This window comes from Vagococcus fessus, from assembly GCF_003987565.1.
Classification (GTDB): Bacteria; Bacillota; Bacilli; order Lactobacillales; family Vagococcaceae; genus Vagococcus_D; species Vagococcus_D fessus.
In genome coordinates, this window is the sequence record NZ_NGJY01000003.1 from 57,672 (window position 1) to 115,342 (window position 57,671).

Here is a 57,671-nt window from a genome sequence, read left to right on the forward strand (position 1 = left end):
AAAAGGTGTTAATTTAACAATGAACACTAACGAAATCCATGCGATTATGGGACCAAACGGAACGGGTAAATCAACATTATCTGCTGCTATCATGGGAAATCCTAACTACGAAGTGACTGAAGGAGAAATTCTTTTAGATGGCGAAAATATCTTAGAATTAGAAGTAGACGAACGCGCTCGTGCGGGTCTATTCTTAGCAATGCAATACCCAAGTGAAATCCCAGGTATCACAAATGCTGAATTCATGCGTGCTGCAATGAATGCAAAATGTGACGAAGATGACAAAATCTCAGTAATGAACTTTATCAAAAAATTAGATGAGAAAATGGCATTATTAGACATGTCAGAAGATATGGCTGAACGTTATTTAAACGAAGGCTTCTCAGGTGGAGAGAAAAAACGTAACGAAATTTTACAATTATTAATGTTAGAACCAACATTTGCAATCTTAGATGAGATCGATTCAGGTCTTGATATTGATGCGCTTAAAGTGGTATCAAAAGGAATCAACGAAATGCGCGGCGAAAACTTTGGCGCATTAATCATCACTCACTACCAACGTCTACTTAACTACATCACACCAGATGTTGTTCACGTAATGATGGACGGACGTGTAGTTAAAACAGGTGGAGCAGAACTTGCTAAACGTTTAGAAGCAGAAGGTTATGCAGGAATTAGTGAAGAATTAGGAATCGAATTAGCAGCAGAATAAAAAAGGAGGACTAGATACTATGAAAACAACAGATATGACAACTTATCTAGGCAATATCCAAGCTTATTCAGCTAGCCAAGGAGAACCTGCTTGGATGCTTGCTAACAGAGAAGCAGCCTTAAACTTAATTAACGATTTAGACTTACCACAAATCGAACGTGTCAAAATTGACCGTTGGGATTTAACAAACGTGGTAGAGTTTGAAGAAACAGTGGATTTTGATGGGGTTTACAGCTTTGATGTAGCCAAAGATAATCCATTATTAGTTCAACACGGCAACATTACGATTGCTGAGCAAATGCCAGTATCATTAATGGAAAAAGGTGTTATTTTTACTGATATCTTTACAGCGATGCAAGAACATGAAGACTTAGTTAAAGAGGCTTACATGACTTTAGCAGTCAAAGCAGATGAAGATAAATTAACAGCGTTCCATGCTGCCTTTATGAGTGGCGGAATGTTCTTATACGTTCCTAAAAACGTTGTGATTGAGGAACCGATTGAAGCCATTTTCTTACAAAATGCAGCGTCAAATACTAACTTTGTCAAACACGTGTTAATCGTGGCTGACGAAAATTCACAATTCAACTACTTGGAACGTTTCCAAACAGTAGGCGAAGGTGACGTGAAATCAACAGCGAATATCGTCGTTGAAGTTATCGCCAAACAAGGCGCTCGTGTGAAATTCTCGGCGATTGACCAATTAGGCGAAAACGTAACAGCTTACTTAAACCGTCGTGGTCACATTATGCGTGATGCGTCAGTTGACTGGGCGATTGGTGTGATGAACGAAGCGAACGTAGTAGCGGACTTTGATTCTGATTTAGTGGGCGAAGGCGCGCACTCAGAAGTAAAAGCTGTTGCGATTAGTTCAGGTCGTCAAGTACAAGGAATTGATACACGTGTGACAAATATGGCTCCTCATTCAGTGGGACATATCTTACAACACGGTGTGATCCGTGACCGTGGAACGTTAACATTTAACGGAATTGGTCATATCCTAAAAGGCGCTAAAGGAGCAGACGCACAACAAGAAAGTCGTGTGTTAATGTTATCTGACGATGCTCGTGGAGATGCTAATCCGATTCTTTTAATTGATGAAAATGAAGTAACAGCAGGACATGCCGCTTCAGTTGGTCGTGTTGACCCTGAAGAAATGTACTACTTAATGAGTCGTGGTTTAAGACGTACAGAAGCAGAACGCTTAGTTATCCGTGGGTTCTTAGGTTCTGTCTTAACAGCGATTCCTGTTAAAGAAGTGCAACAAGAATTAGCAGAAGTTATCGAAAGGAAGTTATCGTAATGTTAAACGCAGCCGCATTAAAAAAAGAGTTTCCGATTTTAGATCAGAGTGTCAATGATGAACCGTTAATTTATTTGGACAATGCGGCTACCACTCAAAAGCCCAAAGCGGTTTTAGAGAGCCTTACGACTTACTACCAATTAAATAACGCCAATGTTCACCGTGGTGTTCATACTTTAGCAGAGCGTGCCACTCATGATTATGAAGCCGCTCGTGAAAAGGTGAGAGCCTTTATCAATGCCAAAGAAACCGCGGAAACATTGTTTACTCGTGGTACGACAACCAGCTTAAACTGGATTGCAAGAAGCTACGGGTTGGCAAACTTACAACCTGGTGACGAGATTGTGATTTCTTACATGGAACATCACTCAAATATCGTGCCGTGGCAAGAGGTTGCCAAACAAACAGGGGCAACATTAGTCTATATCGAGTTAACCCATGATGGCTTACTGGATATGGCAGATGCCGCAACTAAAATAACACCTAAAACTAAAATCGTATCAATCGCCCACGTCTCTAACGTACTGGGTGTGACGAATCCAATTAAAGAACTTGCAGAGATGGCTCACGCTGTCGGTGCAGTGATGGTAGCGGATGGCGCTCAAGCAGCTCCTCACATGCCAGTGGATGTACAAGCACTAGACGTGGATTTCTATGCCTTTAGCGGTCACAAATTATGTGGCCCAACCGGGATTGGCGTTCTTTATGGTAAGCGTGCCTTACTAGAAAAGATGGAGCCCGTGGAATACGGTGGTGAGATGATCGATTTTGTTTACGACCAAGAAAGTACGTGGACTGAGCTTCCGTGGAAATTTGAAGCTGGGACACCTAACATTGCAGGTGCGATTGCATTAGGCGCAGCCATCGATTTCTTAAATGATATCGGAATGGACGAGATTCATGCCTATGAAGAAGCCCTGACTAAATATGTGATGCCAAAACTTCAAGCTATTGACGGCCTGAAGATATATGGCCCACAAAAAGCCAGCGACCGCGGTGCGGTGATTTCCTTTAACTTAGATACCGTTCACCCTCATGACTTTGCAACGGCAATGGACATGCAAGGTGTGGCTGTCAGAGCAGGTCATCACTGTGCCCAACCGTTGTTACGTTACTTAGACGTGCAATCAACGGCGCGAGCAAGCTTTTACTTTTACAATACCTTTGAAGAGGCTGACCAATTTGTGGCAGCCGTCATTGCAGCGAAGGAGTTTTTCGAAAATGGCGCTATCTAGATTAGACAACTTATACCGTCAAGTGATTTTAGACCATTCTAGCCACCCTCATCACCATGGGGAACTAGAAGAGGCCGATGCACAGATTGAATTAAACAACCCAACATGTGGCGACGTGATTCAACTGCATTTAAAACTTGATGACAACCAAACAATCAAAGACATCAAATTCTCTGGCAGTGGCTGTTCAATCAGTACCGCTAGTGCAAGTATGATGACCGATGCCGTAATCGGGAAAACAACGGCGGAAGCCTTAGATTTAATTAATAGCTTTTCTGAGTTAGTCCAAGGAAAAGACGTGGCAAACTTAGACGCTTTAGGTGACGCACAGATGCTTGCAGGAGTTGCGAAATTTCCAGCACGTATCAAATGTGCCACACTAGGGTGGAAAGCATTAGAAAAAGGCATTCACGAGAACCAAACCATGACAGTTGAGAAAACCTGTCACTGTGACGACTCTCATAACTAACCAGTAAAGGAGACCCATAATGAGTGAAGAAGTAACAGGAATTGAACTAGAAGAATATAAATATGGCTTCCACGATGACGTGGAGTCAGTTTTTGAAACAGGCAAAGGCCTATCAGAGGATATTGTCCGTGAAATCTCAAAGGTCAAAGAAGAACCAGAGTGGATGTTAGACTTCCGCTTAAAATCATTAGCGGCCTTCAATAAAATGCACATGCAAGAGTGGGGACCTGATTTATCAGATATCGATTTTGATGCCCTAACTTACTATAAAAAAGCAAGTAACGAAGCAGCACGCGACTGGGAAGATGTACCAGATAAAATCAAAGAAACCTTTGAACGTATCGGAATTCCAGAAGCTGAGCAAAAATACTTAGCTGGTGCGTCAGCACAGTATGAATCAGAAGTGGTTTACCATAACATGAAAGATGAATTCTCAAAATTGGGCATCATCTTTACAGATACAGATTCAGCACTGAAAGAACACCCAGAAATCTTTAAAGAGTACTTTGCAAAATTAGTTCCCCCAACTGACAACAAACTAGCAGCCCTAAACTCTGCAGTATGGTCAGGTGGAACCTTTATCTACGTTCCTAAAGGGATCAAATGTGATGTGCCCCTACAAACGTATTTCCGTATTAACGGCGAAAACATGGGTCAATTTGAGCGTACGCTAATCATCGTAGACGAAGGCGCAAGTGTTCACTACGTAGAAGGTTGTACCGCTCCAACTTACTCAACAAACAGCTTACATGCGGCTATCGTAGAAATCTTTACACGTAAAGATGCTTACTGCCGTTATACAACCATCCAAAACTGGTCAGATAACGTCTACAACTTAGTAACAAAACGTGCGAAAGCCTACGAAGGCGCAACAGTAGAATGGATTGATGGGAACTTAGGTGCCAAAACAACGATGAAATACCCAAGTGTTATGTTAGACGGAGAAGGCGCTCGCGGTACAATGCTATCCATCGCATTTGCTGGTGAAGGTCAAATCCAAGATACTGGGGCGAAAATGATTCATAACGCACCAAACACATCATCATCAATCGTGTCTAAATCAATCGCTAAAGACGGCGGCGAAGTGAATTACCGTGGACAAGTAACCTTCGGTAAGAAGAGCGCAGGCTCTATCTCGCATATCGAATGTGATACTATCATCATGGACGACAAGTCTAAGAGTGATACAATTCCATTTAACGAGATTCACAACAGCCAAGTAGCGTTAGAACACGAAGCGAAAGTATCAAAAATCTCAGAGGAACAATTATACTACCTAATGAGCCGAGGCCTATCAGAAGGCGAAGCCACAGAGATGATTGTCATGGGATTCGTAGAACCATTCACCAAAGAACTACCAATGGAATACGCAGTCGAACTAAACAGACTGATCCAGTACGAAATGGTAGGATCTGTGGGGTAATAATGATAAATGAAAAGCTAGCAACCTTTGATATAGAGGTTTCTAGCTTTTTTTGTTTTGTTTGAAAAGTTATTTTATAGCAGTTAGTTAAAAGTTTTAATTTTATGATACTTATTAAATTTTAAAATTCTTGAAAAGATTCCAATGAAAAACTTTTCTAGTTCTTTTATTTCTTCTTTTTCAGTTAAAGGTATATATGAGAAAAAGTAATTATTCCTCACAAACTTTGGACTAACACCAAAGTTTTTAGCCCCAGTATCACGTTTAGTTTGATGTTGTCTAATTCGATCTTTAAGTTTTCTTTTTGAGTGAGGTTTTGTATTTACTCCGGATTGTCCCACATAAATTAATTCTTTTTTCTCATTAAAAACAAAGTAAACTCCAATAACTTGATTATTAATAAAGTGATTATTTAATTCAGAAAACTTAATCTTAGGTAGTGGATCAATATAATTTTGTATTACGGTTTGTTCAACAGTATTTAGTATTATTGATTTGTCCATTATTATTTCACGTTCTTTCTAAAAGTTGATTTGTTGTGCTAAACTCTAATCCATTTTTCTTATTATATTATATGACCGCAAATTTTTAAAATATTGTTAAGGAAGTATTTATTATATCTGAATAATATTGATAAGGTAGTCGAAACCAAAGGATGTGATGCATTATTGAGCGAGAGTAAAGATTATTGTGAATCGTGGTATATATAATTTGTTTACTCGTAGTATTGTGACTTAATAAAAATTAGAATATAAGTTACTGTATAGGCTAGATAGGTTAGCTATTAAGTAGTTTGATAGCACAATAGCTTCTAAATTGATAGTTCAATTGAAATTATATATAAGACGTCAGTAATTTATCAAAATGATAATTTTAAAAAGGACATTATAATATCGACCGACCATAGCGTTACAAATTTAGTTTTAGTTAAATTGAATAGGTTTATTTTGTATGTTTTTTAGTTAGAAGAAAATTCTTAAATATATATGAGTATAATTAAATTATCGAGGATTCAGTATGAAACGCTTTCTTTTAAAAGTTGTTTGTACATGGTAAGATTGAGATGTGCAAATAAGTGATTTAATGAACATGTGATACATAATTATAATAGTAAAGTGAGGAAAAATATGAATATAAAAAAAGTGAAAGTAAAAAACTTTAGACTATTGAAAGATTTTGAATTAGATTTTAGAGAAGACATGTCTTTAGTAGTGGGAAAGAATAATTGTGGTAAAACATCAGTTATGACGATTTTGGATAAATTACTATCTTCCACAGAAACCAAATTTAGTTGGAATGATTTTAATCTCGATTATCAAAAAGAACTCTTTAAAAAGATAAAAGATTATTCAGAAGATAATGGTAGATTTGAAATTCCAGGTATAACGATGCAAGTTTTTATTGAATATTTTGAAAAAGACAGTTATGAAAATATTCAAAATTTTATGATGAACTTAGATCCAAAAAATAATATTGTCGTTTTAGAATTTTTTTATTCTTGCAAAGAGGATGTTTTTAAGGAGCTAAAGCTTGATTTAGGAAATGAAGATGCATTGAAGAGTTTTAAAAAGTTTTCGAAATATATGACTAAACATTCTAGTAAATACTTCACTTTACGCAGATACTCTAGAGAGTTTGATATGAATAATCGTGAGGTTACAAATAATATTTCAAATGAAATAAAGTTTGTAGAGATAAGAAAATTGATAGATATAAAAATAATTAAGGCTAATCGAGAAGCGTCAAATAAAGTAAATGATAGTACATTATCATCGTTGTCTCAAAAATACTTTAATATACAAACTACTGAAGAAGAAATAAAGGTTAGTAAGCTTGAAAAAGCTATCGATAGTGCAGATAAAGTTTTGAGCAAAGCTTATAATGGAACAGATAAAAATTCAGGAATCTTTACAGAAATTTTCAATAGTGTCAACAGATTTGGATCAGGAACAACAGAGACTAATTTAAGGATAGAATCTTCTATTTCTGAAATCGATTTACTTAAAAATAATACAACTTTATTTTATAAGAATGATAATGGTATGTTGCCAGAAAGCTATAATGGATTGGGATATTTAAATCTAATTGGAATGATATTTGAGATAGAAACTAGTATAGCTGAATTTTGTGGGAAACAAAATGAAGCCCCTTCAGATATCAATATACTTTTTATTGAAGAACCTGAAGCACATACCCATCCTCAGTTACAATATGTATTTATTAAGAATATTAAAGAGTTATTAACTGAAAGAAAAATAAAAAATAAAATAGAGATACAAACAGTAATAACAACTCATTCTTCACATATTGTATCGGAATGTGAGTTTGAGGATGTTCGTTATTTTAAAAAAGATGGACGTAGTTTAGTTTCTAAAAACTTTCAAGAATTGCAAAGTAAGTATAAATCTGACGACGAGGCATTTAATTTTGTTAAACAATATCTTAGTTTGAATCGTTCCGAACTTTTTTTTACTGAAAAAGCTGTATTTATTGAAGGTGATACAGAACGAATATTATTGCCAGCAATGATGAAAAAAATTGATTTGGAACATGAGGAGGAGAAAAACTATATTCCACTGTTATCCCAAAATATTTCAATTATTGAGGTTGGTGCACATGCACACACATTTAAGCATTTGATGGATTTTTTAGGTATCAAAATTTTAGTAATTAGTGACATAGATGGGGTGTTTGAGAATGGCGGGAAAGCTTGTCCATCTAATGAAGCTAAATATACCTCAAATTATTCATTACGCTCTTTTTTTGGGTTGCCAACAGATGATACACAGTTTAAAAGCTTAGTAAATAAGAATTATTCTGAGAAAACTATTACAGACAGAATACGTATTGCATACCAAACATGTCAAAAAATAGATGATATAGAATATCAACCTAGAAGTTTTGAAGATGCTTTTATTTGTCTTAATTTTGATTATATCAATTCAAATAGAGATAAATTTACTCAAGGGCTAAAAAATAGAAAACAATTTGATGATAACCCTAGTGATTTTTATAAATTAGCTCAAAACTGTATAGAAAAGAAATCGGCATTTGCGACAGAAATTTTATTTTATGATGGAAAAACTGACGGAAAAAAATGGGAAGTACCTGGATATATAAAGGAGGGATTGGAATGGCTTCAACAGCAATAGAGCCAGAAGTTCGAGAAGCACTTGAGTGCATAGAGAGAAATCTGAATTTCGTTTTAACAGGCGGTGCTGGAAGTGGCAAGACGTATTCTCTTATTTCTTTGATTGAGAAAGTTGGGGAATATTACCCGATGAAATCAATTGTATGTATAACTTATACAAATAATGCAGTAGCAGAAATCCGAAATCGTATTACAAATGATAAACTTCAAGTTTCTACCATTCATGAGTTTGTGTGGACGAAGATTTCAAAGTATCAAAATGAAATGAAAAAAGTATTAACAGATTTAATCAATGATGAAAGCGAAAAAAAGTTTAGATTACCTAAAGATTTTGAGGAAGATCAACAATTAACAATTGATTATTTTGTAGATAATAAAATTAAATATGATGAGTATTATAGTCTGAAAAATAATAAAGATAGTAAAATTAGTCATGACCATGTATTGATTGTTGCGGAAAAAATGTTTGAAAGGTACCCTAAATTATGTGATATTTTAAAAGATACAGCCAATTTTATTTTTGTAGATGAGTATCAAGACACGGACCCTTTGATAATGAAAATTTTTCTTGACCATATTAAGCAAAGTAATAAAAATAGTATTGTTGGTTTCTTTGGTGATCCAATGCAAGCAATATATGATAGTGGTGTCGGTAAAATAGATGAAGAGAGTTATGAGAACCTTGTTTTTATAAATAAAAAACAAAATAGACGAAACCCGGGAGCTGTCATTAATTTAGCTAACAAAATTAGAAATGATAGTATAAAACAAGAACCATCACGTGATCCAAATGCCCCAAACATGATAGATGGTAAAGTCATTCAAGGCAATATAAATTTTTTATATACTAAAAATCTTGATGAAATCAGTGACTACCGTAAGATAGGTTTGTTTAATGAATGGGATTTCTCAGATAGTAGAAAAACTAAAGAACTATGGCTAGTCCATCGATCTAATGCTAAAATGGCGGGGTTTCAAAAGTTATTTAATCTGTATAACTCAGACTTAATAATTGAATTAATAAGTAAAATTCGGGATAAAGTGAAGAAAGGTATCTTGTCCCCTGGTAGTGAATCATTTGAAAACCTTGCAAGTGATATTACAGTTAGAAAAAGAGGGAACTTACTTGAAAATATAAAGTCTAACGCAGATTATAATGAGGCGTTTTCTTGGATAAAAAATAAAAAATGGGATGAAGTTACTAACGTTAGAGTGAATAAAGATTCCTTGTTATCTTATAAGTTTAATGGGTTGACTGGAGTTTACGAGGCAAAATCGGATAGAGATGAAATTTTGAAATATCTTGATTCGATTTATGAGTTAATTGAACTTTATGTGGAGGGAAACTATAACCATTTTCTTAAAAAAATTGATATAAAAATACTATCATTTGATAAAAAGAAAAAAATAAATGATGAAATGAATAAGTTGTTAGAGCCGAGTCTTACGATTGAACAAGTTGTTGAAAAAGCAGAAGATATATTTAAATTAAAAAATGACTCTTTTGAATATTTTGTAAATAATGAAGGAGAGTATTTGTGGTTACGCCTTAAAGCTCTACCATTTTCTGAATATAGAAACTCAATTAAGTATCAAAAAGAAAATTTCCCTTTTGCAACCCAACATAGTATAAAAGGGAGTGAGTTTGATAACGTATTAGTTGTTTTAGATAACGGGGAATGGAGTAAGTATAATTTTGAAAAAATGTTTAAAAATTTCTCAACAAATGATTCAATTGTTGAAAGAACAAAAAAAATTTTTTACGTGTGTTGTACGAGACCTAAGAAAAACTTAGTAGTACTTATGCCGACTGTAGACGATGAAGTAATAGAGAGAGCTAAGGACCTATTTGGAGAAACTAATGTTCATCAAATTTAGTAGTATACAGAATTAAAAAATATATTAGAGTTGCTTTAAAACTGAAACTTTTTAGGCGTATTAGATATCTGAACTATGTACGGAATATGTTTTTAGATTATTAGTCGGAGGGTAAAAAATGAAAAGTACGAGTACAATTTACAATGAATTATTGGAACTCCTAGAAGGTGAAGGGCATGGTATAACTTTTTACTTATCTAGACATGTTAAACAAGATGAAAAATATAAAACTATTGAATATGATTTATCTGATGAGTTAAAAGGATGGCTTATCGATAGTATTTTTAAAGAAATTAAGATGGATGAGATAAAAGAGTTAGAAAATATAAAAATTTCAGAATATAATCATGAGTTTAATATTAATGATAGTGTTGTTGAATTAGTATTATCAGATTCTGAGTTTATTGATATAAAAGAAAAAAAAGAGTTACTTATTTCATCAGTAAATACTGCTCCGAAAAATGAGTCTATTTTAAATTCTAATTTTCAAATAATAAAAGTAACAAAGAATGAGGATGTATTTTATACTTGTTATTATAGAGGTATAAAAAGATCTAGTAAAAGAAAAAAATATCTAAGTATGTTCGAGGGTCATATCAAAGAAAATGTGGAATCTTTTTTTGATATAGGTGGTAATTTATCTTTTATTATTTTTAAAGAACGTATTTTTATTTTTAGAGTTAAAGATTTTGAGAGAAGTTTTAAATACAATACACATATTACTGAAAAAAGAGATGAGAATATTGAACAGATAATTGAAATGGATATATTTTCAAATCTTGAATCTGCACAAAAATTTAAAGAAAAAAGTTCAAATCATTTATACGCTAGAGGACTTGCAGAAATGAAAAAAGAGCAATTAGAAGACTTAAAATCGAATTATCAAGATAGATGTAATGAACTAAATGTGATAAAAAAAAGTTTGGAATTAAAAGAAACTAATAAGGATGAATTAAGGGAAGAAAATGGAGTGCTTTTAGACTTATTAGAATTTATTGATTTTGAAAATGATAATAAAATAGAAATAGCTGATGAAACCAATATAACTCCGTTACTTCATTTTCTTCAAGATAAAATTGTAGAATCTTTCCTAACTAAAAAAGTAAAAACTATTATCGGTTATCAGAAAGGAGACTAAATAATGAGAATGAAATTTCGGGGAGAATTCTCGATCAAATTCTCTTCCGTTGTAGAATTTTGTTTATGGATTGTTGGGTATTTACCTGTTTCTATGATAATTTTAGTTAAATATTTTTTTTCTGATGATATCCCTAGTTCTAAATGGAATAGTAGTATAGCTATTTTTAATATTAATGTAAGGTTTCAAATTTTTATGTTTATATTAATCGCTATCTCAACAATTTTTATTTTTAAAATCACATTATATATTTTAAAAATATGGATAAGTCGAAAACTTAAATCACCTTATACTTCTAAGATAAACAGAATTATTAAATTTAATAAACTAACTCTAGAAAAATATAGTTTTTTCATACTATCTTTAATGCTGCCGTTTATATTTGAGTCTGGAGAGTCAGTATTTGACTTATTGATCATATTTACATTGATTTTAGTGTTAATAATAATAATGATAAAGATGGAACAGATAACTGTGAATCCGATTTTTCTATTCTCTAGTTTGAATGTTATAGAAGCGACTGTGGACGAGGTTGGTGAAACAAAAAGAGTGACCATAATTACTAATTATAGCATTGTAGAATTAGAAAATATTGAAACTGAAGCATACTTTCAATATTTCAATAATGTTTATTTTTTGATAAAGAAATCTTAAAATGGAGTTTACCTTTTTAATTATTAATATTATATGTAACAAGGATTTTTTTCCTTGACTGTTCGTATACATTACCCCTATAATTACCCCATAAGAAATAAATCGCATAAAAAAATGGCACCTCACGGCTGAGAACCGCGAGGACTTGCTCAGGTCACCCAATACTACACTGACCCAACAAGCTTGCCATAGTTAATGCTAACACCAACTGGATAAAATGTAAACGATTTTTGTCTTGAATTTATGGGCTTTTAAAAGTTTATTTAGCGAACAAAAAAGAGTGCTTTATCCAGTTGTGCGGAGCCTTATTTAACTATGTCAGAGAGGTTGGACAGATACTTGTTCAGCCTCTCTTTTTGTGCTCTTTTATCATTAATGGCGGTTTATTTCTTACTTTTATTGTCTATTACTGGCCGCCAATTGTTCGGAAAAAAATCAACTGACTGTCGCTCTAAGTATTAAAAAGGAGTCGAGAGAAGATGACAAAGAAAATAATGCTCTGTTGTGGAGCCGGAATGTCTAGTGGCTTATTAGCACAAAAAGCACGTAAGGCAGCGAAAAAACAAGGCTTAGATGTTACCGTCGAAGCCCGTGGCGAGAGTGAAGTCCCTCAGTATTTTGATAGCATCGATATTTTATTATTAGGCCCACACTATGCCAACTTACGTGATGAGATGGCGAAGATGGCCGCGCCGTATAACTTACCAGTTCTAGTCATCCCAAAAGAAATGTACGGACTATTAGACGGAGTAGGTGTTCTAGCATTAGCCCTGTCTGAGTTAGAAAAAGCGGGGACTGAGTGATGACATTATTTATGACCTGGCTAGAAGAATCCTTTGCACCTGCCATGCAAGAGCTAACGAAACGTCCGTGGATTGCGGCTGTTTCCAGTTCCATGCAAAAATTAATTCCCTTTATCCTAACAGGATCGATTGTCTTTTTTTATAACGTATTTCGCTCTTATTTAGATTTTCTACCTGATTTTGGCAAGCTTGCTGATTACACATTTGGCATGATTGGGTTGATTACTGCCTTCATGGTGACCAATCAAGCCATGGAGAAGTTAAAACATCCAGGTTACACCGTCTCTGCCAGTCTCGTTTCCGTTTCTGTTTTCCTCATGTATTGCAACCCAGATGTTACCGATGGCATCATGACCGTTCAGTTTGAGCGCTTAGGCCCAACTGGTATTTTAGTCGGTATGATTGCCGGTCTCTTCGTCGCGCTTGTCTTTCATCACTATGGCAACCTCAATTTCCTTAAAGAATCAGACATTCCCGATTTTGTAGTGGAATGGATTCACAACATCATTCCTATTACCATTTCAATTGGCTTCTCTGCCATCCTCATTTTCCGTTTTAACATGGATATTTTTGACCTGATTATCAAACTTTTCTCACCACTGCAAAGTTTCGGTCAGACCTTACCTGGTTTTATCCTGTTATGTTTCATTCCTACATTCCTTTATACACTTGGTATTTCCAGTTGGTTGTTTGGCCCAGTTTCTACACCGATTTATATGGCAGGGATTAATGCCAATATCGCAGCCGTCCACGCGGGACATGCCGCAACGAATATTGTGACAAGCGAAACAGTTTTTACTGCCGCCCTGATTACCATGGGAGGCATGGGTTCGACCTTAGTTTTAAATATTTTGATGATGCGCTCTAAGTCAGTTAAACTGCGTACCATTGGTAAGATTTGTATCGGTCCTTCTATTTTTAACATCAACGAACCGATCATGTTTAGTGGACCAGTCGTGATGAACCCGTTATTAATGGTGCCAACTTGGGTCAACACCCTTGTAGGTCCGCTCGTGATTTGGTTCGGCATGCGCTGGGGCTTGTTAAACATTCCAAGTAAAATGATTCAAGTCGGCCAAATTCCTGCTCCATTTTCAAGTGTCATGATTACCGAAGACTGGCGCGCCCTGATTTTCTATGTGGGATTATTTATCCTCTACTGGTTAATCTGCCTGCCATTCTTTAGAGTATACGAAAAGCAAGTGCTCGCTGAAGAAGTCGCCCTAACAGAAGGAGTTGCCTAATGAAAAGTGAAGAAGAATTAATCGAAGTGGCTATGACCATTATTATCCATGCCGGAGATGGGCGAGTGAAAGGGTATGAAGCCATTGAATTTGCTCGTAACGGTCACTTTGATCAAGCGAAAGAAGCCTTAAAAGAAGCACACGATGAAATCGTCAAAGCTCACCGCTCTCAAACTAATGTTATTCAAGCTGAAATGGGCGGCGAGAAACACGAGCACAGTCTGTTATTTGCTCATGCTCAAGATACACTGATGACCATTGCTAGTGAAGTCAAATTAATGTCGATTTTTGTTGAGTTATTTGAAAAAATGTCGCACCAATCGTAAGCATCCCGTCACCTGTTGTCACTGTATTAGATTGAAAGGGGATTAAACAATGTATGAATTAAAAAAAGGGTTTCCGAAAGATTTCTTATGGGGTGGAGCTACCGCAGCTTGCCAAATTGAAGGAGCATACGATGTAGATGGCCGTTCATTATCCACGTCAGATATTCACCGTTACCATACAGGTGTTGACCGTAAATTAACCGTGGAGGACGAGCACACTGCAGAGAGTTTGCAAGCTGCAATTAATGACACAACGTCTTACTTCCCAAAACGTCAGGGAAATGATTTTTACCACCGTTATAAAGAAGACATCGCACTAATGAAAGAAATGGGCTTTAATTCATTCCGCTTATCCATAGCATGGCCTCGTATCTTCCCACAAGGAGACGAGCTAGAACCAAACGAAGCAGGGTTAGCTTTTTATGATAAGGTCATTGATGAGATTGTCAAAAATGGCATGGAACCCATCGTGACGATGCTACACTATGATATCCCGTTAAACATCGTAACCAAATATGGCGGCTTTAAAAATAAAGCAGTCATCGAGATGATGGTTCGCTACGGTAAAGTGTTATTAGAACGCTATGCAGACCGTGTGCGCTACTGGATTCCATTCAACCAAATTAATTTAATTCAATACTGTGGGTTTAAATCTTTAGGACTTGTTTTAGACCAAAGTGAAAACTTTGAAGAAGACCAGTACCGTGCGATTCACAATCAATTCTTAATTAATGCGAAGCTAAAAGAAATCGCGAAAGAGATCCCAGAGAATCCACAAATAGGCATCATGCTAGCGGACTGCACCTTCTATCCGCATACGTGTAAGCCAGAAGACGTGAGCTTTGCCATGACACGTAACAGAATGCAATATTTCTTCTCAGACGTGGCCCTTCGTGGAAGCTATCCAAGACCGATGTTACGTTGGTTCAGTGAAAATAATATCCACATCGAGATAACAGAAGAGGACGAACGATTATTACACGATAATACCTCTGACTACCTAGCCTTTTCGTACTATTACTCACGTACCGTAGACGCTAGTAAAAACAGTATGGATGCCGCTGATATAACAGACAATCCACATCTAAAAGCCAATGACTGGGGCTGGACGATTGACCCACTTGGCTTCTACAACAGCATGAGCCAATACTGGGACAGATACCAAAAACCACTAATGGTCACAGAAAACGGCTTCGGTTACCAAGATGTCTTTGAGGACGGCACGGTCCACGACGATTATCGTATAGACTACTTGAGAGAACATATCAAGACAATGAAAGAAGCAGTCAAAGACGGTGTCGAGCTACTAGGTTACCTACCGTGGGGCCCAATCGACCTAGTCAGCTCAGGCACAGCCGAAATGAGCAAACGCTACGGATTCGTCTACGTTGACTACAACGACCTCGGCGAAGGAACCGGTGACAGATACAAAAAAGACAGCTTCCACTGGTATAAAAAAGTTATAGGGAGTAATGGGGAAGAGTTGTAAAAATAATGAGGGAAGTTTTCAAGTTGGCAGCTTAACTTGGAAACTTCCCTCATTGGTTGAGACAACTATAAAAACACCGCTTTAGAATATAAGTCGTATCGTTGTTTTTTTAATTGGTAGTATCTGTGGGGTAATAAAAAAAGGCTATAAATGTTGATAATACAGCGTTTATAGCCTTTTTGTTTTGAGTGAGAAAATCCAATTAATAATAGGCAATAGGTGCGGTAGTTATTAGATGATTTTTAAAATAATAAAAATTTGATTAAAAAAATAAGGTTTATCTGCTTCATAGGAGAATTGTATTGAATTTAAAATTTTGAAGAAACTATGCCTTACCTAAACGGCCTTAAAACCTCTCATTTTAATTTAATAGATTATTTTTTTTATGTTCTATAATTTAAGAAAAACATCTTTAGGAGGCAGTTATGGATATTAATGGTCTTAATAAATATCGTTTCAGGGATATTTACTTTGAAGAAGATATGTTTATGAGAAAGTATATTATAGAAAGAGATATAATTGAGGGTGATGAAATAAATAAGTTAGACATATCATTATGTTATTTTAAAAAGACAACGATGAATTATGTCGTATTCGATAAAATGGAAGTAATCGATTCAGTATTTGAGAACTGTGATCTTTCTAATTCTAGATTTCAATTTTCAAGTAATGTTAGAGTTACATTTAAGAATTGTAAAATGCTAGGTTGTGATTTTAGTGATAGTTATTTTTCAGAATGCATATTTGAAAATTGTGACCTGTCATATGCTAATTTTTCAATGAGTCATTTTAAAGGGAGTACGTTTAGAAATTGTCGGTTTATCGAAGCGGATTTAATTGAATGTAAACTACTTAAAACAAAGTTTGAATCATCTGAATTAATTAGAGTTAATTTTAATTCGACTAAATTAAATAAGATAGATTTTAGTAGCAATATTATTGTTGGCTTAGGAGCTAATCCAGAGGACATATATGGCTGCAAAATGTCTTCTGCTCACGTTGAAGTTTTAGCGGGGATGTTAGGGGTAGAAATAGTGGGCTGAGGTTAAAAGCATGACACAAATTATTTATATGTTTGTAGTGATGAATTGATATATTATTAAATATTGATTTCTGAAATAGCTTCTCAAAAACTAAATGCAATGTTAAATGTCATTTGAGTGAAAACGAATGATTCATATTGATTTGTTAAAAGTAAAGAATCAGTATGTTTACTGAGTTTGATACAAATATAATGCTACTGATTATCCAAATGTTTAATGGAAGGGTCAGTGGGGTAATAAAAAAAGATAGGTAAATGCCATATAGAAATGTTTGCACTCCCTTTTTACTATTAAGTCATTAATAGGTATAATTAAATAAAGTATTTGAATTGAAATACGGGAGGTAATCTGTTGATAATCAAAAAAATAGCTCAACAATTAGATTTAGGGACATTATCGTCAGAACCTAAACAACTGACGGGTGGATTTATGCATCAGATGTATGCTTTATTTACTACTAAAGGAAAATACGCTATTAAATTGTTAAATCCTTATATTATGAAACGAGAAACCGCAATGGCCAATTTTCAAGCTGCGGAACAATTAGAAAAGTTAGTCGAAGAAAGCCAAATACCTATTCTGCCAGCAATGACATTTAATGGTCAAAAAATGCAAGAAATCGAAGGGCAATTTTTTTACATATATGAATGGTATGAAGGAAAGTCTTTAAAAATTGAAGAGATTAACCCAATGCATTGTTGGGAAATAGGCAATGCACTTGCCAAAATACATCAAATCGATCAGAAAGAGGTTCCTTTCGAAAGTCACGACATCCAAATTAACTGGGATGACTACATTGAAAAAATGGTTGACTATGATAAAGGGATTTATGAGCTTTTGAAGGAAAATCGTTCTTTGTTATATGAGAGTCAAAGAAGAGGCAATCAAGCTATTAAAAATATACCACCACTTTTAACCATTTGTCATAATGATATGGACAGTAAAAATGTCTTGTGGCATGAACAGGATTATCGAATCATTGACTTAGAAACGCTATCGTATTCAAGTCCGTTTCTCGAACTGTTTGAGGTGGCATTGTGTTGGTCAGGTTATAGTATATCTAAAATAGATTATCACTTGTTTAAAGTATTGATTCAGTCATACCATGAAGCTGGTGGACAATTACCGACTGATTGGAATGTTATTTACGATAGTAACAATGGTAGACTAGAGTGGCTAGCATTCAATCTTAATCGTGTGTTAGGGATTGATTGTAGTCTGGAAGAACAAAAAATAGGTTTCAATGAAGTGAATGAGACGATAAAACAAATTGTTTATTATGCTGAAATACGAGAAAATGTACTCAATAGTTTAGAAGAATTGAAAGAGATATAGTTAAAAGTAATGCAGATCATGAGTCATATTGATTAATAAAGGAGTGGTAGAATGGAACGTTATGTTTTTGAATCAAATCGTCTTGGTTTTAGGGAGCTAAAAAAAGAGGATTACAAGCATATTTATGAGATGAATAGTGATCCGGAGGTCATGAAGTATTTTCCTGAACCAATGACTGTAGAACAATCGAATGAGTATATTTCAAAAATTATTGATCATCAACAGTCATATGGTTATTCAAAGTTTGCAGTTGAACTTAAAGATTCCGGAGAATTCATTGGCATTATAGGTTTGGTTAAAATAACTTTCGACTCGGATATACGAGGAGAAGTTGAAATAGGCTGGCGGTTATTAAAAAAATACTGGCATAAAGGATATGCAACTGAAGGAGCAGAGGCGACACTCAAGTATGGACATAATACATTGGGCATTCCAAAAATCTATAGTTTCACAGCTGCAATCAATACCCCATCGGAGCAGGTCATGAAAAGAATAGGAATGAATTTTTTATCTGAGTTTGGTTATCCTAACGTTTCTCAGGATTCAATTTTAAAAAAACATGTTTTATACATAAGTGAAAAATAAATAACTTCATCTAATTACATAATGAATAGGAAGAAGTCAGGGTTAAAAATTAAACTTCAGTTAGTTGAGTATTAGAAATTTTGTGTATGAAAAAGATACATTCAGAATTTTTTTATTTTTGAAATAGCTTCACAAACGACTTCCCAACTCTGGGATTAGTTATCAAAAATACGTAGACTATTGCATACAATAGTCTACGTATTTGAACTTCTTTAATTTATAAAAAACGTCATTATTTGAAGTTAACTTCAAATAATGATGAAATTGAAAATGAATAGAAGTTTACTTCGAAGGAGTGGTGGAGATGTTTCAAAGACCTATTTACCTTAAGCAACTTATCCAATTTAAAGATTCTGATTTCATAAAGGTTATTACAGGGGTACGTCGTTCTGGAAAGTCAGTCCTATTAATGCTTTTTAAAGAATACTTACTACAAGAAAATGTACCCGAGGACCACATCGTTTACATGAACTTTGAAAGCTTTGACTATCAGACAATTACAACTGAAGAAAAATTTCGTGAAAAATTGAATGAATTGCTCCCAAAAGATAATGAAAAAATTTATTTCTTGTTTGATGAAATTCAAGTTGTGGACGGTTGGCAACGAGTTGTTAATGGAATTCGAGTTAGTTTCGATAGTGACATTATAATTACAGGTTCAAATGCAAACATGTTATCAGGTGAATTAGCTACACTTTTAAGTGGGCGCTATATTGAAATTCCAATTTATCCATTCTCATTTCATGAATTTTTAAGTGTAAAAGGAATTGAACCAGATTCGCGTAAAGTAGATTCTGCTTATGATGAATATGAAAAGTATGGTGGATTTCCTAGTGTTATCATTGCAGAAGAATCCATTAAAGATACGATTTTATCTGGAATTTTTGATTCAATCGTTTTAAATGATGTTGCATTAAGAGCAGGTGTCAAAGATCCTACAGCTTTAAAATCAATCATCAGGTTTTTGTCAGATAATGTTGGTCAGTTAGTTAATGCATCAAAAATTGTGAATACTTTAAAAAGTGAAGGTGTTGAAACATCTACTCATACTGTCAATCGTTATTTAGATTTGCTTGAGAATGGCTATTTATTTTATCGCGCCAAACAATATGATATTCGTGGGCGAGAATACCTTAGAACGAATGGGAAATATTTTATTGTAGACTCTGGCTTACGGAGAAATGCTGTTGGCAGAAAAGACGGTAATTATAGTAATCGTTTAAAAAATATTGTGTACATAGAATTAAAGAGAAGAGGTTATACTGTCGATGTCGGAAGACTTGATAGTAAAGAAATCGATTTTGTTGCAAGAAAACTAGATGAGACGCTTTACGTACAAGTAGCATATGACTTACCCAATAATACACATGAAACGGATAACCTTTTAAATATCAAAGATAATTATAAAAAAATAGTAATAACGGGTAGATACCATGATGTAGAGCAAGTAGATGGGATTCCAATTATTTATATTGTAGATTGGTTATTGGCAGAGTAGTCAAGTAACTTTGTTAGGTTCGTGTACAGATGGAAAATATACAGGTTACTACGAAGATATGTATAGTAACTAAAAAGCTAGAAATCTTTGATATAGAGGTTTCTATCTTTTTTAGTTGATAGAGAAAACATATAGTTATTCAAAAAACGTTCCAATTTGACAATAATACATTATGTGTATATATATGTGTGGTATGATTGATTTATGGTACAAATAATAAACTGATAGGAGATGATTGTATGGTTAAAGATACAAATTATTATATTGCTGAAATAAGAAAGAATCATATTTTCGATGGTTTTATAATGGTATTTGATCGCGTTGAAGAGGAAAATAAGAAAAATACAGTGGCTATTTCATATAAAAAGAACGAGGGGTTAAATAACCACCTAAAATATAAAGATAAAAATATTATTCCTGAAGGACGTAAATATGATGTCGATTGCTATAAGCCATATGTTGAAATATTTAAAAAAGTTCTTGAAAAAAGGTGTGAAGACTTAGGAATTGATAATATTTTTGAAGGGGGTAAAGTAGAAGAAGATAATGGCAGGTATGTTATTACACTAAATACTACAGGTGAGGTTCCAGAATATACTGATATTAGATTAGATACACTCTATCCTTTTACTAACTTTGCTTCGTCTAAAAAGAAAGAAATTGTGGAAATTAAGAATAAGAATGAAAAAATAGTAAATCAGTTATTTACAAGAACAAGAACAATCGGTGGGATGCTGCCGATACCGCATATAAAAAATGGTAAGTTTAAAAATATGTCTTTAAATACAGCTCGTGGTGGAAAAAACTCTACTCAAGAAGATAACCCTACGGATCATATGGTATTTGTAAAAAGATGGTATGATGTAATGAGGACTGATGCTGATTACGAAGAAGAGAATTGTGTAATTAAAAAGAAATTAAATGATAGTTCGTCAGATGAACAAAGGGAAACTCGTTATTCGGAACTAAAGGCTACAGAAAAGCCAGGTATCATCGCAGATGATAAATTAGTGGAACTCTACAAAGAATATAAGTTCTGGTTTGATGCTATTGGTAGCTACGATAATTATATTAAGTTATTGTATTTGGAAGCTTTTGACCCATATACAGAAGGTGGCGTGGCATTTACACAAAGGCTTGAAGATTATGATAAACCATCTACACCAAGGTTTAAAGATATTGGTGCTGATAAAACATTTATAGAAAATGCCACTGAAGCTTTTGAAAAACGCTCAGAATCAATTGTAGACTGCTATAACGCTGCTATCGAAGAAAATAAATAATAAAAAAGCATGCAGGAGTGTTTCTGCATGCTTTTTCTTATAGGTATCGCTGATTAGTTACACTAATAATAGCTTTTAACTTTATCACCTAAACTTAAAATTAAAGGAATAGTATTTTCTATATAGTGTGATACGTTAACCTTAATAAAATATTCTGTATTTATTCTTTCAACAACCACATCAGGGAAAGAATCTTTTATATATTCTTCAGAACCCCAATAGTTAAAGGGAACTCCTAAAAGACTATCTGCTCCAGATGTAAACATATTTAAGGGATGAGTTCTTTTTCATATTTATTATCAGAGAATGTATACGTGCTTTTAATTGTGTCTTGATTTTATGATAGTTTTTAGGACAATTGTATTCGGTTTTACCCTATCTTTTCTACAAAACACTTTCAAACGACGTATAATGTCGCTTTCGGGTGATATAATCATATTATAGTAGTTGAAAGAGATAAATTTAAATATGAAAAGGGGAGATAGGATGAAGTATTTATTATTAGATATAGATGACACGATTGCACCGTGGATGTATAAAAGGGTGGATGCAGTTGTGATTGATAGTATGGGTATCTATTTAGGAATTCCGGAACATATTGCTAAATGGTTAAAACAAATAAAGGAAGCAGATATAAAAATTATCTGGTGTACAGATCGTCCTCCTCTTATATGTTCGATGATTGAGAAAAAGATTGGTTTCAAATCTGAAGGTCAATTAGAATTTTTCGATAAAAATACTTACAGGTGGACTAAACTTCATGGAATAATTGAGTTTTGCGATAAACATAAAAATGATGTAGTAATAGTTGCAGACAATGATGTAATAAAAGGAACTAGAGGTGTGAATAATTTACCAGATAATTTAAAAATGGTTTGGCCATCTGATACTAGTAGAGGGTGCTTATCTGTAGCTGATTTAGAGTTAATTGAAAATTTATAATAGAGGACATGTAAGGGAATGTGTATACATGTCTTTAAGTTTTAGTTTGATAGAAATATAATGATATCAATTATCTGAATGTTTAATAGAATAATTAAAAAATCCAGTACTCAGTTGAGTACTGGATTTTTCGGTCTCTCTTTTTTAGTGATAAAAACTGTTCGACTCGTGTAAGATAAGTTTCTGAAATTCTTCCTTTTGAAAAAAACGACATTATATGTCTAGATTAGTAGTTATAATAAAAGGTGTCACTTAATAATGATTTTGGAATCCCGATGAAAGAGATGGTGAAATAATGTCCTTTATTTATAGTTTGAGTGATATCCATGGTGACATAGTTGCCTTGAAAAAAAGTTTATCTGGACTATTAAAGGACTTCGGTTCAGATGATCAAATAGTCTTTTGTGGTGATTATGTTGATGGCGGAATGAATTCTTATGATGTATTAAAGAAAGTAATGGAAATTGACTTAGCATTTCCTGGACAAATAACCGTTTTATTGGGGAACCATGATGAATGGTTTTGTCAATGGCTATTTGATGATAGTCCCGAATTATACGATTATTCTATAGGCGTCGGTTTTAGCACATTACAAAGCTTTTTTGAAAATATATTCCCTTCGCTGCATGTGCTGTTGAAAGAAGAGGGGGTTGATGGGTTTAATCAAGTACTTCGTGAAGAGCTGTTGTGTAATGAAAGATTTTTAGGGTTGACTAGATGGTTGAGAAATAAATATACACGACCTAGATTATATGAAACGGACAACCAACTATTTGTTCATGCAGGCATAGATGAAAGCATCGATGATTTTTGGAAAGTAGGGACACCAGCAGAGATGCTGACCAATAAATACCCACATTCAACTGGATACTTTAGTAAAACGATTATTGCAGGGCATATTTATACGGATGAGATTGGTGGTAAAGAGTTTTTAGGTAAAGTTTTCTGGGATGGAGCCAGTCATTTTTATATAGATGGGCGAACCTCTTTAACCGGTGTGGTTCCTGTTTTAAAATATGATACGTGTGCAGATAGATACATGTTTGATGAAAGAATTATCCAAGGAGAATTAACAAGAAAAGATAACTAAACATATAGTGTGTTGATTGCTAGCATCTTATTTTGAAATAGATAAACGAAAAAGTCAGACTATCACGTTTGAAAACTATATGATAACAGTCGTAGGTAGCACTTGTAGATTCTGTTACTTGAACTTTTAAATTTTATTTTTTAAAAAAATCACAAGCGACATATAATGTCTCGTTGTAGTGGTAGTATTAAAGATGTAGTTAATTACAAGGAGGGAATAGTAGTGAAAGAAACTAGCTTAGCCTTTAGTAGAGAGTTATCGATAGGTGTCTTAAACTGTGACACATTAGAATTAACAAGACTAAATCATGTGAATCAGAATCACTGGATATTTAAGCAATTTCAAGTTCCTTTTGATTGGTATTGGCAGGAAGATATTCTGATTATAGCTAGCCAAGAAGTTGTTCCTCGTCCAAATTGGCATAAAAAAATAGGCTTAAAAAATCAAGAGATTGAGTGTCACGGGAAGTATTTATTTTTCTTCCAGTACGATAAAATCAATGAGCAGATGTTACATGTGACATCACTTAATTTGCAACGTTTCGAACAAATTAAAAGTCAAATACAGTATAGTTAAAAACTGTCTATAATAAAATCTAATTAATGGAGGAATGACTGATGGTAAAGTTAAATTTTGAAAAGTTAAAAGGAAGTTATGATAATATTGATAAAACGTTAGAAATTATAGAAACAACGGATTTAAAAGAGTATCTCAATGAATATGGACACGGATCAGGTTACGAAGTATTTAAAAAATTTCGACACGAAAAAAATGATGGTTATGACCCAGATGTCAGTTATATGGCCATGATAATTTTTTCAGTTATTGAGGGATGGGACATTGAACAACAACCCGCTAACCCTAAAAAATATCAGTTATGTGATAGACAAGGGAGAATATACAGGGGAGACACTTTTATTGGACCTGCAAGCTTTTTAGCACCTTTGTTTTACGAGAATGTGAGTGGCTTTTTAACAAAATATCCTGAACATTCAGGTAATCGTTATAGCAATAAAAAATTACCTGATATTTTATCAGATTTAGCTAGTCAAGAGAGTATTTTTACAGAATCGGAAGAGATAAAATGTGAAGTAGAGAAGTTGTTGCATCTCGTGCACAGCATTGGTAATGTTGTTTTATATCCGCTTGATAAATTTATTGATCAAGGAGATAGTCTTAATAGTTTAAAAGGGACTAATAAAAATGATTCAGGTTACGATTATTTAGAAAAAGTGAGGACACTACTAATTAAATCTAGACGTTCAGACGGTAGCGTTCTAGAAGAAAGAATTGTCAAACATTATGAGGGGATTAGTTGGGAAAAATATGTGCAAGCTAACTTTCTAAGCCCGTTTATTGATGAACAAGGAGAAGTAAAAGAATTACTTAATTTAAAGAATCCAACTAAAGAAAATCTTGAAGCAGTTATTGAGATGATTATAGCCAGAGGCCGGTTAATCTTAGCAGCCTACCAAACGAAACAAGCATAATCTTATTAGTAAATGGGTATTATAGAAGAAAATAGAAAAAAGCCATGCAAATCAGCGGTTTGCATGGCTTTTTATTTTTTCCTAATTGTAGCGTTGTTTGGCCTCATCAATCATAGTTTTGATTTTTTCAACGAAACTATGAGGTTCAGTTACTTGGATGTTTCCTCCTTGGCTCAATATCCAAAAGAGTGAACTTTCAGGACTTTGCTCCACCGTTACTTCAATAAAATCTTTGTTTTTAGGGTGAATAATAGTAGCATTTGGAAACGTATCTAAAATAATTTCTTCAGATTGCCAATACTTGAATTTAAATCCTGTTAAAGAACCTGGGGCAGAAGTGAACATCGATATGTTTTTATTTCGTAAGTCTGCAGGTGGTAGTTTTTTTTCCTGCGGGATTTTAAGTGTTTCATTTGCCTCGGTAATCTCTGAGACAAAGCGATCTAATCGAAAGTTTTTAACTTTTTCTGAATGTTTAGTATATATTCTAATATAAAAATAACTCCCCCCAGCTAGAATAGATTCAGGAGTACCAATCAGTTCTGTAAGTGTATTGTTGGCTGTTCGATATTTCGCTTTAATAGTCGTTTGATTAATAATCGCTTCAATCCAATAGTCTAAAAGAGGAAGGATATCTTTTTTGTGAGATAATTCCTGATAGCCAAGAAGCTCCCCATTTATAAGCTGATGAATGACCTTTTGTTCTTCAGCGGAAGCCCGCCAACTTAAGGTTGTAATAAGTGACTGTAGCTCATTTTTTGATAAAGAGCGTGTCGAGATGAGTATTTTTAAAATGGCGATAATATCGCTAGTAGATAAAAGATTTTTATGTGCTAAGCGATAAGAGTTATTTTCGTGAATAAGCGTTGCTTGTATGTGGTCATTATGGTCCGTTTCGGTTTGTTGTCCGGAGAAAAGATTAGTTATCTTGTTAAAATCGCGTTGTAAGGTTTTCTTTGTACAAGGAAATTCTTTTTCTAATTCTTTAACGGTTAAGGTTTCACCATTCATTAAACGTAATAATATTTCTAACAGTCGTTCTTGCCCTTTTTTTGCCATAAGCCCTCCTAAACGACATATATAGTCGCATCAATATGATATTCTTAAATTATAGCACAATGAATAATGTAATAAAAATAGAGGAGATGAGTTATTAATGGGACGTAAAAAGAGTTTTATGTATAAAAAATTAATGCTTTTGGCAGTGGGAACGATGGCGACTTTGGCACTAGGTGCGTGTTCAACACATACTGAAAATAATCAGACAGATGAGAGTGTGGGAAAAGAGCAATTAACGAAGGAAAATGAAACGGGAGAGACAGAATCAGAGCGTAAGGAAAAAGAAAAAAAAGAAGAGCAGATTAAACAAGAACAAGAACAAGAACAGAGAAAACAAGATGAAAAATTAAAAGAAAATCGAGTGAAGGAAGAACAGAAATTAAAAGAAGAACAAGAGAAAAAGGCGCAAGAAGAAAAAATAAAGAAAGAACAAGCTAAACAGGAAGAAGAGGAAAAAAAACAACAGGTTGCGGAGCTATTGGCAACGGATAATCCTCAAAAATATATAGACGCTTATAATGAATTCACAATGAAAGGTAATCCAATGCCACCAGAACAAAGAGGCTCATCGCCAGCACCGGAATCTGCGGGATTATCAAACCAAGAGTACCAAGTGATACTTTGGGGGATTATTGATTATTACGGCAATGCTTTTAACCAAGGGCTAATTACTGAAGAACAAAATAAAGCAGCGAAAAAAGAGGCAATTGATAAGGCTTATTCCGGTGCGTATGGTAAGAATTCTGATGAAAAAAAAGAGATAAATATCACCAGTGAAAATGTTGTAGAGTTTTTAGATAAATACGTTCGAGAGACTAGTAGTTTAGAATTATCTTATCTAGAAGTGAAGGTAGCAGATGATGGTGTGTCGCAACAAGTTTATTTTGAATCGATTCATCCAGGTTCACCTGCAAGAGGGTATTTTATCGTATCCCCATCAGGAACAATCCAGCGTTTTAGTAACGGAGGTCAGCCCCTTAAACCGTTTGAGGATTTATAATAAAAAAGCTATACGTGGGATAATAGAAGAATTAAAAAATCCAGTACTCACAGGAGTGCTGGATTTTTCGTTATACCTTTTTTATTGATAAAACCTGTTCGACTCGCGCAGGATAAGTTTCTAAGAGTCTGCCTTTTCCTAAAACTTCAACGGTATCATGCATTTCAAAAGTAGTTGATGCATGAGAGGGAATTTGGATAACATAGCAGTCTTGATTGGTTGTCTTAATAGTTAATGAGGTGCCCTTAGTATCGGTGATTGTACCGTCAATTGTAAATATATCTGGCTCGTGTTTAAGCATCAAAATTGTCATAAAGGGAATAATAAAAATTAGTAGTATAACTAGTCTTTTGATAAGGTATCCTCCCCTTTCTAAAGGTAAATGTAACATAGAATAGAGGGGGAATTGTGGTGTTTTTGTTGAAACTGCGTACATGCCTTATATGAATAAACTCAATTCAGTAACTAGTCGTCCAAAAAATGCTGAAAAAGGTCGTTTGATGTTTTTAGAGAATTCTAAAATCAATGGAGTTATCGCAGTAGGCGAGTATATTGGTGGAGTATCTGGTAATATCTTGGATGAAATTAAATACTATCAAGAAATGAGTACACCTGATTATCCAATACACTCTTCTTATTTGATTAACTATCAACATGTTTCAAATACAAACGCTAACGATAATCAAGCCACATATGATGAAATGATGAGCTATATGGAAAAATATGATACAGATAAATTTAAAGTGATGAAAGCTTTGAAATTTTTCTTTGATGGCGCGGTAATTGACCATCAAATAATGCTTTCAGAACCACTAAAAGATGGTTATGTTGGGGAATGGAATTATGACTTTAATGGTCATAATATGAAAACTTTTGTAGGTGATATGATTGATTATTGGAAACAAGGGTTTGATTTTTATGTCCATTCACAAGGCGATAGTTCACAATTAGCCATTGCTCATTTTGTTAAGGAGTTACAGGAGTTACACACTAGAGAAGATTACATTGCTTCAATTCAACATTTTGCTTTCTCTAATGATGAGTTCTTTAAGTTTGTAAATGACAATAACTTACACATGCAAATTTCAGCGTTGCCATTATATTTAGACGTGTGGTCAATGTGGGAAAAAGCTGATTTATATCCAGAAAAATTCTTACAACAAGAGTTTTTACGTCTAAAAGATGTTCAAGACTCAGAAAATTTCAGCTTATCTTTCCATAGTGACGCTAGTAATAATCCAACAACACCATTGTATGGCGTGTATAAAGCAGTTACACGTAAAGATATTTCCGATGAACCAATTAAAGACAAAACAAACCAAAAAATTGATGTTGTTACAGGGTTGAAGGCTATTACAATCGAGGCAGCAAAACAAAATCGTAATGAAGCTATTATGGGAAGTTTAGGACCAGGTAAACAAGCATCATTTGTTGTATTTGACAAAGATTTTGTAGAAGGAACGTCAGAAGATTTACGTCAATCAGTATCAAATCTTGTGATGGATGGACGTGTGATATTTTAAAAAACTTGCTCAATTCATTTTAAATGAGTTGAGTAAGTTTTTTTATTTTTGTCACTTTCCGTTAACATACCCTTATTAAGCTATCTTCATAGTTTAAAGGTAAAGGAGAAGTTGTATGTGGAGAGTGAGTCATGCTAGCTTAGTAATGGGGAGCCTTACTCTCGTTATATCGGTTATTTTTCAATTAAAGGTAAAAATAAGTTAGATGATTTTTTAAATGAAACACGTTTTAGGCGAGATAGGATTAATTTGATTGTGATTAATTACATCGCAATCTCTGCTGTAGCAGACAGTTTTTATTTTAAGTTTGGTAACTATTTAATAGGATTTGGCGCCGCTGGCTTCTTTGGTTTATTTTTCTTGGACGTTGGGAGTTAAGTCAAATCTAAGTAAACATTTCATCAAGGATTTAGAGAGGGACGGGCGAAAGGAAAAGCTGAAAAAGAAGACTGAGTATAGTATTAAAAAGTTACTACTTTGTTAAAACTAAAATAAATTGAAAAAATTTTAATATATAAGTTTTATAAGATTTGTTATAATTTCTTATAAATAAAGGTTCTTTTAAGTATTTTTAGATAAGGGAGTGACATTAAATGGTTGAAGGATTGTTACTTGAGATTAGCGACACTAACCAAAAATTTCAATTTAAATCCTCTATTACCTCAGCAATGATTGATGCGGAGTTAGAGCTAGATGAGCTTGAAGAAACAATGGATTCTATCGAAATATTAAAACCAGATTGTGATAAGTTAGATTATCAGTTGGCAATTAGTTCGGGGGCACTTTGTGGTTGTATAGATGTTTTTATGGTAGGTGTACCAAAAGATTCTGCACTGGGGAATATGACAGATAAATGGTTTGAAAAACGGACAAAATATTTTGCAAAATTAAACGGTTGGAAAGATAGTAAAAGTGACTCGATTTCTTCTGCTATACGTTTTTTAGAAAAGAAATTTAAAGTCCCTTATGATCAAAGAGGGGCAGGAGATATTGGACAATTTATCGAAAATTTAACCCCTAAAAATCATCATTTTAAATCAATAGCTCATAATCCAAGCATTTTGGGGTTGTTTGTATCACTATTAGATCAGTTTAATAATAAATCACATTTTGTAAGTGGCGGTAAATTAGAGGTTTTAAATAATACAGATGGTTCTTTTAAACTACAAGGTGATAGTTTCATAAGTAGATTATTTTGCGGTGTTGTTAATTGGTTAGGACATCTTATGTCTGATGTAGCTGGGGCATCAGGGAGTAAAACACGAGGTATGGGAATACCATCTCCTTTATGGACATGGACAAATAGTGTGATAGCTATTAAGAAAAAATTAAAAATTGAGCCGTTAGAATTTGATAAGAATATAAATGAACTTGCTTCAAAAATATATAACGAAGGATATGATACACGATTTCAGACAACTCAAATGATACCAGTAGTGATTAATGAGCTAGTTATTCGCTTTCTTTACTCAATAAGACGAATGATTCAGTATTTCTCTTCGACTGAAAAAAGAGAACGGTCCTTTGAAGAGTTATGGGACAAATGTGAACCTTTTAAAAATGTTAGTGTAAAAAGAATGTTGACAGTTGCACATGGGGCATTTTGTTTAATTGATTTGGGAGATGCTACGGCTAGAGGTGTTGCTAAAGGTGGTGGGTCTTTTAATATAGTAGAATTTTTTTTAAGAGTAAATCTTGTTGGAGTCGGGAAATTTACTATTTCATTGTACGGTGAAACGAAATTATCAGTTAGAAATGTTAAAAATACACGTTTGATATATGAGAATGAGCGTGAAAAGAAAATAGTAGTTGATTATATAGCGAGTCTAAAAATATTAGCTTTGGAATATGACGATCAAGACCTACTCTTAATGGTACAAGACTTTACTAAGAGTGAGTTATATATTGAAGTGTTTGATGCTTCTGTTGAACTTGCGTATAAAAGAAAAGTACCAAAAGAAAAAGTGTTGAATACCAAACAAAAAGGTGATAATTACTTTAGAGGAGTAAGATAATGATTAAGAAAAGAACAGAGTTACAACTTAGCGAGGAAGAAGAAGATAGAATAGAAAAAATAATGAATGCTAAAATAGTATTACTTGGTCAAAAGGCTAATTATTTATCTTTAAAGTTAAATGATATTCAATTGGTTTTTGATGAAATTAGAGAGTTTCCAAGTGCTAAGAAAGAGCAATTAGAAGAAATAAAAATGATTTGTTTAAATTGGGCTCAACATGCTAAAAATTTGGAATCAAATTTTAAAGAAGTAACATACAAGGTGTTAGGTATGCCCAAATCTAATGCAGAGCTATTTTCTGAGAGGCTTCCTGAGGCAGTTATGGGAGCGACAGTATCATTTGGTACATCTTGTAAAGAAACAATGGATTCAATATTTGAAAAATCTATGGCAGCTGATCCGGCTTTAGAGTGGTTAAAAAAATTTAATAAAAGAGAAATGATATCTAAACTATCATTTCTTAAGATAGCTTCTCTTGGTATATTAGGTGGTAGCTTTCGTTATTTGAAGAATAGAAATGATAATATAAAGCTCGAAAAAATATTGGTTGCTATCAGTCATAGAGATCAAAAGAAAGATAAACTTGCAATTACAGAGTTAGAGGAGCGTATTGATCGTGTGATTAATGAAACGCAATTTTTATCACAGGCTGTTAATGAAGCTAAGAGTTATGGTTTAGACTATGAAGTGATGACAGAAGAGCAACAGTATAGGTTAATAAGTTTTGTGAATGTGATGAACGGAGCGGCACAATTATTAATTAATCCAATTAAGGGTTTACAACCTAGTTTTACAGAAGAAGATTTGAACAGCTACATAGGAAATAATAACTTTGATTTTAATAATGTGGTTTCAAGAGATGTTAAATTAGTATTAGCTAATTTATTGTATAGAATTGAACTTGATAATAGTGAACAAAAATTATTTTGGAAGTCATTAAGCAAAAATAAAGAATTTCTTATAAAAATGAATATGTTTAAAAATGACTTTAGTTTAGATGTATTGAAAGATGTTCTGCTTGCTTTGAGTGAAAAGTATAAAAATCAGATAGAAGCTTAAAATTAAGTTTAACTCCCCATAGGTTTTCTAAAAAATAAGTCATTTTCTTATCTGATATGTTTGATGCCCTCAATTTATCACGGAATCGTTTAAAAAGGTCAGAGATCATATTTGCTTTTTTCTAGTAATAGGGATGCTTTTCAGATGACCAACTTATTGTTGTGGATGATGAAGGTTACTCTATAAAATAAAAACGGAGTGTATTAAATTCAAGTGAAAGGAATTTAATACACTCCGTTTTTTTATGTTAAGATTCGTTAATTAGTTCTTTATTTTTTTGGGAAAGATTAGCATAAACGAGTGTATAAGAGTTTAGGATCATCTTTTCAATTTGCTCAGGGGACAATTGATCAGTTGGAAGAGCAATGGAGTTCCAGTGTACTTTGTTTGAATAATAACCGGGTGTCACATCACTGTACATGTCACGGAGAGTGATATTTTCTTCTGGATCGCCCTTTAATGTAAGGGATTCGGGTTTCAGCATACCAAATGATTTTCCTAAGAGAGAAAAATAGTAGCAGCCCCAGCTTTCTCGGTAGTAGATATCGGAACCGTTTAAAGTCTTTGCATAATTAATAAAGCGATTGAGTTGAGTGTCTGTCATGATGCTAGCCCTCCTTATAGGACAGTTAAGATTATGGTTAATTCAGTATAGCAAATCTGTTACAAAGGGGCTAATTTATAAGCTTGTTGGTTACTTCTCCCACGTCATCATATATTCTTTTTCATCATTCACTTTATCTAAGTCTTCTTTTTTAATAGCGAAACCTTCGCGTTTATAGAACTTAATAGCACGCTCATTTTTTTGATACACGCCTAAGGTTAAGTCAGGTTTTAGGTCTTTGATATAGTCTAATAGGGCTTTGCCTATTCCACTAGAACGATGCTGAGGGGATACGAATATCCCGGCGATGTAAGTCCCGTCTAATCCGACAAAACCAGCGACAGTGGTGTCTTTTTCGTAGACATAAACTTCAGCTTGAGCTAAGGCGTTCTTCACCTCATCTTTGTTGTCTATCCAATAGCTCGGCGTAATAAAATCATGAGCCTCTAGGTTGGCTTCTAGCCATATTTCAACCACGGATTGTAAATCATCTGGTGTCATTTTTCTAATCATGTTTTAGTTCTCCATTCTGTTTAGTTATAGCATCTTTTCATTTAAGTGACGGCAAAATAAGGCCATCCCTTTTAGCATAGTGTTGCGTTCTTCTTCTGTTAAGCTTTCCATCGCTGAGAGTTCTGCTTCTCTTACTTTGGGTAGTGCCTCTTGGACAAGCTCCTGTCCTTTATTCGTAAAGATAATCGTTTTTGATCGTCTATTAGTTGGATTAACAATAAGGTCAATCAACTCTTCCTTATATAAAGTCGTAATGATAGAGTTAACGGTTTGTTTCGGTAAAAAGGTCAGGTCGCAAATTTTCTTCTGAGTACAGTCTTCTACCTCATTGATTAGATTAATAATCTGCATAGTAGTGTATGAGAAATTATATTTTTTAGCGTATGCTTCATAGGTGCGGTTCATTTCTTGTAAGTAACTCGAAAATTCAGTGATGTTCTGTCGGATAGTCTTGTTGGGCATATAAAAGTCTCCTTTGTTGACGGTCTGTATATAGGACTATTTTAGCAAGGAAGTTGATAGGTGTCAATCTGAAGAAGTAGTAGTTGATAGAAAAATCAAGGCTATGAAGAGTAGGCAGTTGAATTTTATTCTGAATAAAGGGTATATTAGGGAGAGTAGGTTCGTAGTATGAAAATGACAACTGTCATATATTGAAGATATATAGACAGGTCGTGTTAACAGAGGAGAGAGTTATGGCAATTATTACAATAAATTTAGAACGCTACTTATCTGAAAGAGAGCTAGCGATTAATTATCTGAGGTATGATTATGCGAAGCAAGAGCCTTTAATTCCTGGTGGAAAAGTGACGATGCTTTCATCGAATGACGGGCTATATTTTCCGGCACCTGGTCGGTTTGATTTTTATAATCAAGAAGGTGAACTGTATGTAATAGACAAACCTATTGAAGAGTTTGAGAAACTATTACCAGCGTTATTAAAAAAATTACCAACGCCCTTGACGTTTGAAGTGGAAGATTTAGAGGGGATTATCACCTTAGTTCAGGCTGCACAGACAGAGGGATTCATTATAAATGGTTATCACCAAAAATTGGTGGATACATGGGATATTATTGATCCACTTTCTTTAATTCAATACACAACCCACATGATAAAAAAGGGTGAACAATTTGACCCAATGAGTTATTTTACAGCAAGTCAAGAGGATGACAGAATGACGTTGGTTGATAGCGTTGGGACTCAGATTTTGCGTGAGTCTGATGAAAAGAAAGCACGATTTGTGCTAGAAAATTACTATTTTGAAGTGTTAGATAAAAGCGGTGTGTGTGCGCTTAATCAAATTCCGTTAGAAGATTTAGCTGGAGTTTTGTATAGTTTGTTAAATGGTATGACTGTTTCAGAAGTAAAAGACATGTTCCTTAATCCGTATAATATGACACGAAATCAAGTGGAAGAATGCGTGTTGGTATATGACCGTTATATGATGTCTGAAAAAAGAAAGATTGAATCGGTCGCAGATTTTATAGCTCTAGATAGTTTGCCTTTAGATACAGAATTTCAGGGTTATTACGGTGAGTATAGCTACTGGTTAGAAGAAGAGTGTATTAGAATCAGTCGATCATTCGGCGTAATGGACTTACCAGAAGTCTTCGACGTATTGAATATGGAAAATCGTAAGGTAGAAGTCAGTCATGGAGCAAGTAAAGTATCAGACAAACTTTTATCAGATGCTGTTGAGTCAGATATTCTCATACTTAGAGATGACCGTATTCAAACAAGAGTATGTGATACTTCTGAATTAGAATATCAAGATGGAAAGATTGTTAATTTTATTTATGAAGAACGGAAAGATAAGGTGAGTCTATCAACATTTCACGAAACGCTCTTTACAGGGATTAATCAAGAAACGCAAGTAGAATTATTTAAAGAATTGACCTTTAGCCAAACTGTAGCGCGTTTGCAAATGCTATGGAAAGCAAATGGTAAGTAAAAAGCATATCTTTACTGGTTAACCAGTAGAGATATGCTTTTTTTGATGCGATAGATTAACTTTCGCTGATCGTTTTATACACTTTAAGTCCAGATTTAATTCCTATAGTCATTCCAATAATAGAAATAATCGCCATTGGGATATTAGAGATGAGAGAGCGTTTGACCCCATCAGCTGACATATAAGCATCATGTGACGTTTCTGGAATAATAAGATACGAAATGCTATCAAAAATACTTGATAAATTAAAGAGTAGAACAATGGTGAAGATTAAGGCTAACACTAACCAAAAAATAACAATAAAATTTGTCTTTTTCATCATAGGACACCACCCTTTCTTTATATTTTTATTATACCATGACAAGTATTTAAATAGATAATTTAGTCAACTAAGCCAAATTCACTCTGCTTTTCATTATACTTAGCTGTAATAAAATTAAGTAATAAATTGATTGAATCTTTTGATTCAGCATCAACTAGTAAAAAGAAAGACGTATTAGGTTTTTTTTGGATGAGGTAGTCGCAAACAAACAAGTCAGCCTCATCGGGATTATTAGTGATCTGTACACTATCAGTTGAAAACAAACGAGAAATTCGTTTAATAATGTACTGTCTACGTGAAGGTTGATAATTGATATTAATAAATAATTTAAGCGCCTCACTTTTAAGTGGCAAACTATTCTTGATATCATTTGCAATACCATATTTATCTGTCAGTAACATGTCTCGTGTTAGAGGCATAAGTTGATTATCTTCTATTAAATCTTCTATTAAATGATCGACATCATTAGTAGGAGGTAAAATTGTTTGTTTGATAAAGTCTGGTGTGAAATCAAGTGATTTTTCAAGGTTACATTGGAAAATATGGAAATTAATTATTTTTAATGTAATCAAATAAATAACATCTAATTTAAATTTAGAAAATGAACGGCCTGAAGAATCAAGTCTCTCACAAGTTTTTTCAGAGATATAGATAATATCATTTAATACGGGATTGGTTGGATCCGCTTGCTGATTTTCTAAGAGTGCTAAACTGATCAACGCACGGTGTTCATCTGTATCTACCTGGTTAGATGACACTCGTGTTAGAAGGTTAATCGCTAGGTTCACTTGTTCAGAGGAAAACTCCTCTAGTTTATTATGATTAACATCATTAATTTGTATAAATAAATTTAATAGTTGAATAAGATGTGGGTCCGTTAGATAGTCTTCGTTCGAATTATTATGAATCAATAGACACTTAGCTAAAACAGTTGATTTATTTTGTTCAAATTTAGTTAAAAAGAAATTAAAAGGAACATCTAGTTCAGCATCAACGTCTGAAGAAGATTGAAAGAGCAAGAGAAAACGCTGGATGACGTAATCGACATACAGTTTATTTAATAAAGGACCAGTGTAAAATAATTTTCCTTTTCGCGTGATTAATTTAACAGATGTAGGAGCTAAAAAGGTATTAATATTGGCCATTATTTTGGACAAATAACTCTGAGAAATATGAGCTTTTTCACTAACGAGTTGTTTATCTAAGATAGTATCATAAGACATAAGGTTGAAAATGGTATAAAAGGGTGATTTTTGGACATAATCTTTAGTGACATCAAACAATAAATTATTGTAGATATCTTCTTGTTTTCCTTCAAGAATAATCCTATTACTTATGGAGCGTATTTTTATATTAGGATGCCCTAAGCGGTTGAAACTATCGTTCAATTGTTTTAGATTATGTTGAATCGTACTTTTTTCGTTTAGGATATGTGTGGTAACAAACTCCAATGACGTATCTAAGTTATATATAGCTGAACCTAAAATGTCTAAGTTTTCAATTTCGTTCTTTTTAAAAAATAAATGTAGCATGGCGCCCTCCTTAAAAATTTAATGTCATAAATAACTATATAACTAAATAATAAATAACGAAAGTAAAATAAGTGGTTTAAAATATCTTGTTTTGTATTATTTTATCTAAAATGTATTATATATTCTAGTTTTGTTGAAATAATTATTGTTTTTATAATTTTTCATATTTTTGTCGTTTTAAATACAGTGAGTAAAGGATTACACTGTAGATGTGCAGTTTTATTTTATTCAAAATGTGACGATGCTCGACGGACTTAATAAAACGATTTGGTTTAAAGGAGACCGGATAGACGATTGGAATATTTCTAGTACTAAATATATTGATTAAAAATGAATAGAAATAAAAAAAGGTTCCGCTCTAAAAAAGAGTGGAACCTTTTTTATTAATACAAAATTTTAACAAAGATAATAACGAATGGTAAGGCAATCAAGGTACGTTCAATGAAAATAATAATAACATCAGAGAATTTTTTAACTACGTTACATGATGTTAGTAAGGTTGCAATTTCTGACATGAAAATAAGTTGTAAGATACTCATCATTGCAACAATTGTTTTGCTTTCGATAGATATAATATCTTTACCTAAAATAACAGGTAAGTAGTTATCAGCAAATCCTGACATAATGGCACTAGCCGTTAGATGGGCATCTTCGACATTAGCTAAATTAAGAATAGCTTCCACTGGTAATGAAATCCAGCCTAATACTGGCGTATATAATGAAATAGCTAGAGCTGCTGTTCCCCAAAAAATAATGATAGGTGTTAACCAAAAGACGTAGAATAACATGTTATCAATTTTTGAGGTAAAGTTTTTTAACGTTAAGGTATTCGCTCTATCACTAGCACTTGAGACAGCTGTTTTGAAACGTCCTTCTTTACGCTCAGTAACACTTTCTTTTTTTGAACTGCCATCAACGTAAACATCTGGATAATTTTTAATTGGTGGAATACGGACACCGATGAATCCAAGAATAACACCTATTAACGTTATACCTAGAAAGATAGCGCCGAATGAATCCATGACACCTAGTACAGAACAAACCAATACAACCCAACCGATACTTGATGTTGAAAATTGACTTCCGATAATAGCTGCTTCTTTTATTGTGAAGTAGCCTTTTTCAAAAAGCTCTTGTGTCCCAATAATCGCAGCATTACCGGGTCCAACCCAGGCACTGATGATATTAACTGCACAGATTTCTGAGACCTTGAAGATAGGTTTGACAACAAAACCGATTAATGAACCAATAAATTCCATAGCACCAAATTCTAAGATGAATGTTTGGAAAAGTAACATAACAGGAACTAGGACTCCTAATTGTGTGGCCAAATCTAACATAGCACCACCAGTATCTGGCGAAATTAGAAATTCTGGTCCAATTTTGAAGTAGCAGGCTAGTGTAATAGCAGCTCCGAATAGTCGATTAATGGTATAGAAACGTGTAGTTGAGAATAATTTTTTTGCTAAACGATTCTCTGAGATAAGACTATTAGGATTTAATTGGTCGAAAAGAGCAAGTAATGCACTAGCAACAACTGCTAAAACTAATAATAATTGTAGTGGGCCGTGGAAAGCATTAATGAATAATTTTAAGTAATAGAAAAGAACGGTATCCACGCCATTTGAGAATTTGAAGGGAATCAAAACTAAGAAGATTCCCAAGAAAGTCCCTACTAAGAATTTAATAAAGCCAAGTGTTTTATTTTTTGTCATGATGACACCTACAATTCTATTTGACTAGCAACGGTTTTAATGTTGGCATAAGAGTCGTCAAATTTTGTTTGTTCGTTTGCTGTGCAGCTTAGTTTAACTTGTCTAGCAACACCAGTACGATTAATTACAGCAGGATAGCTGATATATGTTTCTTCAGTGAAGGGTTGTGAAACGGGTAAAATCGTATTTTCATTACGAGCAATCGCTTGAACCACACGTTCAATTGCAAGAGCTACGCAGTAACAGTTAGGTCCTTTCATTTCCCATACATCAAAGGCTGTATCTTTTACTTCTTGGGCTAGGGCAGTTTTATAATCGTCTGCTAGAGTAATACCGTTTTGTTTAACGTACTCGTCAAATGGAATACCCTTAATTGTCGTTTGACTCCAAGCGACAACTTGTGAATCACCATGTTCTCCAATAACTAAACCATTAACATCAGTTTGGGCAATTTCCAGATCTCTACCTAATAAGTAGTTTAGACGAGCTGAATCTAGAGTTGTACCTAGTCCAATAACACGAGTAGGGTCCCAACCTGAGATTTGTTGAGCAAAGTAAGTTAAAATATCAACCGGATTGCTGACCATTAAAATTAAGCCATTTGGACTATTTTCAGTAATTTGTGGAATGATAGATTTTAGAATGTTAGCATTTTTTTGAAGTGGAACTAGACGAGACTCACCAATAACTTCGGGTACCCCAACTGTGATAATAATAATATCTGACTCTTTTGTTAAGTCATAACCACCTGCATTTATTTTAACAGGATGAGACAATGACAGTCCGTGAAGAATATCAAGGGCGACCCCTTGTGCTCTACGTTCATCTAAATCAATTATAGTGATTTCGTTTACATAATCAACTTTAGCTAATGAGAAGGCTGTTGTTGCTCCTACTTGTCCTGCACCAATAATACTTATTTTCATAATCTCTCTCTCCTTTTATCTTAATGTGGAACATGTTCCGATTTGAATATTACACTATATTTTTATAAATGGCAACACTTTGTGCATAAATTAACAATAGGAGGTATGATACAATATAAAAAAAGGATGAACAAAAAGGAGTATATTATGACAAAAAGTCCTGTTATTAAAAATATTACAGATGCATTTGAAATATTAGATTTATTGAATAAACACCAAGAAATGGGTATTACAGAAATTACTGAGAAGACTGGTTTATCTAAAACTACCGTTTTTAGATTAATCAAATCGTTAGAAACAGTGCATGCTATTAAACAAAAAGCTGACCAAAAATATATTTTGGATTATCAAATTGCCAAGTATGCTCAAAATGCTGGGAAAAGTGATCAACTATCCAATTTAGCAGAACCTTTCATGAAAAAGATCAGAGAGCAAACGGGTGAGAGTGTGAATTTGGGAGTTGAGTATGAAGATGAAGTTTTGATTATTAATACCATTGAGGGAGAGTTTTATCAACTGCAGACCACTTTACTGCCAGTCAGTCCATTATATTGTTCAGGTATGGGGAAACTATTTCTTAGTGAGTGGTCAGATGAAGATTTGGAAGAGTATTTTAAAACAGTTAAAGCGCGTACGGTTAATACCTTAACGGATGTGACCAAATTTAAACGGGAACAACAACAAATTAAACAAGAAAAAATCGCTGTGGATAACGAAGAATATGAATACGGTTTATCATGTTATGCCGTACCTATCTATAATCAAAATCAAAAATTAATCTGTTCTCTGAGTGTATCTGGTCCAAGTAGCCGTTTGAAGAACAAAGGAATTGATAAATTAATTGCGGTGTTGAAAGAACAAGCAGAATTCTTTCAGCAAGTTATATAAAAAAAAGTGATAACCATCGTAGTGGGTTATCACTTTTTTTATTTATCTAACTAACTCAACTGTATCATTAGTAGTCAACGATTCATCCGTTGACTCTATTTTTTTAGCTTCTTGTGATTTTTTTAGCCAATCTTTCCCTTCAACGATACGATTAATTATCATACCCACACCGATATCTCCTGTACAGTTAATAGCTGTAGCTGGTGCATCTGTAATAGTCCCAATTAAAACCATCAGTGGTATCGAAACTTCTGGGAAACCGAAAGCTGAGATAATAAAGATTTCACCAGTATAACCACCAGCAGGGATTGCTCCCATAACACATGAAGCTAGGACAGAGATTGTGATTGCTGTTAAGAAGTTTTTAGGTTCTAGCAAATTGACACCGAAAACATTAGCCATAAAGACAATTTTTAGAATTTGAATAAGAACAGCACCATCTTTATGTAAGTTAGCTCCCATAGGAATGACTAAATTGTTTACTTCATCGGAAATTCCAATTTCTTTACCTGCAATTAAATTAGACGGAATAGTAGCAGCACTTGAACAAGTTCCTAATGATGTTAAAGTAGGAGGAAGTGCATTTTTCCAAAATAGTCGCACACCTTCTTTACCCGCACCGATGAAGGCGAAGAGTGTATTTGAAACGAAATAGTAAACCAACGCTGCTACAATAAAGATAATAATAGTTCGTGAAAGTGGACCAGCGATTTGTCCTCCTTGTTCACCGATTAAGGCAGCGAAGAATGCACCTAAACCTATGGGGGCTAAGTACATAACATAGCCTACAATTTTGATAATAACATGTGACAGTGAATCAAAGAAATCGATAACGGGACGTGCTTTTTCTCCTAATGAAGAAGTTGCAATTCCGAAAATGATGGTAAAGACAATTAAAGCCATTAAGTTTTCACGACTCCATAATAAGTTAAAGTCACTTACAGTCATCATTCCTAAGAAGTCAGTGTTCGCCTTACCACTATCTATAGTTTCAGTCATTTTAATAGCAGCGCCTTGTGAAGGATCAAAGATTAGGCAAACGACTAACATATAAAGGGCAGCGATAATCCCTGTCGCGATGAATAAAAATAACATGGTTCCTAGAATTTTTCCCAATTTTTTAGTACTCTGCATATTTGCAATGGCAGAGACAAGAGAGGTGAAAATCATAGGGACAATACAACAGTATAAGAGGTTTAAAAATAAGTTGGCAATTGGAGTAAACATGACAGCTTTTGGTCCCATGAAGGCTCCGATAATTGAGCCAACAATCATACCTCCAATTAAAATAAAGGATGATTTGTAATTTTTTATGATTTGCATAAGTCTCACCTAATCTAATTTATTTAGTTCAGAAATAATATTATCAATACCAGCTTTTACAAATTTAGGGTCAGTTGCCATGTTTAAACGAACGAATCCTTGGCACTTATCGCTAAACCATTCACCAAAGTCGATAGCTAGACGGCATTTATCTTGAATAAATTCTTTTGTATCTTCTGGTGCAACATAGGCAGTTAAGTCAATCCATGACAGGTAAGTTCCTTCAAGTTCAGTTACAACAGCTTTAGGGGCATGTTCTTTTAATTGACTGCTGACATAATTAAAATTATGTTCAATCACTTCTAATAGAGCATCGAGCCACTCTTCACCGTGTGTATAGGCAGCTTCACAAGCAATTTGGCCCATAATACTTGTTTCAGTTTGGTTGATCTTACTACTTTCACGATCGAAAATCTCACGAAGTTCAGGGTTAGGAATAATTAAATGAGAGTTTAGTAGACATGCTAAGTTAAAACTTTTTGACGGAGCCGTACAAACAATCATGTTATCACGATATTTTCCATCGGCAACCATTAAACTAGATGTGAATTTACGTCCACCAAGAATAATATCTTGATGAATTTCATCTGAGATAACAAGTACATTATGTTGATGACAAATTTCTAGAACTTGTACTAATTCATCCTCTGACCAGACACGACCTGCCGGGTTGTGAGGGGAACATAGTATAAACATTTTAACGTCTTCTTCGATAATTTTCTTTTCAAAATCTGGAATATCCATTGTATAGTGACCATCTGTATTAATTAGTTCAGAACGAATTAAACGACGGTTGTTATCTTTAACTGCATTATGGAAAGGGTAATAGACAGGCGATTGAATCATAACAGCATCATTTTCTTCAGTGAAAATATTTACAAACCAATACAAGGCTGTAACGATCCCTGTAGAGAAGCGAACCCAATCTTTTTCAATTTCGATACCATGACGTTTACGTTGCCAATTAATAAAAGCATTATAGTATGAGTCCGGGGTATATGAATAACCGAAAACACCGTGGTTAACACGTTCGATTAGTGCTTCTTGTACAGCTTCGGGCACTTTGAATTCCATATCAGCAACCCACATAGCGATTAAATCAGGGTCACCAAAACGAACATCTAAAGCATCCCATTTTAAAGAACTTGTATTTTTACGGTCTACAGCATATTTTTCTACGAATTGTGTCATTTCCATTTTAATTTTCCTCACTTTCAATTTTAGCAATAACTTCAATTTCAACCAAAGCGTTCATTGGCAAAGCAGCGACTTGAAATGCAGTTCGTGCGGGATAGTTGCCTTCGGTAAAAAAGTTAGAATAAGCATCGTTCATCCCTTTAAAATCAGACATATCACTTAAATAAACCGTTGTTTTTAGGATGCTGTCTAACGAACTTTGATTGTCTTCTAAAATCACTTGGACATTTTTTAAACTTTGAGTTGTTTGTTCTTCGATAGTACTACCTTGGAGACTACCGGTTTCAACATTTAAAGGTAACTGCCCAGATGTAATGATAAGTCCCTCACTCAAAGAGGCTTGTGAATAGCATCCGATTGCAGCGGGTGCTTTTTTACTCATGATACGTTTAACTGACATACGATACACTCCTAATTAATTTTTGATAGTTTAGCGCCTTAACTATATGCCCATATATTATTCTTGAAAGCGCTTTTTGTCAATGCTTTTTTCATAAATAGTTTAGAGGCTTAACAAATAAGGCGGATTAAAAAGATGTTGAAATTGCTTAATAGCGCAAGTTGTGACATAATTGTTATAGCGAAAATAATTAAGGAGTTAATATAAAGTATCATGACAAATAATCCTAATATCGAGTCGATTGACACACAGTTTAGAGATTTAAACAATCGACATAATAATATTTACCAATTTGTAATGTTGTATTATAACTATATAATTTCAAAACACGACTATGGAACAGGTGATTTAGTTTCTATGATAGAAGCTCATACGATAACGTATATTGAAGAAAATCCTGGGACAACGGTTAGTGAGTTGGCGGTGTATTGGAAAAAAACCAAAGGGGCAATTTCACAAACGGTTACTAAATTAGTTGAAAAAGGGTTTGTAAAAAAAGAGCAATCTCCAGATAGTGCAAAAACTTATTTGTTATATGTGACTGAAGAGGGATTTAAGTTGAGTAAGGCTCATAAAATGTATGACATTATTGATATAGCCAAGACTCTTGATCAATTATTAGAAACCTGCTCAGTTGATGAAATTGAATCATTTTTTAAAGTAATCAAGGAGTACAGAATATTGATAGAAAATGATTTTAAATAAGTAAAAAACTCTGACAACAGTCAGAGTTTCAGATTAAAGACAAACATATCGTTCTTTTGAATGATGTGTTTATTTTTTTATGTTTTTTTCATAGTTAGGGAAGTGAAAGTACGCCTAAATTCATATGTATTTTTCGTTTATTATCATGCTAGTATATCGTAAGCCATGACATTCTTTTGCTATTCTAAATAATCGCTCACTTGTTTGCTTTCGAATCTTATGAAGCTGTTTCATTTCCAATGAGTGTCGAAATTGAACAAATCTTAGGATTACTTTTATATTCTTTACCCCATTCTCTATTAGTGGTCGAATAGTTTATATTTTTTAAGTTAGGGTAAATAAATTGGTCAAAATAATCATAGTAGACGTGCTCACTTTTCAATATTTATTATCTATTCTGCCGATAACAATAGTCAACGTTTTTTATTTGTTCGCTGTTATTTTATTGAATAGTCCTTGAATTATTTTTTGTGTGGGGTGGGTTTTATTATAAGAATTACTTAAAAATATAATACCATTTTCGCCATCTGACGTGAAATAAGCAGAGGATTCATAGCCTCTAAGGATGCCGTGAGAATAAAAATAACCATCATTATGGTATACACCACTTGCATAAGTATAAAAGTATTTTTGGGGTTGATTGGTCCATAATGTTTTTAGATTGTTTTTTCTAAGAAGGTCCCCATTTATTAATTTTTTAAAATAAGTAAGCAAATCTAATGTTGAAGTATACATATTTCCGGTCCCGATTTCGGCAGTATAATATTGTTTTAGAATAGGGCTTACTTTTTTATAAGGCGAGTGGGATGTACCATAGTATGCTGTCGTTTTGTTAGGTAAGGTGTTAAAGGTTGTGTAGAAACCTGTTTGTTTTAAATTTAAAGGTTGTAAAATGGCTTCTTTAATAAAATCTTCGTAAGATTTATAAGTTAATTTGCTTATGATTCCTGCAAGTAAATTATAGTTAACAGCAGAATAATGCCATTTTAAAGAAGGCTCTTGATATCGAATATGGTTTATTATTTCAGCTAAAGCATCTTCTTCATTGAGTGCTTTTTTTGGATAAGAGTCTACTACTAACCCACTAGTCATATCTAAAAGTTGTCTGATTGTAATCGTATCACTATTAGGGATATCAGGGTAGAAGGTAGATAAAGGAGTCGAAAGAGAGAGTTTATCATTTTCGACTAATAACATAATGGCAGTAGCAGTAAATGTTTTTTGGATAGAAGCCATCATAAATTCAGAATCACCCGTGTTTTGTTTTTTCAGTTCCTTATTAGAGTAGTTGAGACCTTCGTTTAAAAAAAGATGATTATTTTTAATGGCGAGGATAGTTCCGCTAGTATTCGCATGAGTTAATGTGTCTATAATTTCTTTTTTTAAATCAGGATAATCAGCTGTTAAAGAGTTTTCAATTTGGGCGTTAGCGTCGTTAGCGTCAGGAGATGATGTCGTTTGCTTTAATTGATTGTTTTCAGTCTTTAGAGATTCAATATCATGATGTAATTGAGAGAGTTTTATATCAAAACGATTTTGTTGCTTCTCTAAAAGTAGTTTACCTACTAAAAATATAACTAACATAAATAAAAGAAAAATAACACTTAGTTTCCTTTTTGAAAAAAGTATAGTATTTCGTTGTTTCATAAGCTCACCTTTCAAAATGACTTTTTTATAGTTATATCATAAAAAAATGAGTAAAATGAGTTGTTTTTTCTTATTTTTTATTTAATTTTAGTCAGTGATTTTCTTGAAGAGTTCAACTAAAAAAAGGTGTAACTTCCTAATAAGAAGTCACACTTTTTTAGGAATGGTATAGATCCTGCATTTTGTTTATCTCATCTATTATCTTATTTTTAAACCCGATAGGACCGGTCACTTTGACTTGGCTTCCTTGGCTAAGTAACCAATAGGTAACACCGGTATCGTAGACATAGGCCTTTACATCATAAGCCCCATCTTTAGGATTAAAAGTGATAGTAGCATCTGGGAATTTATCTTCGACAATTTCTTTAGCGCCCCAGAATTTAAATGTGACTTGGGTATCGCGACCTGAAAACATAAAAGGGGCTCGTTTTCGCAAATCACCATCTTCAACAGTGGCTCGAATTTTATCACGAGTGTCTAATTCTCTACCTTTTATGTCTATTAGCCGGTCAAGTCTATAATTGATAACAGTATCCTTCCCATCGACATATGTTCTAATATAAAAATAATGTTGGTCAAACATCAGGGACAAAGGAACACCAAGGATAGGTCTATCATTTTTTTTATTTTCATGATGATAGGTTGCGGTGAAACCTAAATTTTTTTCTATTAAGTCTAATAAGAGGTCTATTTTTTCTAAGAGTTGTTGCTCATGTGAGACTTGTCTATAGCCATGGCGTTCACTAGCAGAGATTTTGCTAAATAACACACGGTCGCTGTTTGTTAAAGACATAGAAAGTTGTTCTACTAACCGGAGTATCTCAGTTTTGTGTAAGGCTCGTACACTGAGTACTATCTTTAAAATAGCTGTAGCATCAGCTAGGCTCAATTGTTCGTTGTGGCGTTCTAAACGGTATTTTTTATCAGCTGTTTTATTTGATAGAGTGTAATTCAATTCGGAATCTTTGCAAAGGTCTCTGATTATCTCTAAATCACGCTGAGCCGTCCGTGGGCTGATGGCGTAATGCTCAGCTATCTCTGCAGTACCTAAGTTTTTTTCGTTTAATAAGTCTAAAAATAGTTCTAAAATTCGTGTCTGACTGTTCATGTAGCTGCCTCCTGCGTCATAATATGTCGCTATATAATGTTAGTATAAAGGAGTAGTGGAGAGAAAGAAAGTTTATCTCGTAAGAAATTATTTTTGTTAAGACGACGTTCTTAACAAGTAAGTTGAAGGGAGTGTCAGCAATGACCAAAGTTAATCTAGATTTAGAAAAGTATCTTGATGCGAGGCGTTTAGAAATTAATTATCTAACGTATGATTATGCAGTATCAACCCCTCTTATCAAAGAAGAAAGTGAGCGTGTTCTCTCTACCGAAACGGGACCGCTTGTATACGAAGTAGACCGTTTCGATGTATTTGATTACAATTCAAGAATTTATTTAGAAGATGTGACGAAAGAAGAGTTAGAGAACGAATTACCTGATTTACTAACAGAAGTACGCCCAGCTTTAACACATGATGTTGAAAATCAAGACGCTATCTTTTCCTTAGTGGAACAACTCAATCAACGTGGTTACAAGTTAATGGGCTATACGCAAAAGTACCTGGATACTTGGGATACGATGAGTACGCTAGATTTAGTTGATCAGATTGCCTGCATCCCTCATGACGACAGCCAATATTATGATGTGATTCTTTCTAACACCGAAGAGGAGGATGAGGACGGACGTGTTCATATTTACGATGAATTTGGGAACTGTCTGCTTCGTCAATCTGACATTAAAGAACACATGTGGTGGTCAGATGAGCCTTACTTTGATATAGAGGATAAAGAAGGTGACGTGGTTCTAGCTAAAATTGAATTAGAAAATTTAGCTAGCGTCTTGTACAGTTTCCTAAAGGGTATGTCACCTATTGAAATTAAAGAAACGTTCCTATTCCCATATGAATTAACTGCGGCACAAGTGAATGAAAGTACGTTTAGTTATACACGCTATTCTCAGTCCATCAAACGCGAAATTACAGCAGTTGAAGATTTCGAGTCATTTGAAGATGAGCCTGTCGACTTTGAATTAGGCGGATTTCAAGGGCAGTTTCGTTGTTGGACACTCGCTAGAACCTTTGCGTTAAGTCGAGCGGTTACGGTAGAGGATTTCCCTTCTGTGTATGGTCGATTAATCTTGAAATTGGCGTTAGAAAATACAGGTGAAGGCGCTCGAAAAGTTGGGGCTGCCTTAATTGAATTAGCGGCTAAAAAGGGGATAGAGTTAACTCGTGACGAACGTCTTTGCACTGCTTCATACAGAACAGCTAATCGAATTTATGAAGATGGAAAATTGATGAACTTTGATTATTGGACAAGTTCCCCTGGTATTCCACTAAGTTCATCGGTACAAATTCGTTACACAGGAACGATAAAACGGACAGCAGAACTTGCTTTTTACGAGCTAACTTTTTCAGAAACCGTTGCTGAATTATTGGATTTGGGACAATAACTAATCGAGGAGGAATGGCTATGACAGAGATGAGACGAGTAAGAGTGACGGATGAAAATGAGAATACAGTGGTACAAAGAGATGTGACTGTGATGACAACTGCTGACTTATCGGAATTTCTAGAACCACATATGATGACGTACTTTACGAAACAAGTGGAAAGAGAACTGACAGAACGAAGTTTATCTGGCGACCGAGAAGCTTTTCGTCTGTTAAAAGAGAAGTGGCAACGCCAAGTACCAGAAAAAATCAAAACCGATGGTCAGTTTACATTTAATCCAACGTTACAATTGGCCGAGTATCTGACAGGTTGGTCAATACCGGAAAGAATCTTAGCGCGACAAGTAGAGTTAGAGCTGAAAAAACGTGTTCTTGAGGGCGATGACCAAGCGTATGAGATTTATAAATGGTATGTGAATGAGATAAAACCGAATAGGTAAAAATAAAAAGGAGTGTTACGAATGACAAAAGAAAATTTAAAATTTAATGCTTATGATAGTTGGGCGATTTGGGAAACACCTAAGAATTTAAAAGAAGGTTTAACAGATGAAGAAAGACAAAAAATGTTCGGAGAGGCTTATATTCCAAAGCACTTCCCTATTGATCAATTGCCTAAAAATCTAGCTGAGCATTTAAAAGCAGTTGAGTATGTGATTGTGGGATTAAATCCAGGAAATGAGGGAGCTTCTTTAGCAGAAGAATCAGAAGCATTCTTAAATTTTCATGGTTTGAAAAAAAGTTTAGATTATCGCTTAGCAGCAGTCTTATATGATACGAAATTATGGGGGGCTTTCATGACAGATTTAATACATGTTGTCGAAAGTGATAGTTCGAAAGTTTCAACAGATTCAGAGGACGTCGCTTATTTAGAAGCTCATCTAGATGAATTAGGGGTTTCAGAAAATGCTGTACTTGTTGCATTGGGTGGAAAAACAGAAAAAGCTCTTACAGGTAAAGCACGTCGTAAAGTGGTTTCTCTTCCTCATTATTCTGGAGCCAATGGACACTGGAAAGCTGAAAATACACGACAAAAAGTAGAGGCAATAGCTTCTAACTAAAAAAGGACTAGCCTAGGCTAGTCCTTTTTTAGTTAGTTTAGTTGATATAAAGTAATCGACTCCCCACCATTATCAAAAGGTGTAAAGCCAAGTGAGTCATAAAAGTTACTGAGGGCAAGAGTCTTTCCTGTTAATAGCACTAATTGCTCAACATCGGGATAAGCATCAAGTACGTCAGTCAGCAATTGCGTGCCAATCCCTTTATTTTGATTAGAAGGATGGACGAGGATATCTTGAATATAGAGAATGGTTTCACCATCACCCACAGCTCGAATTAAGCCAACAGGTGTGGTGTTATGCCAGGCGGTAATGACGATAAGTGACTTGGTAAGTGCTCGGGTCAATTTGTCTAAATCTTCAGTATAAGTGGTGTAACCAACACTCGAATATAAGGTGTCGAGTTGGTTAGGTGTCAGGACGGCGTTTGATTGATAGTAAATCATAATGTGCTCACTCCTTTTTGTAAATCTAAGGGTAGTGTACCATGAAATGAAAAAAATAAGGTTGGCGTGAGCATTTATTTTCATTTATCAAAAGATAAGTGATATCATCTGTCTATCACTTGATAAGTGAATTTTATGTAGAACGAAAGGGGTACCGCATATGTTTTTATCAATTAAAGAAATGGCATACTCAAAAGGAAAGTTTGCCTTAATTATTTTTATCATGGTATTGATATCATGGTTGGTGTTTATCTTGTCTGGATTAGCAAATGGTCTAGCTCAGGGAAGTAGTAAAGAGGTGGATTCATGGCGAGCAGAGGGGATTATCTTGACGGATGAGGCGAATAAGAATTTACAAGCGTCTAACATCGATGAGAAGGTATTAAAAGAAGTAGATGCCAAAGTTGTGGAAGGTATTGTTCAAGGGTCATATGCTATGCAACACGAAAATGGAAAATCTGATGAGAAAGAAAATATTTCAATTTTTGGGTCATCTAATCAAAAAATAGTAGACCCTGAAATTATTAAAGGGCGTCGTTATGAAAAGAAAAATGAAATTTTAGTTTCTCAATCTTTAGCTGATAAAGGTTATGAAATAGGCGACAAAGTGAAACTTGGAAGTAGTGAAGATACATTTACGATTGTTGGGATAACACCAACAAGTTCATACCGTATTACGCCAGTTATTTATGCATCTGTTGCGACTGTAAATGACTTACGTTTTGGTGATACGCCACCTAAAGGCACAATGTATAACGGTATTGTCTACCGTGAAGGCAGTTCAAAAGTAACAGATGATAAAAATTTAGTAGATATTAAAACCACTGATTTTATCGAAGCATTACCAGGGTACAGTGAGCAAAAATTAACGCTTAACGGAATGGTTTATTTCTTACTTGTTATCTCTGCCTTCGTTATTGGGGTATTCATTTATGTGATGACCTTACAAAAAACAGAGATGTTTGGGATTTTAAAAATTCAAGGTGTGGCTACAAGTTATTTAGCGAAGTCAGTTTTGATTCAAACGTTCTTCTTAGCGTTAATAGGTGTGCTTTTAGGAGCAGCATTGACGTACTTAACAACATTAGTTTTACCAGCAAGCATGCCATATGCAACGAATTTAACAGAAGCCGGAATTTATGGTATCGGCTTAATCATATTCGCTATTTTAGGTGGGGTATTCTCAACCATCACAGTAGCAAAAGTCAATCCATTAGATGCGATAGGAGGGTAATAATATGAAACGAGCAATTGAATTAAAGAATGTAAACAAAGTATTTGGTAAAGGGAAAAAGCAAGTCAACGCTTTAACTGACATTAATTTTCATGTGAATCCAGGAGAATTAGTAGCTGTGATTGGGCCATCTGGTTCAGGTAAAAGTACATTTTTAAAAGTTATCGCGGGACTACTAGAGCCGACATCAGGTAGTGTTATTATTGATGACCAAGATTTAAAGAATGTGGCAGCTAAAGACTTGGTTAAATTACGTTTTGATAAATTAGGGTTCATCCTTCAACAATCTAACCTTGTTCCCTTCTTAAAAGTAGCAGAACAATTTAAATTAATTGAAAAAAATGACCGTTCAAAAAAAGACCCAGACTACCGTCAAAAGTTAGCAGAATTATTAGACATCGAAAAATTAATGAACAGTTATCCGAAAGATTTATCTGGTGGAGAACGTCAACGTGTGGCGATTTCGACAGCCTTGTACCATAAACCAGAAATAATCTTAGCAGATGAACCGACAGCAAGTCTTGATAGTGACCGTGCTTTTGAAGTGGCCGTTTTATTAGCTCGCTTAGCGGAACAAGAAAAAACCGGGATTGTCATGGTAACTCATGATGAGCGTTTACTAAAATACTGTCACCGTGTCTGTCGTATCGAAGATGGTCAGTTAACCGAAGTGGTCTAGTCTATTTAGAGAAGGAGTGGTACACTAAGTAGGAAAGAAAAATAGAGGAGCGTATTTATGACAATGACGCGTAAAGAACTAGCAGATCAAACAAAAGCGACCATCTTAGATGTTGCCCGTCAGCTTTTTCTCAATCAAGGGTATCAAGCGACCTCAACCCGTGCAATTGCCGAACAGTGTGGCATTACCCAACCTAATTTGTATCACCATTTCAAAAATAAAAAAGTGTTATTCAAATGTGTAGTAGAAGAAATAATTAAAGATATTGAAAAAGTTCAGATTGAACTGCTTGCAGAAAAATGTTCGCCAGAAGAAAAACTAGTTTCTATGATGACGGCACTGATGACCATTCATCCAGCTAACTTTTTCAGTATGCTCGAAGATTTTAAAGAGATTATGTCTGAAGAAAATCAAAAAGAATTTTTTGAAATGTATCAAACAGCTTACTTAGCACCTTTTATTTCAGTTTTTAAAGAAGCTGATTTAAGAGGAGATGTGACGCCAGAAGAAGCGACCACTCATTTGATGTACCACTTGGGTGCAGTGATGAGTATCTCTCATCAGTATAAGAAAGAACACACAACAGAACAGCTAAGACGAACCGTTGATTTACTTTTGAATGGTTTGGTAGAGTAAAAAGGGTTAGAGCCCAATAAAATAAGAAGCGTGCCAAAGGGCACGCTTCTTATTTTATTGGGCTCATTTCTTGAATATCTTGAATTTTTTTAATCTCATAACGAATAGCCTTAGTATTTTCGGTAGCATCTTTTAAAGACAGAGATTGAATACGTCTATTTTCAAAGGGTGACACGTATAATGTTAGATTATTTAGATTATAAGCAGTTGAGTATTGATTTCGGTGTACAAATAAATCATCTGGCTTACCAAGTGCATTACCTGTTTTGATCAAACCGTAAGGAATATCAAAGTTATTTAAAATATTATAAACTCTATGAATGGCCATATCATCACTTGGTGCATCAGACATGCGATTAAAAATCGTAGCACGGACGAAACGAGTTTGTGGTGTGAAATCTCCAGGTAATCCGAAGAGTCCGCTACCGATGCCAGATGATGGAATGGTTACGTTGCCCATTTCCCAATCAGCTTGAGTATCACCAGTTAGTCCAACATAATTATTTAAATTCTTCACATGGTAATCAAAGTCAGGTGCATTTGACATAGTTCCGATTTTATTATCATGTATAGTGAACGAGCCTTTTACATCCGGTTCAATCACAATTGATTTACCGGTTTTATCAGTGAACCAGTAATGTTGCGGTTGTGCGGCACCTAGCTCATTTTCAGTATCGCATATAGCGACTTCGGATAGAGCACGTTCGCGTAATTCATCTACATCGGCACAATTTGCTATAGCCCATGTTACGAATTCTTCTCCTCTAAAAGGTAGCTTACCCAAAGCTTCAACTTCTTCTTGTGTGGCATAGTTGTGGTAGCCTGAGCCAAAATAAAAAGTTCCTCCTACAAGGCCGTTCTCATTAATACCATCCATTAACATGACTACGTTATCAATATTATAATCTTTACCACTAAGGGTACATCCCATAGAAGCGTATTTAAATGTGACATCCGATAAAAGAAGTCCTTTTACTTCATAGCCTCTAGGAATTGTGATACCGTCCATAGGCATTGGAAAACCAAATTCCTGGGTTCTTCCCCAATAGGTATTACCCTCTATACTCGTTACTTGAATTCCTGTACACATAAGCAGCCTTCTTTCTGTTCTATATATGCCCCTATTTTATCACAGGAATAGAAAATGATGAAACGTTTTCAATAGAGTTAGAAAATAATAGGGAGTATTGAGTAGTGTTGTATAATAAAATGAGAGTAAGGGAGTGGAAAGTGATGTTAAAAATCAGTCAACGTGTTATAGAATTTGTAAAAAAAGAATTGGCATACGACGTGACAGGGCACGATTTTTATCATGCCGAACGTGTTGCTAAACGTGGGGTGCGTTTGTACCAAGAGGAAACAAAAGAGGCACCTAATGCTGAGGGGGAAATGATAGTAGAGCTTGCCTCATATTTGCATGATGTTATTGATGAAAAAGTAGTAGCAGATACAAGGGATAATAGTAAAAAAATAACAACACTTTTAAAAGAAGAGGGGCTAAGTGAGACTCAAATTGATGAGGTTTTTTACATTATGGAGCATATGTCTTATTCTAAAAATTTAGAGAAGAAATATGATCTTAGCTTAGAAGGAAAGTGTGTCCAAGATGCAGATAGATTGGATGCTTTAGGTGCTATAGGAATAGCGAGAACTTTTTCATATGGGGGCAGTCATAATAGAAAGCTGTACGACCCAACTGAAGATAAAAGTAAAAATGAAACTTATGAGGCGTATCGTAATCAAAAAGGGTCATCAGTGGCTCACTTTTATGATAAGTTACTAGGTCTAGCGGATACAATGAATACTCCCTCAGGTCAAGAACTGGCAGAGAAAAAAACAGAATATATGAAAGTTTATCTGACTCAGTTTATGGCAGAGTGGGATGGGGAGTAGGGGGACTGACCAGCTAGATTATTATACGTGGGGACAAGCGAATAACTTATTTGGTGAGATGAAGTGGAAATAAAAAAATGCTAGCCTCTTGGAGGTTAGCATTTTTTATTCCCACTTACACTTTGTCAGTCCACTACGTTCAGCAGTACTCAGTACAGTTTGGGTGATGGCGTTGGCATTATTCAAACCTCGGCAACTTTTTGAAAAATGGTACTTTTTACCTGTCGCTGTAATATAGACAGTTTGATCTTGAGCTTGTTCTGTCGGTTGTTCAAGCGGGGCTGTATCATGTTGTATGGGACTAGCTGTTTGTTTGGGAGTTTCTGTAGCTTGCTCCGGTTCAACCTCTTGTGAAGGACCAAGTTGGCTCGTCCCATCACTGTAATTAAGAATGACATCATTTTGAATATTGGCAATAAAGACATTAATTTGAACATCATTATCTCCTATAGATTGTGCTTTAAGATGGACGCCACGGGCTAAGAGTTCGTTATCTTTAAAGACGGGAATAACTGTATATCGTATATAATGATTCGGATTTTGTTCGAGGTAGTAGGCAATGTCCATTTCAAATCGTAGCATTTCAGGATTATTTAATTGTTGTGTTCCTGTAATTAGGTTTTTAAGGTTATTATTTTGTCCAGTGAGTTGAAACCCAATGAGATGAGAACGGTTGTAAAGGTAGCCTTTTTTAGTTTTTTTATTATGCCAACCTGTTGGGTCAACATTAAGACCTACTCGTTTTTCAGTAGGCATTAATGATTGATTTAGCATTGCTTCAGCAATGGTTGGGCGATTAAGGTGATCTAAGTTACCGTAACTTTCCCAAGCGCCTTTTTCTAAGGATAATTCCTCTTGTGTAAAGTCTGGAATTCCTTTATCGACATCAAAAGTTTGGACATCTTCTACGATTTTATTGGCTAAGGTAGTATACATTGTCTGTCGCTTAGTTTGTAAAGTAGTTCGTGCGACCGTTTCTTTTTTCTTTTTCTCAGCGTCGCGTTTTAGTTGTTCTTCTTCAGTTTTTTTCTTTAGTTCTAATTTTTCTTTTTCGAGCTTATCTTTTTTCTTTTGTAAGGTCAGCTGTTTCTCGACTTCTTTTTCGCTAGTTGTTGTTTCTTTTATAATACTAACAGTGTCGCTTGTAGTAGAAGATGTAGAGATGAGTTGTGTAGATGGGGGCTCGGGATTAGGTGGGATTTCTGTTGACATATCGCTTTTACCTAAAAGAAAAATGCCCAGACCTGCTACAAGATAAATATATTTTTGGTATGTTCTAGGTAGAGGTGTGTTACTTTTATTACCTTTTATTAATTTATATAGACCAAATCCTCCCACAAGTGTTAGGAAAGTTCCGATAAAACTCATTTAAAACGCCTCCAAAGTTAGATAGTATTAACTGTTATGCTATCAGTAATGAGAAGTAATGTAAAAGGTTTTTACTTAAAAAAAGGGGAAGAAGAGTGTGAGGATAAATAATTGAGTGAATTTTAGTATATTGTTATGAAGCAGAAGATATTACAGTTGATAACCATAATATTATTGGTGGTATTTGCTCACTTATGGCGGAATTTGTAGCAGATAATTCTCCACGTAAAGTAGCTCGATTAGGTGTTAAAGAAAGCTTCGGTCAAGTGGGTAAAATGGATTACCTTAAAGAAGATTATGGTATGACAAGTAAAGATATCATCGCTGCTGTGAAATCAGTAGTAGGGTAAAAAGTAAAAAACTCGTTCTTATTAAAGAATGAGTTTTTTATTTATTTTCGGAGTAAAATAAACTGTGATATTATAGATTTATGATATGTAAAGAGGGTGTGCTATGATTAAGGTAATCAATGTAGTTGGTGCGATTATTATTAAAGATAACAAGATATTATGCGCGCAACGTGGTGAAGGTCGAGCGTTATCTTATAAATGGGAGTTTCCTGGTGGTAAGATTGAGGAGAACGAGACGCCAAGAGAGGCACTGGTTCGTGAGCTTAATGAGGAGTTGAAATTAGAGGTTAGCGTTGAGCCAGAACCATTTGAGTGTACAACGTATGATTATGATTTTGGTACGGTTACTCTCACGACTTTTTGTTGTGAGATAGTGGGAGAGTCTGAGCCTGTGTTGACGGAACATGTGGCTGTAAAATGGTTGGCTCCATCAGAATTAATAGAGCTAGATTGGGCACCAGCAGACGTACCTGCTGTGGAGAAGTTAATGATGACACGTTAAGTTAAATTAGGGAGATGATGAATTTGGCAAATGATGAGAAGATGATGGTAATGGAGAATGCCTTAAGAAAAAGCTATATGGATCAAACAGTTGTAGGTGAGGGGTTAGACCATAAACTAGTGATTAATGATGCGGCTAAAAAGAAATACGTTATAAATGACTTAACGCGAGAATTGAATCAGGCGGAGAGTTTCTTTTTTTCAGTAGCGTTTGTGACTCAAAGTGGTTTAAATGAACTTAAAACACAATTAGCTGATTTAGCATTAAAAGGGATTGAAGGTAGATTATTAACATCGAATTATCTTGGGTTTAATTCACCAGAGGCTTATGAAAGTCTGCTTAGGATTCCTAATTTAGAGGTAAGAATTTCGACTAGACATGGTTTCCATGCAAAGGGCTATCTTTTTAAAAAGCTAGACCACTATACTTTAATAGTAGGGAGCTCTAATTTAACACGGGATGCTGTTAGAAAGAATTATGAGTGGAATATTTTAATGAATTCTTTTGAAAATGGGCAAGTTATCCAACAAACATTTGATTTTATGGAATCTGAATGGGAAGAGTCGCAACCGTTAACTCAAGAATGGATTGAGTCTTATCGTAAGGTGTATAAGAAATTAAAACAACAGACTGTAGCAGATATTGCAGTTGTTTCAGAAGAAAATTCAGCTTATGAAGTAAATACGAATCAAGAGATTAAACCAAATAAAATGCAAGAAGTCGCATTAAAAAATATCGAAGAGCTCCGCCGCAAGGGTGAGAAACGAGGACTTGTTATTTCTGCTACAGGAACAGGAAAAACTTATCTTTCAGCTTTTGATGTGAGACAGGTTAAACCCAAACGATTTTTATTCATCGTACATAGAGAACAAATTTTAAGTAAAGCCAGAGATGAGTTTCATAAGATTTTAGGTGGTGATAAGTCAGACTTTCGAATTTTATCTGGAAGTAAAAAAGAAACTGAATCGCGCTATTTATTTTCAACGATACAGACTATTTCAAAGGAAAACTATTTAGAGCAGTTTGCTAAAGACCATTTTGATTATATTTTAATTGATGAAGTCCATAAAGCAGGGGCAGATTCCTATAAAAGAGTGATCGATTATTTCACACCGATGTTCTTATTAGGGATGACTGCTACGCCTGATCGTACGGATGGTTTTGATATTTACGGATTGTTTGATTATAACATTGCCTATGAGATTCGTTTGCAAGAGGCTCTTGAAGAAGAAATGCTGACACCCTTTAATTATTTTGGGGTAACAGATTATATGAAAGATGGTTTAACAGTGGAAGAAACCAGTGACCTGCAATTTTTAGTAGCGGATGAGCGGGTTGATTTCTTATTAGAAAAGATTAAGTACTACGGCTGTGATGGTAATGTAGCTAAAGGATTAGTATTCTGTAGTCAAAAAAAAGAAGTGAAAGAGTTAGCTGATAAATTTAATCAAAAAGGCTACCCTAGCGCTTATTTGACAGGCGATCATACCGTTGAGGAACGTGAGCGTGTGGTTCGACAATTAGAAGAGGGCGAGT

Annotated in this window: 58 protein-coding genes (2 of these 58 cut by a window edge); 40 read left to right on the top strand and 18 right to left on the bottom strand. The window is 34.4% G+C overall.

Translation table 11 applies throughout. From position 1 onward, the window contains the following. The 5 genes in view from sufC to sufB are tightly spaced (at most 19 nt apart) and all read left to right on the top strand, a layout consistent with a single transcriptional unit that may run on beyond the window. A protein-coding gene (gene sufC, locus CBF31_RS08540; protein WP_126832040.1) for a Fe-S cluster assembly ATPase SufC crosses the window boundary here: on the top strand, positions 1–712 show its 3' portion. 56 nt of this gene lie to the left of the window's left edge; 712 of the gene's 768 nt are visible here — the last part of the coding sequence; the start codon falls outside the window, past its left edge; the stop codon is at positions 710–712. 19 nt (positions 713–731) lie between these two features. Then, the gene (gene sufD, locus CBF31_RS08545; RefSeq protein WP_126832042.1) at positions 732–2,015 is read left to right on the top strand and encodes a Fe-S cluster assembly protein SufD; all 1,284 of its coding nucleotides are present in this window, start codon (positions 732–734) and stop codon (positions 2,013–2,015) included. Further along, positions 2,015–3,250 carry a cysteine desulfurase gene (locus tag CBF31_RS08550; RefSeq protein ID WP_126832044.1) on the top strand — a complete coding sequence of 412 codons (1,236 nt, stop codon included), beginning with the start codon at positions 2,015–2,017 and terminating at the stop codon, positions 3,248–3,250. Before sufD ends, CBF31_RS08550 begins: the two co-directional genes overlap by 1 nt. Beyond that, positions 3,237–3,719 carry a Fe-S cluster assembly sulfur transfer protein SufU gene (sufU, locus tag CBF31_RS08555; RefSeq protein ID WP_126832047.1) on the top strand — a complete coding sequence of 161 codons (483 nt, stop codon included), beginning with the start codon at positions 3,237–3,239 and terminating at the stop codon, positions 3,717–3,719. The genes CBF31_RS08550 and sufU overlap by 14 nt, the downstream gene beginning before the upstream one ends. Positions 3,720–3,738: 19 nt before the next feature. After that, positions 3,739–5,142 carry a Fe-S cluster assembly protein SufB gene (sufB, locus tag CBF31_RS08560; RefSeq protein ID WP_126832049.1) on the top strand — a complete coding sequence of 468 codons (1,404 nt, stop codon included), beginning with the start codon at positions 3,739–3,741 and terminating at the stop codon, positions 5,140–5,142. A gap of 83 nt (positions 5,143–5,225) precedes the next feature. Here the strand turns inward: sufB and CBF31_RS08565 are convergent, their stop codons facing one another. Next, positions 5,226–5,645, bottom strand: a complete 420-nt coding sequence (locus tag CBF31_RS08565; protein ID WP_126832051.1) for a GIY-YIG nuclease family protein — start codon at positions 5,643–5,645, stop codon at positions 5,226–5,228. A gap of 624 nt (positions 5,646–6,269) precedes the next feature. On the opposite strand from CBF31_RS08565, the gene CBF31_RS08570 reads away from it, so the two are divergent. The 17 genes from CBF31_RS08570 to CBF31_RS08650 all read left to right on the top strand — a co-directional run bounded on the left by CBF31_RS08570 (position 6,270) and on the right by CBF31_RS08650 (position 25,091). Further along, a complete protein-coding gene (locus CBF31_RS08570) occupies positions 6,270–8,294 on the top strand; it encodes an ATP-dependent nuclease (protein WP_126832053.1) in 2,025 nt (674 codons plus the stop codon). Further along, positions 8,276–10,171: a UvrD-helicase domain-containing protein gene (locus tag CBF31_RS08575; RefSeq protein ID WP_126832055.1), complete on the top strand. Its 1,896-nt coding sequence runs from the start codon at positions 8,276–8,278 to the stop codon at positions 10,169–10,171. The genes CBF31_RS08570 and CBF31_RS08575 overlap by 19 nt, the downstream gene beginning before the upstream one ends. 118 nt (positions 10,172–10,289) lie before the next feature. Beyond that, positions 10,290–11,309, top strand: a complete 1,020-nt coding sequence (locus tag CBF31_RS08580; RefSeq protein ID WP_126832057.1) for a Kiwa anti-phage protein KwaB-like domain-containing protein — start codon at positions 10,290–10,292, stop codon at positions 11,307–11,309. A 3-nt stretch (positions 11,310–11,312) separates the two neighbouring features. After that, positions 11,313–11,963 (top strand): hypothetical protein, encoded by a 651-nt coding sequence (locus CBF31_RS08585; RefSeq protein ID WP_126832059.1) that lies wholly within the window; start codon positions 11,313–11,315, stop codon positions 11,961–11,963. Positions 11,964–12,442: 479 nt separating this feature from the next. Then, positions 12,443–12,766: a PTS sugar transporter subunit IIB gene (locus CBF31_RS08590; RefSeq protein ID WP_245977948.1), complete on the top strand. Its 324-nt coding sequence runs from the start codon at positions 12,443–12,445 to the stop codon at positions 12,764–12,766. Then, complete coding sequence (locus CBF31_RS08595) at positions 12,766–14,010, top strand: PTS sugar transporter subunit IIC (protein ID WP_126832061.1); 1,245 nt, start codon at positions 12,766–12,768, stop codon at positions 14,008–14,010. The genes CBF31_RS08590 and CBF31_RS08595 overlap by 1 nt, the downstream gene beginning before the upstream one ends. After that, complete coding sequence (locus tag CBF31_RS08600; protein ID WP_126832063.1) at positions 14,010–14,336, top strand: PTS lactose/cellobiose transporter subunit IIA; 327 nt, start codon at positions 14,010–14,012, stop codon at positions 14,334–14,336. The genes CBF31_RS08595 and CBF31_RS08600 overlap by 1 nt, the downstream gene beginning before the upstream one ends. Before the next feature lie 49 nt (positions 14,337–14,385). Then, entirely contained in the window at positions 14,386–15,825 is a 1,440-nt protein-coding gene (locus CBF31_RS08605) for a glycoside hydrolase family 1 protein (protein ID WP_126832065.1), read from the top strand. 488 nt (positions 15,826–16,313) lie between these two features. Beyond that, entirely contained in the window at positions 16,314–16,868 is a 555-nt protein-coding gene (locus CBF31_RS08610) for a pentapeptide repeat-containing protein (RefSeq protein ID WP_170167917.1), read from the top strand. 351 nt (positions 16,869–17,219) lie between these two features. Beyond that, on the top strand, positions 17,220–18,203 hold the full coding sequence (locus CBF31_RS08615; RefSeq protein WP_126832069.1) for a phosphotransferase enzyme family protein: 984 nt from the start codon (positions 17,220–17,222) through the stop codon (positions 18,201–18,203). A 51-nt stretch (positions 18,204–18,254) separates the two neighbouring features. Then, positions 18,255–18,788 carry a GNAT family N-acetyltransferase gene (locus tag CBF31_RS08620; RefSeq protein ID WP_126832071.1) on the top strand — a complete coding sequence of 178 codons (534 nt, stop codon included), beginning with the start codon at positions 18,255–18,257 and terminating at the stop codon, positions 18,786–18,788. Positions 18,789–19,092: 304 nt separating this feature from the next. After that, positions 19,093–20,286, top strand: a complete 1,194-nt coding sequence (locus CBF31_RS08625; protein WP_126832073.1) for an ATP-binding protein — start codon at positions 19,093–19,095, stop codon at positions 20,284–20,286. A gap of 239 nt (positions 20,287–20,525) precedes the next feature. Then, positions 20,526–21,569, top strand: coding sequence for a hypothetical protein (locus tag CBF31_RS08630; protein ID WP_126832075.1), 1,044 nt, complete (start codon positions 20,526–20,528; stop codon positions 21,567–21,569). A gap of 486 nt (positions 21,570–22,055) precedes the next feature. Further along, positions 22,056–22,511, top strand: a complete 456-nt coding sequence (locus CBF31_RS08635; protein WP_126832077.1) for an HAD family hydrolase — start codon at positions 22,056–22,058, stop codon at positions 22,509–22,511. Positions 22,512–22,806: 295 nt separating this feature from the next. Next, the gene (locus CBF31_RS08640; protein WP_126832079.1) at positions 22,807–23,601 is read left to right on the top strand and encodes a metallophosphoesterase; all 795 of its coding nucleotides are present in this window, start codon (positions 22,807–22,809) and stop codon (positions 23,599–23,601) included. Between the two features lie 222 nt (positions 23,602–23,823). Beyond that, entirely contained in the window at positions 23,824–24,177 is a 354-nt protein-coding gene (locus tag CBF31_RS08645; protein ID WP_126832081.1) for a hypothetical protein, read from the top strand. Between the two features lie 41 nt (positions 24,178–24,218). Next, positions 24,219–25,091, top strand: a complete 873-nt coding sequence (locus tag CBF31_RS08650; protein ID WP_126832083.1) for a hypothetical protein — start codon at positions 24,219–24,221, stop codon at positions 25,089–25,091. Positions 25,092–25,172: 81 nt separating this feature from the next. On the opposite strand, the gene CBF31_RS08655 is transcribed toward CBF31_RS08650, so the two are convergent. Then, positions 25,173–26,150 carry a helix-turn-helix transcriptional regulator gene (locus CBF31_RS08655; protein WP_126832085.1) on the bottom strand — a complete coding sequence of 326 codons (978 nt, stop codon included), beginning with the start codon at positions 26,148–26,150 and terminating at the stop codon, positions 25,173–25,175. A 97-nt stretch (positions 26,151–26,247) separates the two neighbouring features. Here CBF31_RS08655 and CBF31_RS08660 point away from each other — a divergent pair, with 97 nt between their 5' ends. Continuing rightward, entirely contained in the window at positions 26,248–27,150 is a 903-nt protein-coding gene (locus CBF31_RS08660) for a hypothetical protein (protein WP_126832087.1), read from the top strand. A 70-nt stretch (positions 27,151–27,220) separates the two neighbouring features. Here CBF31_RS08660 and CBF31_RS08665 read toward each other — a convergent pair whose 3' ends face one another. After that, a complete protein-coding gene (locus tag CBF31_RS08665; protein ID WP_126832089.1) occupies positions 27,221–27,451 on the bottom strand; it encodes a hypothetical protein in 231 nt (76 codons plus the stop codon). 133 nt (positions 27,452–27,584) lie between these two features. Here CBF31_RS08665 and CBF31_RS08670 point away from each other — a divergent pair, with 133 nt between their 5' ends. From CBF31_RS08670 to CBF31_RS08680, 4 genes are all read left to right on the top strand, one after another. Continuing rightward, a complete protein-coding gene (locus tag CBF31_RS08670) occupies positions 27,585–28,673 on the top strand; it encodes an amidohydrolase family protein (protein ID WP_126832091.1) in 1,089 nt (362 codons plus the stop codon). Positions 28,674–28,928: 255 nt separating this feature from the next. Further along, positions 28,929–29,051: a hypothetical protein gene (locus tag CBF31_RS11265; RefSeq protein WP_281272817.1), complete on the top strand. Its 123-nt coding sequence runs from the start codon at positions 28,929–28,931 to the stop codon at positions 29,049–29,051. Positions 29,052–29,266: 215 nt separating this feature from the next. Then, positions 29,267–30,688 carry a hypothetical protein gene (locus CBF31_RS08675; RefSeq protein WP_126832093.1) on the top strand — a complete coding sequence of 474 codons (1,422 nt, stop codon included), beginning with the start codon at positions 29,267–29,269 and terminating at the stop codon, positions 30,686–30,688. Next, positions 30,688–31,749 carry a hypothetical protein gene (locus CBF31_RS08680; protein ID WP_126832095.1) on the top strand — a complete coding sequence of 354 codons (1,062 nt, stop codon included), beginning with the start codon at positions 30,688–30,690 and terminating at the stop codon, positions 31,747–31,749. The genes CBF31_RS08675 and CBF31_RS08680 overlap by 1 nt, the downstream gene beginning before the upstream one ends. Before the next feature lie 247 nt (positions 31,750–31,996). Here the strand turns inward: CBF31_RS08680 and CBF31_RS08685 are convergent, their stop codons facing one another. From CBF31_RS08685 to CBF31_RS08695, 3 genes are all read right to left on the bottom strand, one after another. Next, a complete protein-coding gene (locus CBF31_RS08685) occupies positions 31,997–32,353 on the bottom strand; it encodes an MmcQ/YjbR family DNA-binding protein (protein WP_126832097.1) in 357 nt (118 codons plus the stop codon). Between the two features lie 90 nt (positions 32,354–32,443). Then, on the bottom strand, positions 32,444–32,866 hold the full coding sequence (locus CBF31_RS08690) for an N-acetyltransferase (protein WP_126832099.1): 423 nt from the start codon (positions 32,864–32,866) through the stop codon (positions 32,444–32,446). Between the two features lie 24 nt (positions 32,867–32,890). Continuing rightward, on the bottom strand, positions 32,891–33,328 hold the full coding sequence (locus tag CBF31_RS08695; protein ID WP_126832101.1) for a MarR family winged helix-turn-helix transcriptional regulator: 438 nt from the start codon (positions 33,326–33,328) through the stop codon (positions 32,891–32,893). A gap of 233 nt (positions 33,329–33,561) precedes the next feature. Between CBF31_RS08695 and CBF31_RS08700 the strand changes: the two genes are divergently transcribed. After that, positions 33,562–34,818 (top strand): hypothetical protein, encoded by a 1,257-nt coding sequence (locus tag CBF31_RS08700; RefSeq protein ID WP_126832103.1) that lies wholly within the window; start codon positions 33,562–33,564, stop codon positions 34,816–34,818. Positions 34,819–34,873: 55 nt separating this feature from the next. Here the strand turns inward: CBF31_RS08700 and CBF31_RS08705 are convergent, their stop codons facing one another. The 4 genes from CBF31_RS08705 to CBF31_RS08720 form a co-directional block, all read right to left on the bottom strand. Further along, positions 34,874–35,140, bottom strand: a complete 267-nt coding sequence (locus CBF31_RS08705) for a hypothetical protein (RefSeq protein WP_126832105.1) — start codon at positions 35,138–35,140, stop codon at positions 34,874–34,876. Positions 35,141–35,199: 59 nt separating this feature from the next. After that, positions 35,200–36,672 carry a hypothetical protein gene (locus CBF31_RS08710; protein ID WP_126832107.1) on the bottom strand — a complete coding sequence of 491 codons (1,473 nt, stop codon included), beginning with the start codon at positions 36,670–36,672 and terminating at the stop codon, positions 35,200–35,202. Positions 36,673–37,055: 383 nt separating this feature from the next. Continuing rightward, positions 37,056–38,387 carry a YjiH family protein gene (locus CBF31_RS11225; RefSeq protein ID WP_126832109.1) on the bottom strand — a complete coding sequence of 444 codons (1,332 nt, stop codon included), beginning with the start codon at positions 38,385–38,387 and terminating at the stop codon, positions 37,056–37,058. 8 nt (positions 38,388–38,395) lie between these two features. Continuing rightward, a complete protein-coding gene (locus tag CBF31_RS08720) occupies positions 38,396–39,313 on the bottom strand; it encodes a lactate/malate family dehydrogenase (protein WP_126832111.1) in 918 nt (305 codons plus the stop codon). A 147-nt stretch (positions 39,314–39,460) separates the two neighbouring features. Here CBF31_RS08720 and CBF31_RS08725 point away from each other — a divergent pair, with 147 nt between their 5' ends. Next, positions 39,461–40,201 carry an IclR family transcriptional regulator gene (locus CBF31_RS08725; RefSeq protein WP_211330835.1) on the top strand — a complete coding sequence of 247 codons (741 nt, stop codon included), beginning with the start codon at positions 39,461–39,463 and terminating at the stop codon, positions 40,199–40,201. A 42-nt stretch (positions 40,202–40,243) separates the two neighbouring features. Here CBF31_RS08725 and CBF31_RS08730 read toward each other — a convergent pair whose 3' ends face one another. Genes CBF31_RS08730 through CBF31_RS08740 form a run of 3 tightly spaced genes read right to left on the bottom strand, consistent with a single transcriptional unit; the run spans position 40,244 to position 43,121 of the window. Further along, positions 40,244–41,524, bottom strand: a complete 1,281-nt coding sequence (locus CBF31_RS08730) for a dicarboxylate/amino acid:cation symporter (protein WP_126832113.1) — start codon at positions 41,522–41,524, stop codon at positions 40,244–40,246. Positions 41,525–41,533: 9 nt separating this feature from the next. Continuing rightward, positions 41,534–42,721, bottom strand: a complete 1,188-nt coding sequence (locus tag CBF31_RS08735; RefSeq protein ID WP_126832115.1) for a MalY/PatB family protein — start codon at positions 42,719–42,721, stop codon at positions 41,534–41,536. A gap of 1 nt (position 42,722) precedes the next feature. Beyond that, the gene (locus tag CBF31_RS08740; RefSeq protein WP_126832117.1) at positions 42,723–43,121 is read right to left on the bottom strand and encodes a Rid family detoxifying hydrolase; all 399 of its coding nucleotides are present in this window, start codon (positions 43,119–43,121) and stop codon (positions 42,723–42,725) included. A 213-nt stretch (positions 43,122–43,334) separates the two neighbouring features. Here CBF31_RS08740 and CBF31_RS08745 point away from each other — a divergent pair, with 213 nt between their 5' ends. Beyond that, complete coding sequence (locus tag CBF31_RS08745; protein WP_126832119.1) at positions 43,335–43,826, top strand: MarR family winged helix-turn-helix transcriptional regulator; 492 nt, start codon at positions 43,335–43,337, stop codon at positions 43,824–43,826. A 423-nt stretch (positions 43,827–44,249) separates the two neighbouring features. Here CBF31_RS08745 and CBF31_RS08750 read toward each other — a convergent pair whose 3' ends face one another. After that, entirely contained in the window at positions 44,250–45,473 is a 1,224-nt protein-coding gene (locus CBF31_RS08750; protein ID WP_126832121.1) for a serine hydrolase domain-containing protein, read from the bottom strand. 157 nt (positions 45,474–45,630) lie between these two features. Continuing rightward, on the bottom strand, positions 45,631–46,581 hold the full coding sequence (locus tag CBF31_RS08755; RefSeq protein ID WP_126832123.1) for a helix-turn-helix transcriptional regulator: 951 nt from the start codon (positions 46,579–46,581) through the stop codon (positions 45,631–45,633). Between the two features lie 140 nt (positions 46,582–46,721). Here CBF31_RS08755 and CBF31_RS08760 point away from each other — a divergent pair, with 140 nt between their 5' ends. Genes CBF31_RS08760 through CBF31_RS08770 form a run of 3 tightly spaced genes read left to right on the top strand, consistent with a single transcriptional unit; the run spans position 46,722 to position 49,030 of the window. After that, the gene (locus CBF31_RS08760; protein WP_126832125.1) at positions 46,722–47,972 is read left to right on the top strand and encodes a hypothetical protein; all 1,251 of its coding nucleotides are present in this window, start codon (positions 46,722–46,724) and stop codon (positions 47,970–47,972) included. A 20-nt stretch (positions 47,973–47,992) separates the two neighbouring features. After that, a complete protein-coding gene (locus CBF31_RS08765) occupies positions 47,993–48,412 on the top strand; it encodes a hypothetical protein (protein WP_126832127.1) in 420 nt (139 codons plus the stop codon). Positions 48,413–48,433: 21 nt separating this feature from the next. Then, positions 48,434–49,030: a uracil-DNA glycosylase family protein gene (locus CBF31_RS08770; protein ID WP_126832129.1), complete on the top strand. Its 597-nt coding sequence runs from the start codon at positions 48,434–48,436 to the stop codon at positions 49,028–49,030. Between the two features lie 32 nt (positions 49,031–49,062). Here the strand turns inward: CBF31_RS08770 and CBF31_RS08775 are convergent, their stop codons facing one another. Next, positions 49,063–49,473 (bottom strand): GNAT family N-acetyltransferase, encoded by a 411-nt coding sequence (locus tag CBF31_RS08775; RefSeq protein ID WP_126832132.1) that lies wholly within the window; start codon positions 49,471–49,473, stop codon positions 49,063–49,065. A gap of 160 nt (positions 49,474–49,633) precedes the next feature. Here CBF31_RS08775 and CBF31_RS08780 point away from each other — a divergent pair, with 160 nt between their 5' ends. From CBF31_RS08780 to CBF31_RS08790, 3 genes are read left to right on the top strand one after another with little or no spacing between them, the layout of a single operon-like run. Continuing rightward, positions 49,634–50,707 (top strand): ABC transporter permease, encoded by a 1,074-nt coding sequence (locus CBF31_RS08780; protein ID WP_126832134.1) that lies wholly within the window; start codon positions 49,634–49,636, stop codon positions 50,705–50,707. A gap of 4 nt (positions 50,708–50,711) precedes the next feature. After that, complete coding sequence (locus CBF31_RS08785) at positions 50,712–51,386, top strand: ABC transporter ATP-binding protein (protein WP_126832136.1); 675 nt, start codon at positions 50,712–50,714, stop codon at positions 51,384–51,386. Between the two features lie 57 nt (positions 51,387–51,443). Next, positions 51,444–52,022 carry a TetR/AcrR family transcriptional regulator gene (locus CBF31_RS08790; protein ID WP_126832138.1) on the top strand — a complete coding sequence of 193 codons (579 nt, stop codon included), beginning with the start codon at positions 51,444–51,446 and terminating at the stop codon, positions 52,020–52,022. Positions 52,023–52,071: 49 nt separating this feature from the next. Here CBF31_RS08790 and CBF31_RS08795 read toward each other — a convergent pair whose 3' ends face one another. Further along, entirely contained in the window at positions 52,072–53,112 is a 1,041-nt protein-coding gene (locus CBF31_RS08795) for a linear amide C-N hydrolase (RefSeq protein WP_126832140.1), read from the bottom strand. Between the two features lie 143 nt (positions 53,113–53,255). Here CBF31_RS08795 and CBF31_RS08800 point away from each other — a divergent pair, with 143 nt between their 5' ends. After that, positions 53,256–53,915, top strand: coding sequence for an HD domain-containing protein (locus CBF31_RS08800; protein WP_170167918.1), 660 nt, complete (start codon positions 53,256–53,258; stop codon positions 53,913–53,915). A gap of 105 nt (positions 53,916–54,020) precedes the next feature. Here CBF31_RS08800 and CBF31_RS08805 read toward each other — a convergent pair whose 3' ends face one another. Beyond that, on the bottom strand, positions 54,021–55,283 hold the full coding sequence (locus CBF31_RS08805) for a DNA/RNA non-specific endonuclease (protein WP_245977949.1): 1,263 nt from the start codon (positions 55,281–55,283) through the stop codon (positions 54,021–54,023). Positions 55,284–55,477: 194 nt separating this feature from the next. Between CBF31_RS08805 and CBF31_RS08810 the strand changes: the two genes are divergently transcribed. The 3 genes from CBF31_RS08810 to CBF31_RS08820 all read left to right on the top strand — a co-directional run. After that, complete coding sequence (locus CBF31_RS08810) at positions 55,478–55,633, top strand: transketolase (RefSeq protein ID WP_126832144.1); 156 nt, start codon at positions 55,478–55,480, stop codon at positions 55,631–55,633. A gap of 103 nt (positions 55,634–55,736) precedes the next feature. Beyond that, entirely contained in the window at positions 55,737–56,135 is a 399-nt protein-coding gene (locus tag CBF31_RS08815) for a (deoxy)nucleoside triphosphate pyrophosphohydrolase (protein WP_126832146.1), read from the top strand. A 23-nt stretch (positions 56,136–56,158) separates the two neighbouring features. Continuing rightward, positions 56,159–57,671, top strand: partial view of a DEAD/DEAH box helicase gene (locus CBF31_RS08820; RefSeq protein ID WP_415674428.1) — the 5' portion only. It continues 1,382 nt past the right edge of the window; only the first 1,513 of its 2,895 coding nucleotides appear in the window; it begins with the start codon at positions 56,159–56,161; its stop codon lies beyond the right edge, outside the window.

Bases quoted from the DNA above. Each gene is read 5' to 3' on its own strand.
- CBF31_RS08610 (WP_170167917.1), top strand. From the start codon at position 16,314: ATGAGAAAGTATATTATAGAAAGAGATATAATTGAGGGTGATGAAATA.
- sufD (WP_126832042.1), top strand. From the start codon at position 732: ATGAAAACAACAGATATGACAACTTATCTAGGCAATATCCAAGCTTAT.
- CBF31_RS08575 (WP_126832055.1), top strand. From the start codon at position 8,276: ATGGCTTCAACAGCAATAGAGCCAGAAGTTCGAGAAGCACTTGAGTGC.
- CBF31_RS08605 (WP_126832065.1), top strand. From the start codon at position 14,386: ATGTATGAATTAAAAAAAGGGTTTCCGAAAGATTTCTTATGGGGTGGA.
- CBF31_RS08655 (WP_126832085.1), bottom strand. From the start codon at position 26,150: ATGGCAAAAAAAGGGCAAGAACGACTGTTAGAAATATTATTACGTTTA.
- CBF31_RS08810 (WP_126832144.1), top strand. From the start codon at position 55,478: ATGGCGGAATTTGTAGCAGATAATTCTCCACGTAAAGTAGCTCGATTA.
- CBF31_RS08705 (WP_126832105.1), bottom strand. From the start codon at position 35,140: ATGATGAAAAAGACAAATTTTATTGTTATTTTTTGGTTAGTGTTAGCC.
- CBF31_RS08770 (WP_126832129.1), top strand. From the start codon at position 48,434: ATGACAAAAGAAAATTTAAAATTTAATGCTTATGATAGTTGGGCGATT.
- CBF31_RS08780 (WP_126832134.1), top strand. From the start codon at position 49,634: ATGTTTTTATCAATTAAAGAAATGGCATACTCAAAAGGAAAGTTTGCC.
- CBF31_RS08595 (WP_126832061.1), top strand. From the start codon at position 12,766: ATGACATTATTTATGACCTGGCTAGAAGAATCCTTTGCACCTGCCATG.
- CBF31_RS08585 (WP_126832059.1), top strand. From the start codon at position 11,313: ATGAGAATGAAATTTCGGGGAGAATTCTCGATCAAATTCTCTTCCGTT.
- CBF31_RS08730 (WP_126832113.1), bottom strand. From the start codon at position 41,524: ATGCAAATCATAAAAAATTACAAATCATCCTTTATTTTAATTGGAGGT.
- CBF31_RS08590 (WP_245977948.1), top strand. From the start codon at position 12,443: ATGACAAAGAAAATAATGCTCTGTTGTGGAGCCGGAATGTCTAGTGGC.
- CBF31_RS08755 (WP_126832123.1), bottom strand. From the start codon at position 46,581: ATGAACAGTCAGACACGAATTTTAGAACTATTTTTAGACTTATTAAAC.
- CBF31_RS08680 (WP_126832095.1), top strand. From the start codon at position 30,688: ATGATTAAGAAAAGAACAGAGTTACAACTTAGCGAGGAAGAAGAAGAT.
- CBF31_RS08690 (WP_126832099.1), bottom strand. From the start codon at position 32,866: ATGATTAGAAAAATGACACCAGATGATTTACAATCCGTGGTTGAAATA.
- CBF31_RS08760 (WP_126832125.1), top strand. From the start codon at position 46,722: ATGACCAAAGTTAATCTAGATTTAGAAAAGTATCTTGATGCGAGGCGT.
- CBF31_RS08550 (WP_126832044.1), top strand. From the start codon at position 2,015: ATGTTAAACGCAGCCGCATTAAAAAAAGAGTTTCCGATTTTAGATCAG.
- CBF31_RS08675 (WP_126832093.1), top strand. From the start codon at position 29,267: ATGGTTGAAGGATTGTTACTTGAGATTAGCGACACTAACCAAAAATTT.
- CBF31_RS08790 (WP_126832138.1), top strand. From the start codon at position 51,444: ATGACAATGACGCGTAAAGAACTAGCAGATCAAACAAAAGCGACCATC.
- CBF31_RS08570 (WP_126832053.1), top strand. From the start codon at position 6,270: ATGAATATAAAAAAAGTGAAAGTAAAAAACTTTAGACTATTGAAAGAT.
- CBF31_RS08785 (WP_126832136.1), top strand. From the start codon at position 50,712: ATGAAACGAGCAATTGAATTAAAGAATGTAAACAAAGTATTTGGTAAA.
- CBF31_RS11225 (WP_126832109.1), bottom strand. From the start codon at position 38,387: ATGACAAAAAATAAAACACTTGGCTTTATTAAATTCTTAGTAGGGACT.
- CBF31_RS08620 (WP_126832071.1), top strand. From the start codon at position 18,255: ATGGAACGTTATGTTTTTGAATCAAATCGTCTTGGTTTTAGGGAGCTA.
- sufU (WP_126832047.1), top strand. From the start codon at position 3,237: ATGGCGCTATCTAGATTAGACAACTTATACCGTCAAGTGATTTTAGAC.
- CBF31_RS08800 (WP_170167918.1), top strand. From the start codon at position 53,256: ATGTTAAAAATCAGTCAACGTGTTATAGAATTTGTAAAAAAAGAATTG.
- CBF31_RS08805 (WP_245977949.1), bottom strand. From the start codon at position 55,283: ATGAGTTTTATCGGAACTTTCCTAACACTTGTGGGAGGATTTGGTCTA.
- CBF31_RS08795 (WP_126832140.1), bottom strand. From the start codon at position 53,112: ATGTGTACAGGAATTCAAGTAACGAGTATAGAGGGTAATACCTATTGG.
- CBF31_RS08815 (WP_126832146.1), top strand. From the start codon at position 55,737: ATGATTAAGGTAATCAATGTAGTTGGTGCGATTATTATTAAAGATAAC.
- CBF31_RS08750 (WP_126832121.1), bottom strand. From the start codon at position 45,473: ATGAAACAACGAAATACTATACTTTTTTCAAAAAGGAAACTAAGTGTT.
- sufB (WP_126832049.1), top strand. From the start codon at position 3,739: ATGAGTGAAGAAGTAACAGGAATTGAACTAGAAGAATATAAATATGGC.
- CBF31_RS08765 (WP_126832127.1), top strand. From the start codon at position 47,993: ATGACAGAGATGAGACGAGTAAGAGTGACGGATGAAAATGAGAATACA.
- CBF31_RS08625 (WP_126832073.1), top strand. From the start codon at position 19,093: ATGTTTCAAAGACCTATTTACCTTAAGCAACTTATCCAATTTAAAGAT.
- CBF31_RS08650 (WP_126832083.1), top strand. From the start codon at position 24,219: ATGGTAAAGTTAAATTTTGAAAAGTTAAAAGGAAGTTATGATAATATT.
- CBF31_RS08660 (WP_126832087.1), top strand. From the start codon at position 26,248: ATGGGACGTAAAAAGAGTTTTATGTATAAAAAATTAATGCTTTTGGCA.
- CBF31_RS08735 (WP_126832115.1), bottom strand. From the start codon at position 42,721: ATGGAAATGACACAATTCGTAGAAAAATATGCTGTAGACCGTAAAAAT.
- CBF31_RS08665 (WP_126832089.1), bottom strand. From the start codon at position 27,451: ATGCTTAAACACGAGCCAGATATATTTACAATTGACGGTACAATCACC.
- CBF31_RS08740 (WP_126832117.1), bottom strand. From the start codon at position 43,121: ATGTCAGTTAAACGTATCATGAGTAAAAAAGCACCCGCTGCAATCGGA.
- CBF31_RS08775 (WP_126832132.1), bottom strand. From the start codon at position 49,473: ATGATTTACTATCAATCAAACGCCGTCCTGACACCTAACCAACTCGAC.
- CBF31_RS08635 (WP_126832077.1), top strand. From the start codon at position 22,056: ATGAAGTATTTATTATTAGATATAGATGACACGATTGCACCGTGGATG.
- CBF31_RS08725 (WP_211330835.1), top strand. From the start codon at position 39,461: ATGACAAAAAGTCCTGTTATTAAAAATATTACAGATGCATTTGAAATA.
- CBF31_RS08745 (WP_126832119.1), top strand. From the start codon at position 43,335: ATGACAAATAATCCTAATATCGAGTCGATTGACACACAGTTTAGAGAT.
- CBF31_RS08580 (WP_126832057.1), top strand. From the start codon at position 10,290: ATGAAAAGTACGAGTACAATTTACAATGAATTATTGGAACTCCTAGAA.
- CBF31_RS08720 (WP_126832111.1), bottom strand. From the start codon at position 39,313: ATGAAAATAAGTATTATTGGTGCAGGACAAGTAGGAGCAACAACAGCC.
- CBF31_RS08710 (WP_126832107.1), bottom strand. From the start codon at position 36,672: ATGCTACATTTATTTTTTAAAAAGAACGAAATTGAAAACTTAGACATT.
- CBF31_RS08700 (WP_126832103.1), top strand. From the start codon at position 33,562: ATGGCAATTATTACAATAAATTTAGAACGCTACTTATCTGAAAGAGAG.
- CBF31_RS08670 (WP_126832091.1), top strand. From the start codon at position 27,585: ATGCCTTATATGAATAAACTCAATTCAGTAACTAGTCGTCCAAAAAAT.
- CBF31_RS08565 (WP_126832051.1), bottom strand. From the start codon at position 5,645: ATGGACAAATCAATAATACTAAATACTGTTGAACAAACCGTAATACAA.
- CBF31_RS08685 (WP_126832097.1), bottom strand. From the start codon at position 32,353: ATGACAGACACTCAACTCAATCGCTTTATTAATTATGCAAAGACTTTA.
- CBF31_RS08600 (WP_126832063.1), top strand. From the start codon at position 14,010: ATGAAAAGTGAAGAAGAATTAATCGAAGTGGCTATGACCATTATTATC.
- CBF31_RS08695 (WP_126832101.1), bottom strand. From the start codon at position 33,328: ATGCCCAACAAGACTATCCGACAGAACATCACTGAATTTTCGAGTTAC.
- CBF31_RS08630 (WP_126832075.1), top strand. From the start codon at position 20,526: ATGGTTAAAGATACAAATTATTATATTGCTGAAATAAGAAAGAATCAT.
- CBF31_RS08640 (WP_126832079.1), top strand. From the start codon at position 22,807: ATGTCCTTTATTTATAGTTTGAGTGATATCCATGGTGACATAGTTGCC.